Genomic DNA, 56,708 nt, shown 5'->3' with positions numbered 1-56,708 from the left:
TTCAAGACCCTGACTTCGGCGACGGATGTGCCTGTCATCATCTACAACGTGGTGCCGTGGAACTACCTGAGTCCATCGCTGCTCATCCGCCTCATGAAGGAGCTGCCAGGCGTCCAGGCCGTCAAGCAGAGCGCAGGGGACCTCAAGGCGATGGCCGACCTGATGATCGGCATCCCGGACGGCTGCAAGGTCTATACCGCTGTTGACGCGCTGCTCTATCCTTCGTTCGCGCTCGGCTGTCATGGCACGATCGCCGCCAATCCGGCCGCTGTTCCCGGCGTATGCATTGCACTCTGGAATGCCGTCCAGCGCGGTGAGCACAACCGAGCCCGTGAGATCCACGAGGCGCTGCTGCGCTTCTGGAACGCGATCTACGCCGACAACCTGCCCGCCAACATCAAGACCTCGATCGCCTTGCAAGGGACGGAGGCCGGCTTGCCGCGCATGCCGATGCCGGCAACGACGCCGGCTCAGCTCGATAACATCAAGCGCGAACTCCAGAACGTCCTTCGCTACGAGGAAGTCTAAGGCGTTTTGCGATTTGACGGGCTCCCGTCAAATCGCAAGGACAAGCCAAGATGAAGAATTGCAGCACAGTTCGATATCAGAAAAATCGAACTGTGCTGCCGGAAATCGGCGGCGGGCGCGCAGGCGCAGTCCGCCGCCGCCCAGATCAATTCAGATCAGGCTCATTCATACATCAAGCAGCCAGTCGCCGAGCGCGCGGCCAAAACAACAAAGACCAATGGCGAGGAAGCAATGACGACACCGTCAGCGACGAAACATTCTCGAGCCGAGGGCCGAACGATCTCTTCGCAGGCGACCAAGGCCAGAGACATGCGCAAGGTAGCACTGGCTAGCGCCGTCGGAAATACGATCGAGTATTACGATTTTACGCTCTATGCGACCGCGACCGCTCTTGTCTTCAACAAGATATTCTTTCCAAGCGACAACGCCTTGGTTGGAACGCTGGCAGCCTTTGCCACCTTCTTCGTCGGTTATTGCGCGCGCCCGATCGGCGGCATCCTGTTCGGTCATTTCGGCGATCGCATCGGCCGCAAGACGGCGCTCCTGTTGACGATGATCATCATGGGCGCCGGCACTTTCCTGATCGGCCTAGTCCCGTCTTACGAGACCATCGGGATATGGGCTCCAATCAGTCTGCTCGTCCTGCGCCTGGCCCAGGGGATCGGGATCGGCGGTGAGTATGGGGGCGGCATGGTCATGACCGTCGAACATGCCCCGCCCGAGCGCCGCGGATTCTACAGTTCGCTGGTCCATATCGGCGTCCCCGCAGGCTTCCTGGTTCCCATTGCCTTGCTCGGCGTCCTCTCGACGCAGATGAGCGAGGAAAGCTTCCTTTCCTGGGGCTGGCGCCTGCCGTTCCTGTTCAGCATAGTCCTGGTCGGCATCGGCCTCTTCATCCGCTTTCAGATCTCCGAAACGCCCGCTTTCAAGCGACTCCAGGAACAGGGGGAGACGGCCGCCCTCCCCGTCGTGGAGGCCGTTCGCGACCATCGTTTCAATGTAATCCTCGGCATCGGCGCCAAAATCGCCGAAAGTGGCCTGTTCAATATCTATGCGGTATTCGCCATCACCTATTGCGTCAATACGCTCGGCCTTCCTCGCCAAACCATCCTCAATGGCGTACTCGTAGGATGTGCCCTCGAATGCCTGACGCTGCCCCTGTTCGGCGCACTCTCCGATCGCATAGGCCGACGAACCGTTTATATAGCGGGCCTTTTGTTTCAGGCTGCCCTGGCCTTCGTCTTCTTCGCCATGCTCGACAACGCCAGCACGACGATGATCTGGCTGGCCATCGCTCTTGGGCTGGCCATCGGACATGGCTCGGTATTCGGGGCCCAGGGCGCATTCTTTTCCGAGTTGTTCCCCGCCCGTATCCGCTACAGTGGTCTCTCCCTCGTGCAGCAGATCGGTCCGATCCTCGGTGGCGGCCTTTCACCGCTCCTTGCGACAACGCTGCTTGCCGAATATGCCGGCGCCACAGTTCCAATTGCCGCCTACATGGCTCTCATGGCCGTATTTTCCGCGATTTGCGCACTTGCACTGCGGCCCATACGCAACACGGCATAGCCTGCCCTAGCGCCCAGGGTTTGCATTGGTGATATGCTCTGCGACCTCGGCTGGCGCATTGTTGGAAATCAGCGGTCCGGCATCGACGCCAGAGTTGTTGCCTCGACGGGCGAGTATCCTCACTCGGCGAGAGGCAACTTTGTCCCACCCAGACCCGCCCTGCGAAATCCAGCCTGTCCAGCGAGAACGCTGACATATTGTCTAACGGCTTTCTCCGCGACCGCCGCGGAGAGATATTACGCAATTGACTTATGCACGATCTCAAAGGGCGTCTTCTGGTCCGTGCCGGCCTCACAATGTTCACGATGTTGATGAGAGACAGCCAGTTCCAACGCGTCGGCGCGCGACTTCAACCATTCAAACAGATCGGTTTGGAAATGGCCCTTCGCGGTCCGCTCTCGCTACCACTGGCGGCGACAATCGTATCGATGTCAGCGGGCGGGTCACCGAGTGCGACGGTATAGCCCAAGTAAATCCCACGCGCCGGCAAAGGGAGAATGCTCGCGGCGCATGCTTGCATCGCCACCATACAGGGCGATTGGTTGCTCTGGATCTGCTTGAGCTTTGAGAGGGAAACCGTACGATTGAATGGAATTTCCCACCCCACCCGTGGTTCAGACCTGAAAGCTGGGCTTCGCGCGGTCAATCGAGTTCCAGGAAGACATTTGCCAGGCGATCCGTGATCTCTTCCAGAGCATCGGCAAGTGCACCGCCGTCACGAGCCGCTACACGGACCAGGAGCCCGCACCCACGACGTAGCGCGCCGGCCGACGCATAGATCAGGGGCGAGCCAGCGAAATGAGCCATGAGTGCGCCCTTGAACTGCAGGACTTCGGCCTCGTCCACGGACCGGATGAGGTATATCGATCCGAAGGCACGAAAAGTTCCGCCCGTGCCAGGAATGCCGGCGATAATTTGGGGTCCTTCGACCACGGACCGGTCGAGCGCCAGCAAGACGCCATTTTCATCCAGCACCTGTGTAGAGCCTCGGAATTGGCGGAATGCCCGGTCACCCCCACGGGCATCATGCAGGCAAAAGCCCTCGCGATAGAGGATCGTCGCATCGGCTGACGCGCGCAACACCACCCGTTGCTCCAGCGCGGCATCGGGAAAAAAGATCAGTGGGCGAGACAGGTAGCGCAATTGACCATCGCGGCTCACGGCAATGCTAAGGACCTGCCTGGCCAATGCCGGCGGTTTCATCCCATGTACGACGGTCGCAGCCGGGCATTCGATGACGACGCGAGCCTGTGGGCCGGCTGTTATCGTCTGGGCTAGGCGCTCCCCGGCATAGAGACCGCCGGAGGATGACTGCAGGATGAGGCGAGCCGCCGTCTTCGTCGTCGCGGCGCGTAGCGGGGCCGTGACACAATATGGATAGGACACAGCCCGGGATGCGAGGACCGTGCGCCCATCGATCGCCCGCACGAAGGCAAGATTGAGTTGAACCGGTCGAGCTTCGGGGATGTTCAAGGCTCGCGGCTCAGCACAGCGTTGCTGATTGCATCGGCGACAGCATCTATGCCTTCTCCGGTGCGGCAGTTGGTGCACAGGACCGGGCGATTACCACGCACAGTGCTCGCTTGCGCGATCATGCAAGGCAGATCGACTCCGACATAGGAATGCAGATCGACCTTGTTGATGATCAGCAGATCGGACTGCACCACCCCGGGACCGCGTTTGCGCGGGATGTCGTCGCCCCCGGCCACGTCGATGACAAACAGCCAATAATCGACGAGATCGAGCGAAAATGTGGAGGCGAGGTTGTCGCCGCCACTTTCGATCAGAATGAGGTCGAGACCGGGGAAAGCGCGATCGAGACTATCGGCTGCTTCCATGTTGAGCGTCGGATCCTCGCGGATCACCGTGTGCGGACAGGCGCCGGCCTCCACGGCCAGGATCCGCTCCCTCGCCAGAATACCCGTGCGACGCAAGCGCTCGGCGTCCTCTTGGGTGACGAGATCGTTCGTGATCACGGCCACCTCGAGCCCGCGTCGGAGCAATATAGGAACCAGGCGCTCCAGCAGCGCCGTCTTGCCCGAGCCGACCGGCCCGCCGATGCCGACTCTCGCGGCGCCCCCGATACTCATCGCAGCATATATCTCCGGTTGAGCGGCACGGTCGAGGTTGGCTCGCAGGTCAGGAGTTTCCCGTCCGCCCGGACCTCGAATGTATTCGGATCCACCTCGATGCGAGGCAAAGCGTCATTGCGCACAAGGTTGCGCTTTGTGAGGGCCCGCACCGAGCGGATCGGCACGAATGCCTTGGCGACCTTCAGCTTGCGATGGACATCCGCTTCCAAAGCGAGGCGGGACACGAAGGTCACCCCGAGATGTTGAGGCGATATGCCGGTGCTCCCCCACATGGGGCGCTGTATGATCGGTTCGCTGTCGATCTGGCTTGCATTGGCGTCTCCCATCGCGGCCCAGGCCACGAAGCCGCTCTTCATCACCATGCGTGGCTTGATGCCGAAGGAAGCGCGAGGCCAGAAGACGAGATCGGCCATCTTGCCCGGTTCGATCGAACCCACATGAGGGTCTATGCCCGCGGCGATCGCCGGGTTGATAGTCAGCTTGGCGATGTAGCGCTTGATCCGCTCATTGTCGGCACGGGCCGTCGTCTCCTCCGGCAAGCGTCCGGCCCGCCGTTTCATCACGCAGGCGAGCTGCCAGCATTTTGCGACATTCTCGGCAAGCCTCCCCATTCCCTGGCTGTCGGTTGCGAAGATCGAGATCGCGCCCATGTCGTGCAGGAAATCTTCAGCCGCCATGCTTTGCGGCCGGATACGGGATTCGGCGAAGGCAAGATCCTCGGCCAGCCGCCAGTTCATGGCGTGGGCCAGCATGGTCATGGGAACGCCCTCGTTGAGGGCATAGGCGGTGAAAGGATTGGTGGGATTGGTGGAGGAGGGCAATACGTTGGGCTGACCGTTGACCACGAGCAGATCGGGCGCATGGCCACCGCCTGCGCCCTCGGTATGGAACATGTGCACCGTGCGGCCGGCTATTGCCCGCAGGGTATCCTCGCAAAAGCCGAATTCGTTGATTGTGTCGGTATGGACGTTGACCGAGAAATCATTTCGTTCGGCCGCGACCAGCGATCCATCGATCACGGCGGCCGAGGCACCCAGATCTTCATGGATCTTCACACCCAGAGCGCCACCAGCCACCGATTCCTCCACAGCCCCAGGGTCAGAAGCCCCGCGTCCCAGGAAACCGAAATTCAAGCAGGAATGATCGACCGCCTGGATGAGCTGCCCTACGACATTGGGGCCCGCGCAACTGGTGTCGAAATGCGGTCCCGGTGACATACCGATCATGGTCGTCGTTCCGCCGGCCAGCGCATGCTCGCATTGCTGCGGCGATAGGAAATGCGCATGGGCCTCGATGGCGCCAGCGGTCACGATCATATGCTCGCCGTGGTACATCGTCGTGTTGGGGCCCGTGCGCAAGGCCGGATCGACGCCCGCCATGATGTCCGGATTGCCAGCCTTGCCGACACCGGCGATACGGCCGTCGCGAATACCGATATCCGCCTTCACGATGCCGAGGACGGCATCGATGATGATTGCATTGTGGATGACGGAATCGAGTGCACCGGAGGCAGCCGTGCCGGTGGTCTGCAGGCCCTCACCGTCGCGCATCACCTTGCCAGCGCCGGTGGTGAGTTCCTCGCCATAGATGGTGTAGTCATGTTCGATCTCGGCGAGCAATGTGGTGTCGCCGAGACGGACCATATCGCCCTTGGTAGGACCGTAGGCATCTGCATAGTCACGCCGTGAAATTCTTGCCATGACGGTCCCGCCTGGTGGGTTGAAGCCCGAAGCACCTTGTCCTTCGCGAGAAACGCAAAGACGCGTCGGAACGATGAGCCAGAGCCAAACCGCGTTTCCGCTTGAACGCGTTTTGCTCTAGATGCCGCGATAGCCGAGGCTGCTTGCCGCGGCGAAAGCCCGCCGCCGCACCTCCGGGTCGTCCAGCGGGCCATTGGTCAGTCCGGCTTCGCCTCGCACAATGCGAGCACCTGCCATGGGGACGAGTGTGACGGTCTTGCGCAGGCCCGGCTCGAACCGCTCCCCGCCTCCCGATCGGACGTCGAGCCGGTAACCGAAGGCCGCCGCGCGGTCGAAGTCCAATGCCCTGTTGGTTTCGAAAAAATGGCTGTGGCTGCGGACCTGGATATCGCGGTCGCCCGTGTTGAGGACGTCGATCGTAATGGCGGCCCGGCCTGCATTGAGTTCGATATCGCCGCCCGGCACGATGAGTTCGCCGGGCTCGAGCGGATCGGCCACCGGCTTCTGTCCTGGCTGGATCGGCCGAAAAACGATCACCATCTTGGTGCCTTCTGAGAAACTCGCTTCGACCGCCACGAATTCCACCATGGAGGCGACACCCGCCTCGACGTCGTCGGTGGTGAGAAGCCGGGATGCCATGTCGACGATGACCTCGTAGGTCAGGCCTCGCCGGGCTGAGAACAGCATCTCGTCCGCGATCAGCGCCACGGCTTCCGGATGCGACAAAGCTATGCCGGCTGCGCGTAGTTTGCGGGCATATTCGGCCGCCATGAAAATGGTCAGGCGCTCGATCTCGGTCGGGGACAGATTCATGGCGCTGCCTTGTCAATTGGAAAAGAGCCGCTGGGTCTGGAGGGCATGCCTCATCATGGCGATGTCGGCGGTCGGTACGAAGCTCGAGGCGCCATCGAGATCCGCATCTTCCCGCTGGATGGCGCCGGACAGAAAGGGGCGGGCCGCGAGCAGGGCCCGCTGAGCATCGAGATGGCCAATCAATCCGAGCCGGATGGCCGCGGTGGAGAGGGCCGATGCGGTCGAGTAGGCGCTAACCGTCAATGCCGTCATGCGGTCCAATCCGAGGCCGGCCAGCACGCAACCTTGAACCACAGCCAGATGACCTGCAGCACGGCCTGTCGTGACAGCCTGTCTGAAGGCAGCTGCGCTGGGAATCCCCAACCGGTGATGGGTACTCAGAAGGGCGCTGCCTGCGCGCTTCGAACCGAGGCGGGCGGCATCCACCGTGGTCGCCGCATCGACGAAGTCATCGAGTTCGCATAATTGCCCGATATCCCAGGCCGCCTCATGGGCTCGGATGACGACGATGCGATCGAACGAGGCCCATCGGCACTCCAACTGACCCAGCAGAAAGGCGGGAAAGTCGGCCCGGAGGACCGCTCCGTCGGCGATCAAGGACTCGAGTCCCCAGGAAAAGGCAAAAGCGCCCGCCGGGAATTGCCCGTCCCCGCACTGGAGAGCCGTCAGCAGTCTCTCGATTTCACTCAAGGATAGTCACCTTGCCTCGATCCAAGAAATCCCGCAGCCGCGCCCGGTAGGACTCGATCGGGCCATCGAGTGCCACCAAAAGGGTCTCGCCTTCGAACCGGACGCGCCAATGCAGATTGCCGGCCAGATAACCCAGTTCCAGTTCAGCTCCTGCGGCGGGGCGCAATTGCAGCCACCGCTGCTCGCCGACATGCACCACGATTGCCCGTCTGTTCTCCAGGTGGATCACGGCGCCATCGAACAGCATGCTGTCCCGAGGAAGTTGAACGAAACACTGCGTCCCGGCCTGTGTCACTGCATGGAAGCGTCGGCGCGGCAGGTCGACCGGGGCAAGCATCAGGGTTTCCAAACCTCCCTCATGGCCAATGTCGTGTAGTTGCGCTGCCATGGCGGCCTCGGCGCGATCGCCCAAGATGGCACCAATGACAACGCGGCCGATCCTGTCCTGGCTCAATGCCGGTCTCCTCTGCCGGGAATAAGCATCTTTGCAGTTGGAGGCCTGCTCAGAGCAGGCCTGGACCACCGTTGACACCATTTGCTTCACTGCAGGTTTTTGCCGAGATTTCGTCCGCGGTGACGAGCATGACCTTTCCCTCCAGGAGGGGATTGGCGATGGCGAAGAAGCGGGCAACGGCAGGGGAACCGTTGTGGGTGTCCATCGCCGCCCGATCAACGAAACGTTCATAGGTCGTGAACAGGGCGGGATCGCTGCTATCTTGTGAGACGAAAAAGCTGACGGTTCGCGGCTCGTGCGCTTCGACATGGGCAGCAACCTCCAGAAGCGCCTGCCGCATCGCCGCCTCCGAGCCCTTGCGGACCCGAATGATCGCCGTGATCGTTACCATGGCGACACCTCACATCGTCTTCCAGTCGCCAAGCGATTCAAAGGCACTCGCTGCCTGATAGATGGTGCTCTCCCCATAGTCCCTGGCAACCAGCATCAGGCCGATCGGCAGCCCTTCGCTCAAGCCGCACGGGATCGACATTGCCGGGTGCCCGGTCACGTCAAACTGGGAGGTCGTCCCGATCATTTCGAAGGCACGCGCGATGATCTCGGCCAGCGGAGCATCGGAGGCCGGAAGGGGGGTGGCCTTCATCGGCAGCGTGGGCATCAGCAGCAAATCGTAGGAGGCGAAGGCACTGTCATAGGCCGCTTTCATGCGGCGAGCGATATTCTGGGCCTTGGCATAGTAACGGCCACGATAATGCGTGAGGAAATACTGGCCGACGAGTATAGACAATTTAAGGGTCGGAGACAGATCGTCTGCGCGTTCGCGCCAGGCCGAGTGGGCGTCGATCAGACCGACATCGTACAGGCCCTTCCAGTTGAAGCCCATGCCATTGCCCAACATCATCTGGGCGGTCAGGCCTTCCAGGCCGATCGGTTGCCATACCGCCGCCGTGAGAGGATGCTCGGGAATGGAGATTTCCTCCACCGTAGCGCCAAGGTCGCGGAACCGCTCGGCCCCTGCCTTGACCTTGTCGACGACGTCGGCCTGCATGCCGGCGGTGGAGAAGCCCTCCTTCAGGACCCCGATCTTCAGGCCCTTTACGCCCCTGTCGAGAGCCCTGGTATAGGGCGCTTTCTTGGGTGCGTATTGGCGCGGATCGAGCCCGTCCGCTCCGGCCAGAACTTCGAGCAGCAAGGCGTTGTCCTTGACGTTCGCCGTCATTGGGCCGGTGTGATCGATTGTGGTCTCGATCGGCATGACACCCGTGTAGGGCACCAGCCCGTGTGTCGGTTTCATGCCATAGATGCCGCAATAGGATGCGGGGATACGGATCGATCCGCCCTGATCGCCACCGATCGCCATGTCGACTTCGCCGGCTGCAACCAGCGCGGCACTGCCCGACGATGAACCGCCGGCCGAATAGCCGGGCTTATGGGGGTTGTGGACGGGAGCCGGATCCGAGGTGTGACTGCCACCCGACAGGCAGAAATGCTCGCAGGTGGCCTTGCCGAGAATGGTGGCGCCGGCATCGAGCATGCGGGTCACGATGGTAGCGTCGACACTCGGCACGAAGCCTTCGAGCGTGGACGCGCCATTCATCATCGGTACGCCGGCCAGACTGACATTGTCCTTCAGCACGACGGTTTTGCCGGCAAGCTTGCCGCGTGCGGCGCCCTTGACCACGCTCTTGTAGTACCAGGCGCCATAGGTGTTTTCGTCGGGACCGGGGCGATAACCAGGGGTACGCGGATATTTCACGGCCGGCACGTTGTCGGGCATGGCGTCGACGATATCGTACGCGTCGAAATTGGGCTGCATCAACGCCAGATAGCCGGCCGCCTGCTCCGCCGACAGGGTCATGCCGAGCTCGGCAGCAACCTCGACAATCTGCATGGCGGTCGGTCGGGTAATAGCCATCGTCTTTCCTTTCTCGCAAGCAAGGGAAATCAAGAGTTTGGAGTGTATTGGGGAGAGGCCGCCGACGGTGGCCTCGCAAGACCGCGGCCGCTAGCTCATGGTCATACCGACGTAACTGGCAACTGCCTCGCTGTCCTTGAGATCATTGGGATTGATCTCTCCGGTAATCCGCCCTTTCTGGATAGTGAGGACGCGCTGCGAAAGCGACGTGATGAAGTCGAGATTCTGCTCGACCAGGATCATGGCGATGCTGTGCTTGTGCTTGAGACGGAGCAGCGTCTCGATGATCTCCTCGATGATCGAGGGCTGAATGCCTTCTGTCGGTTCATCGAGCAGAACAAGGCGCGGGCGTGTGCACAGGCAGCGGGCAAGGGCGAGCAATTGCTGCTCGCCGCCGGACAGCGCGCCACCGCGCCGGTCGAGCAGGCGTACCAGCCTTGGAAATTCACTCAGAACGTCGTCGATGACTGCAGGATCTTCACGCCTGGCGCTGGCCAGGCCCATCCGCAGGTTTTCCATCACCGTGAGGGTGGGAAAGATCTCGCGCCCCTGCGGCACCAGGCCCATGCCGAGCCGCGAGCGGGCATGGGCCGGCAGTCGTGTCACATCGCGATTATCGAAGGTGATGGAGCCGGCGGTGGTCGGCAGAGAGCCCATGAGAGAACGCATCAAAGTCGTCTTGCCCATGCCGTTGTGACCGAGAATGCCGAGATATTCGCCGGGCTGGAGCGCGAAGCTGACACCTGTCAGGATGGGAATGCGGCCATAGGCGGCGTGCAGGTTCTTGACGACGAGCATCAGGCAGCCACCTTCTTGCCGAGATAGACGTCGCGTACACGCGGGTCTCGCATGACGACATCGATTGTGTCCTCCATCAGGATCTGGCCTTGATGAAAGACCGTGACGGTCTTGGCGATCATCTTGATGAACTGCATGTCATGCTCCACCACGATGAGCGCACGCGTGAGGTTGATTTCGCGGATGATCTCGGCTGTGCGGACCGTTTCCTCGTCCGTCATGCCGGCTGCCGGCTCGTCGAGCAGGATCAGCTCGGGCTCCCCCGCCAACACCGTGCCGATCTCGACCCATTGCCTCTGGCCATGCGAGAGCTGGCCCACGATGTCATCAGCGCACCTGGCAAGATTTATCTTGTCCAACACTTCCTCTACCAGTGCCTTGGTGCGCATTGGCGGGTTGCGCCGACGTGCCGCCAGCCAGATGTTCTCGCGCACGGACAGTCCGTTGAACACGTTCGGGACCTGTGTCTTGATGCCGACGCCGAGGCGCGCGATTTCATGCGAGGGCGCGCCGGCAATGGGACTGCCGCGGAACGCTATACGACCAGACGTGGGCGTCAGCTGGCCGGTCAGCATCTTGAAGAATGTGCTCTTGCCGGCACCGTTGGGTCCGATCAGGCAGCGCAGCTCCACCTCCCCGAGGGTGAAGTCGACGGTGTTGACGGCCACCACGCCGCCGAAGCGCATCGTCAGGCCTTGCGTGCGCAGCAACGGAACGAGATCTGCCATCACTCGGCCTCCACGGGTTGATCGGCATCGCTGATAGACACCGTACGGCGCGGCAAAGTGCGCAACGCCTGGAGGAGGAGATCGCGCACCGCCGGGATCAGCCCCTTGGGCAGCAGCAGCACGAAGGCGATCAGGATCACGCCGAGAATGAGGTTGGAGTTGAATGTCTGCTGCGATCCGATTTGTGCCACGAGATATTGAATGAGGAAGCAGCCGACCACCGGCCCTATCAGCGTGCCAAGGCCACCGACCGTAACCCAGATGATGATCTCGGCTGAAAGGGACAGGGCGAAGATCGTCGGGCTGACGAACGCACCCCAATTGACGTAGAGAGCGCCGGCAAGACCAGCAATGGCACTGCCGACGACAAAGACGGCGAGTTTGATCAGGCGCGGATCGTAGCCTAGCAGCGAGGCGCGAACCTCGTTTTCCCGGACGGCGACGGCGACACGCCCGAACGGGCTCCACAACAGCAGACGTAGGAACATATAGACTAGGATGAGCGCCCCGCCCGTGGCATACCAGCCCTGGACAGGGTCGAGCACTGTCTCTGGGTCGAATGGCATGTTGAAGGTCGGTACCGACGGCATGCCATTGAAGCCGCCGAGTGCGGCCGTGCCGATGCGGTATTCGTCACCAGCCGTTGAATTGACGACGTTGAACAGGATCAGCGTGACGGTCAGCGTAATGACGCCCAGATAGACGTCGCTGATGCGCCCGTAGAAAACGAAATAGCCCAGGACCGTGGCAAAGATTGCCGGCACGATCATGGCCAGCAGGATGGCACCGGTGGAGTCGCCATAGTTGATTGCGGCGACCGCATAGGCATAGCCGCCAAGGCCGAAGAAGGCGGTCTGCCCGAAGGACAGGATACCGCCGAAGCCCCAGATGAAGCCGAGGCTGAGTGCCAGGACACCCATCGCCGCGAACAGCGTCAGTTGCATGAGATCGAAGACCTCGAAGACTTGCGGCGCCATCGCCGTTGCTGCAATGGCGGCGGCCAAGGCGATGAATTGGAGAAACAGCTTGGCTTTTGCCGACATCACAGCCTTCCCTTGAAGAAGCGGCCGGAGATGCCCTGGGGCAGCAGGCGGATGAGGATGATGGCCGATACGAACAGGATGACTTCACCGAAGACCGGCGTGGTCAGGTAGGAACCCATCTGGTTGATCAGGCCGAAGAGCCCCGAGGCCGAGGCAGTCCCCGCCAGAATGGCACTCCCCCCGCCGACCACCGTGATGAAGGCCTTGGCAACATAGGCCGCGCCCATGGTCGGCACCACGCCGGAAACCGGAGCCAAGACGCCGCCCGCCAGGCCCGTGATGGCTGCGCCGATGCCGAAGGTCGTCATGTAGACTCGGCTTGGATTGACACCGAGCGCCGCGGCCATGCCGGGATTCTGCATCGTGGCGCGGGAGACCAGGCCAAAACGGGTGTAGCGCAGCATGCCGAAGATCAGCGCCAGCATGATCAGCGCCACAGCAACCAGGAACACCGTATAGTAGCTTGACTTGTACTCCCCGATTGAAAAGCCGCCGAGGGGGGTCGGGACCCCCTTGATGGTATTGCCGTAGATCGTGGTGACCAGGCCGACAATGAACAGGCTCAATCCCCAGGTTGCCAGCATCGTGTCCACCAGGCGACCATAGAGGAAACGGATCAGACAACGTTCGACGACGATACCGACCAGGCCGACGAAAACCGGCGCGACGATCAGCATGGCTATCCAGATGTTCACACCGGCATTGGCGGAGATGACGGTGGCATAGGCACCGAGCATCACGAATTCGCCATGAGCGAGGTTGATGATCTTCATCATCCCGAAGATGATCGCCAGCCCGAGGCAGAGCAGGACAAGGGACGCCGCTCCGTTCAGCACGTCAAGCGCGAGAATGATTACAAGTTCCATGAATGGGGCAGGCTCCGCCGGGTTCGTCAAACGGAAAGGCGGTGCCACGCCGGTCGCGGCACCGAGGCAATGGCGCCGTCTTTAGATCTTGATGACGTATTGCTGGTTGTCGGCCGGGGTTTTGATCAGGTCACAGACGCCGGCTGTATCCAACGGCTTTTGCTGCTCGTAGGTTTCGAGTACCGACCATTTCTTAGCCTTCACATCGGCCAGATAGGCGTTGCGTATCGCATGATGGGTGGCGTGGTCGAGAACGACCTTGCCGCTCGGGCCGTCGAAGGACACCCCGCTTTCGAGTGCGGCGATCACCTTCATGCGATCGATCGAACCGGCGGCCTTGACCCCCGCGATCCACAAATAGAAGCCCTCATAGGTGGCCGCGGCAAGCTCGCTGATGTAGGGAATATCAGCATACTTATCCTTGAGTTTCTTGACGTAGGTTGTGCTGGCGGGCGTCGTCAGCTCCTCGAAATAGCCATAGGCTCCCAGCACTCCCTCGCTTTCGGTTGCATCAAGCGTCGTCGGCTCGTTGACCAGGCCGAAAGTGGTGGAGGCGATCGGGATCTGCCCTTTCATGCCCGACGAGGTCCATTGCCGGTAGAAGGAGGTGTGGTTGCCGCCAACGAGCGCGGACAACACGATATCCGGCTTGGCGGCCTGGATCTTGCTGATGGTCGGGCCGAAATTGGTGACGTCGAGCGGGAAGAAGTCGATCGACAGGACTTCTCCGCCATTGTCCTTGACGTATTTCGTCATCCACTTGGCGGTGATCTGGCCGTAATTATAGTCGGCGGCGATGATGTAGGCCTTCTTGCCCCACTTCTTCATCGCATAGGGGACGAGTTTCTCCACCGTTTGTGCCGGCGTCGTGCCGGTGCAGAAGGTATTGCGATCGCAAACGCCGCCCTCATAGAGCGTGTTGTAGAAGTAAAGGATCTTGAAGCGATCGAAGGTCGGCCGGATCGCCTCGCGGGAGGCAGAGGTGATCCCGCCATGGACGACCGCAACCTTGTCCTTGAGCGCCAAAGCCTGGGCATATTGTGAATACATCTGGATGTTGGATTGGGTGTCGTAATGCACCAGCTTCAGCGGCCGGCCGAGCAGTCCGCCGCTGGCGTTCACCTCCTCGATGGCGACATTGAGGCTGTCGACCATCGGAACGCCCGAAGCGGCGATTGGCCCCGACTGGTCGTGCAGGCTACCGACTAGGATCGGCGCATCCGCGCCGAAGGCACTTCTGGAAATCAGGGCCGGTGCGGCAATGGCGGCAACGGAAGCGGAAAGGGTTGTCTTGAGAAAGCTGCGGCGCGACGTCGGCATAGATTGGTCCCCTCAAGGGCGTGTTCGGCCGCCCATGAGAGTTATATGAAATTACAATATATGAAATTGCAATAACTTTTTGCACCGCAATATGGAGGGCTTCACCACGGGTCCCTGACACGGAACTCGTGGCCGTCGACCTCGGCGAAATGGACAGGCTGGCTGCCTCCGGCAACGATCCGCGCCTTGAATCCGCGCGCTGTTCGCGCCTGCATAGCGCGCCCCACCCTGCGGCGTAGATCGCCCGGACGCAGCCCCCCGGCCGACTCGATAAGGCAGGCGAGACAGTGAATCCCTTCGTAGCAGGACTGGCCGAACCCGTTCATCGGCGGCGGCGTCTCACCGAAACAGCTGTGGTAGCGTTCGAGGAACGCGTCGTTGTTGCGAGAGCGCAGAGCGGAGAAATAGGCTGAGGTCACAAAAAGGTTCTCGGTGCAGTCGGCACCCAGGCCATAAAGGATGGTCTCGTCGATCGCCGAGGAGAAGCGCAGGATCTTCCTCGCCAGGCCTGCCTCTGCAAAGGCGCGGTTGAAGCCGATCGCCTCATAGCCCAGCAGATAGGGCATGACCACATCGGGCTTCGCGCGACGTATCTTGTCGAGCAGCGGTTCGTAGTCGTCAAAGCCGAAAGGCAAGATCGTTTCACCCACGATGATGCCGCCTGCCGACTGGATGATGTGCCGTGCCTCTTCGAAGGTGGCGCGCGGCCAGATATAGTCGTTGCCGACCAGGTAATAGCGTCGCACGGCCTTCTTGTTTGCCAGCCATGCAATGCCCGGATGCAACAATTCCTTCGAAGTCTCACCGACCGTGACCACGCCCCGATCGGCTTCATGGCCCTCGAATTGCGGCGTGTAGATATAAGGCACGCGACCGGCGACGGCGTGGGAGATGGCCCTGCGCGCATAGCTGGGTACAAGGGCGACGACGGCATCGACTTCATCGATATCGACGATGTCTGCCGCCGCCAGCGCGGCGGAACGCCCGGTCGTGCCAGCATCTGCGAGAACCAATTCGAGTTCCTGACCGATCAGGCCACCTGCGACGTTGATTTCGGCAATCGCAAGGATTGCGCTCGCTTCGGCGGACGCAGACCAAATGCCGGCGGGGCCCTGCCGCGGCGTGAGCAAGCCAATCTTGATCATCTCGGTCGACGTTCGGACATTACAGCCGTCTGAGGTCCATCCAAGTCATCGGATCCCCATGCACAAACCATGCCACCAGTAGCGGACCGTGTTTTCACCCGTAAGCTGCCGAGAGCCGCGATCTGCAAAAGCAGGATGCTGCCGAGCGCGCTGGTCCAACGCCGTATTCTTGGGCAGTTGGCGGATTTCTCATCGCAGAAACAACTGCAAAGGCTTTGCGCGGTATGACCGAACCGCCATGATGACAATTTTTGTCTGGACGCTTGAACGGTGCAGGCCGAGTAGGATAATTATCTGAAATTGCGAATATTGAAGATGAGAAGTTCGGCTTGACACGCTCCGACAAGATGGAAGATCAACTAGCCTATCTCATTGCGAGCGTGAACCGCCAGCTTGAGGAGGATCTGGAGGAGAGGCTCAGGCCCGAGGGCATTCCGATCGAGCAGTTCCGCATCCTCGCTGCTCTGGCGACGCGGAGCGGCCTGTCTATGGGCCATCTCGCCGAGCTGGTGTTGGTCGATGCCACCACCCTGACAAAGATCATCGATCGAATGGTGGCCGACGCACTGGTATATCGGGGACCAGACCCAAACGACCGCCGCAAGGTTCTCATTTATCTCGCGAGCAAGGGCACGGCTCTGCATAGCAAGCTCGACGAGATCGTCGGTGACCAACAGCGACATATCATCGATCGCCTGCGGGGTGACAAAGCGGAAACTCTCAAAGGGCTACTGCGCGATCTGATGATGGGCTAGATTTTGTCGACATGACGGGGGCTCCAAGACAGCATTTGGAGGCATTTCAATCGCCAATACAAAAGTTGAGATGTCGACTCCTCGTCCAATTTTGTGCCCGCCGGACATAGCGATGCGTGCCTCATCCGAGCTCAAGGGGCTCAAACGCAAAACGCCGTCGGGGACCGCAACCAAGGCGTACGCCATTGTACGCTACACTGCTCGAAACCGCGATTTCACACGACGGATTACGACATGAGCGGCAAGTCGACTGCATTCCGCTCTAAGAATTCCTGCTTTTGTTGGTTGAAATGCTGCACAGGCTCAGGTGGTTAGCCAGATACTTGCGCTCCCATTACCGGCAGCGCAGAGCACTCGGAGTGATGGCCTTCGACATGGTGCACTTCCCAGAAGTGAAGACAGCTCCAGACGGAAAACCGCTATCTGAAGAGTTTGCAACATGGTCGTCGCGACAGCCACCTTCCTTGAGCAAGATCAAGGGGCGCCCCGCCAAAATCGTGTTCCCATGATCAGCACAATGTGAACGGACGATTTCCTGGCTGTCCTGGAGGTGTTACCCATGGCCGTCGCAACCGGTGAAGCCGCCCTCAAGCCTGTCGACGACGCGCAGGCAGCCTTGATGCCCGAGCTTGGCGTGATGCTGCGTGCATTCTGGGTATCACCGATCCGGACAAACTTTGCCGCATTGGCTTTCGCGATTGTGGTGGTCATCGCCCTGACCACCTATGGCCAGATCAAGCTCAACGAGTGGAACCAGCCCTTCTATGATGCGCTGGCCCGAAAGGATTGGCAGGAATTCGTCAATCAGCTCTTTCGCTTTGCGCAAATTGCTATTGCTTTGCTTGTGATGAACGTTGCGCAAGCCTGGTTAAATCAATCGATAAAAATCAAGCTGCGCGAGGGCCTCGTTTATGACCTTGTCGAGCAATGGTTGAACCCCGGACGTGCTTTTCGACTCTCCACGCGCCCAATCGGCATCAACCCCGACCAGCGCATGCATGAGGATGCGCGCCACCTGACGGAACTCTCGACAGACCTGGGCATCGGTTTGCTGCAGGCTTCGGTGCTGCTTTTCAGCTTCGTCAGCGTCCTGTGGGCGTTGTCCAGCGGCTTCGTCTTCCACCTGGGAACGGCCAACTTGACTGTGCCCGGCTACCTCGTATGGGCCGCGGTTTTCTATGCCGGCTCGGCCTCCCTGCTAAGCTATCTGGTGGGGCGGCCGCTGGTCGGCCTGAATGCTGAACGTTATAGTCGAGAAGCGGATCTGCGCTATGGCCTGATGCGCGTTAGCGAGCACATCGATGCGATCACCCTTGCGAACGGCGAGCCCGACGAGAAACGCCGGATAACGATCGATCTGGCCGAAGTCCTAGCCGCCATGAGAAGATTGGCATGGAGGCAGACGAAGCTCACCTGGATCACCGCCGGCTATGGCTGGACTGCACTGGTAGTCCCGGTCGGGGTGGCAGCACCTGCATATTTTTCCGGCTCCCTGTCATTTGGTGGGCTGATGGTGACAGTCGGCGCGTTCAACCAGGTCCAATCCTCGCTACGCTGGTTTGTCGACAATTTCAGTGTGATCGCGGATTGGCGTGCGACGTTACTGCGGGTCTCAACCTTTAGGCGGGCAGCAGCGCAAGACGACAGCGAGCGAGATGGCGTCGACCGGATTATATTGGCCGAAGGCGAACCGGGACATTACCGCCTGGATCGCCTCTGCGTCTTCGTTCCCGACGGAAGCACGCAATTGCGGGAGGAAAGCGTGACCATCGAGGCCGGCGAGAAGGTGGCGATTATCGGAGAGCGGCGCAGCGGCAAGACCCTGCTCTTCCGCGCCCTGGCGGGACTTTGGTCATGGGGATCGGGCAGGATCGTGCGTCCGAAGGGAGAGGTGATCATGTATATGCCTCGTACCCCCTACCTGCCTCCCGGCAATTTGCGCGAAGCCCTCGCCTACCCCGTTCCGGCCCAATCTTTTGAGACGAGGTCCTATGAGACGGCTCTCGACAGGGTCGGTCTGAAAGGGCTCGCGATCGCGCTTGACGAACCAGGGCGCTGGGATCGCCAACTCAACGAAGACGAACAGCAGGCACTCGCCTTCGCGCGCCTCATTCTGCACAGGCCGGCCTGGATCGTCATGGACGAGGTGCTCGACTCCGTGACGGGAGAAACACATCGGCGCTTCCTGCAAATCCTTCACGAAGACCTGAAACAGAGCGGTGTCATGCACATCGGCCGTAGCGAAGGGCACGACCATCTGTTCGCGAGAGTCCTCCATCTCGTACCGACCAAGCGAACAGCCGAACGATCCGGAGAACGACGCACCACACAGCCTTGAACAACCCGGTCAGGTGCAAGCGGATACCAAGGCCGCGCGACCGGAGACATTCATTTGCGATGGATCAACGCCATCCCTTCCGACAGACTCCAAAGTGCAGAGAATATCTGTCGGGAGAGAGGCGTGACAACGACCGTTGAGAATATTCAGGCTGGCGTGGCCGCGCACTCCTACTACGTTCCCGCAGGGTCCAATTGCGGAATGTCCTGCGCCAGCAAGGTACCATCATCGCCAATAGGCTCGACACGGGCGGCTTCGCGCACCTAGGTCAACCGGATGCTGCGTTCGACAGAGCTGCCGCTCAAGGCCGGGAGACCAATATGATCGAGGCCCTCGTTGACCAATTTACCAATGATTTCAAAATGCTGGCATGGCTGGCGATACTCCTGCTCGGAGCGTGTTTCACCGTCCTTGTTGCCTATAAGGCTTCGCGGCGGCGGTAAAGCGCTCTCCTGATTGACAGGAATGAACCATGCCCTATCCCACAATCGGCGATCTGCCACCGATATTACGTGCAAGGCTGCCTCATCACGCGCAAGAAATCTATCGCGCGGCTTTCAACCATGCCTGGGACGGCTATGGTCTATGCAATGCGCGCCGCCGTGAGGAAATAGCCCACCGCGTCGCCTGGGCAGCGGTCAAAACCAAATATCGTAAGGAAGGCGATCATTGGGTCTCACTGCCCTAGCCGCGCCAGCTCCGGTGCCCCCGGCATGCGGCGCCTCCGACTCCTTGATCCGTATCAAGGCCCCCTGAGGAGTCGCAGTTAGAGTCGGCCTGCCGGTCGCGGGAGCTCAATCCTTGCGCGACGGCTCGGCCAGGTTCATCGGCAGGTTCCGGGCCCTCGAGGATGTGCCTGGAACCCATGTGCTGCAACCATGAATGAGATCATTTCCACGCCTCTGCTGATCAACCACCTCTTCGACGAATTGGCAATCGGGAACTCCGCCAGCCTTACGCGGACCGTCAGCAATGACGATATCGGGCTCCTCGCCCTGGCATCGTGCAACCTCAGCCCGGGGGATCTCGATCCCGACTGTGCGGCTGGCGATGCCCTTGGCCCCTCTATCGCCCACGGCATGTGGGCAGCCAATCTGATCTCGGCAGTCCTGGGTACCCAATTGCCCGGACCCGGCACGCTCTACCGCAACCAGACGCTCGAGTTCCGCCGCCCGATATCGGCGGGCGACACGATAACGGCCACCATAACCGTGGGGGCGAAAAACCCCGCGGACCGCTCCGTCACTTTCGAGACGCGTTGCCTCGACCAGGCAGGCAGCGAAGTGCTCGCCGGCACCACCATCGTTATCGCACCATCTGGAAGACTGGCGGGTCGATCCGCGCCGCTGTCGAAGGCACCATCCCAGTGCAAACACCGGTTCACTCCCTTTCTGCGAGCAGCCCGCGCTTTGCCACCACTCATCACAGCCGTGGTTCATCCGTGCCAGCCAGAGGCCATCCAGGCCGCGCTCGAAGCCCGCGCCGAAGGCCTGATCGAACCCATTCTCATCGGCCCGGACGCCAAGATCCGGGCCGTGGCCGAACAAGCTGGCTTGAGCCTGGAGGGCATACGCATCGAGGCCACCGAACACAGCCATGCCGCCGCGCAGCGAGCGGTCGCCCTGGCCGCCAGCGGCCATGCCGCAGCCTTGATGAAGGGTAGCCTTCATACCGACGAGTTGCTGGCCGCCGTGGTCGCGCCTCAATCCGGCCTGCGCACACAGAGGCGCATCAGCCACGTCTATGTCCTGAACATACCGGCCTATGCCAGGCTGGTGGTTGTCACCGACGCGGCCATCAACATCGCTCCCACCCTCGAGCACAAGCGCGATATCTGCCAGAATGCCATCGATCTGTTGCATGTGCTCGGCATCGACGAACCGAAGGTGGCTGTTCTCGCGGCGGTCGAGACGGTGAATCCCGCCATGCCCGCGACATTGGACGCCGCAGCCCTCAGCGTCATGGCGGCGCGGGGACAGATCACCGGTGCCAAGGTCGACGGCCCGCTTGCCTTTGACAATGCCGTCGATCTCGATGCAGCCCACATGAAGGGCATCATCTCTCCGGTCGCGGGACAGGCGGACATTCTGGTTGCGCCCGACCTCGAAGCGGGGAACATGCTGGCCAAGCAGTTCATCTACCTCGGAGGAGCGGAGGCTGCAGGCCTCGTTCTCGGCGCCCGCGTTCCCATCATCCTTACCAGCAGATCCGACTCGGTCGACGTCCGCCTCGCCTCGATCGCGCTCGCCAAACTGGCGGCCAAGGGAGGGTTCACTCGATGATCGGCATGCTTCTCACCAGCAATCCCGGCTTTTCCACCGGCGGGTCGAGCTGCCGAAGAACGGATCCTGCCGGGTTCGGCCTCGAAATCGAGGCCGACGACGAAAAGGCACACGGGATCAGCGCAGAGCAAGCGACCTCTTCCGACTTGCCTATCCGGGAAACCGCAAGCGGGCCCGTCACTGGAACGCCTTCTTCCTGACGGAGCGGCGCCATGCCATCGACAGCATCACCCCAGCATTCGCAAGCCCAGCATTCACAAGGCGAAGCCGCTGTGTTCTGGGAGCACTCCCCGGACGACTGGCTCCGAACGCTGGGTTGCAACGACCACGGCCTGACTTCGAGCGAGGCAGAAAAAAGGCTGGCGAGGTTCGGCCTCAATGCCGATAGGGGGAGCCAGCGCGAGACGGCGCTGCACGCGATCCTGCGCCGGCTGCTGGAACCGCTTTCTCTCATTCTGTTTGGTGCCGGTCTCGTCTCCATCGCGACCGGCGATGCCATTGGCGGGGCCATCATCGTCGCAATCCTGGCAATCTCCATCGGGCTGGATACTTTTCAGGAGGGGCACGCGACACGGGCAGCCGAGGCCCTCCGCCGCTCCGTCGCCCTCAAGGCCGAGGTCAAGCGCGATGGCAGCTTCAGGCAGATTGCCGTCGAGAGGGTCGTGCCCGGCGACATCATCCGCATCCGCGCCGGCGATGTCATTCCTGCCGATGCTCTCGTCATGGAAAGTACGGCCTTCACTGCGGCCGAGGCAGCGCTCACCGGGGAGCCCTATCCGGTCGAGAAGTCCCCGGGTAGGGTCAGTTCTGCCAATCCGGCGGATGCCTCGAACGCAGTGTTTCGCGGTGCCGTTGCGCAAACGGGCGAGGCGATTGCGCTGGTGATCGCGACCGGGAGAGCAACCATCTTCGGGGCTGCAGCCAGCATGCTCGGGGAAGCGAGCGCCCCTTCTCCCTTCCAGCGTGACCTGCGCGAATTCGGCCTGGTGATCGCTCGCTTGACCTTGGCCCTGGTCGTGCTGGTTTTGGCCGCTCGCGTGTTGTTCGGCCGCCCGCCGCTGGATTCCCTTCTGTTTGCCGTCGCACTCGCCGTCGGGCTCACCCCCGAATTGCTGCCGATGATCACCACGGTGACGCTTTCGCGCGGAGCGATCCGCATGGCGCGCCGCAAGGTCATCGTCAAGCGACTTGCCGCCATTCACGATCTCGGGGCCATGACCGTCCTGTGCACCGACAAGACGGGCACCTTGACCTCGGCCCAGATCACGCTTGCCAGGAGCATCGACGTCCATGGCTTGCAGACGGGGCGTCCAGCCAGCCTGGCGGCGGTCGCAGCAGATCTGGGCGGCGACCGAGGATCGCTTGATGCCGCCTTGATCGCGGCCGAACAAGAGCCCTCCGTTTCCTGGACTCTCATGGGGCGTCGCCCCTTCGACTATACGCGCAGGATGGGTTCGGTCCTTGCGAAAGGGCCGGATGGCCCGATGCTCATCGCCAAAGGCGCACCGGAGGCTATCCTTGGCTTGTGTTCGCATATGAAAGACGGGGCACAGACCCTGCCCCTGACAACGGAAGAGCGGACGAAGGCACTGGAAATCTTGCATGGCATGGCTCAGGAGGGCCTGCGCAGCATCGCAGTAGCCACGCAGCCCTGGTCGGAGCAACGGCAGGAAATCACCGAAACGGATGAGCAGAACCTGACATTGGAAGGATTTTGTGCTTTTGCCGATCCTCCCAAGCCGACCGCCGGCCCCGCCATCGCCCATCTTGCGAAGATCGGTGTGCACCTCAAGATCCTCTCCGGGGATGATCCGCTTGTCGTGCGAAGATTGGCCGGATTGGTCGGCCTCAAAGGACAGACGGTTCTATCCGGAAGCGATGTCGCCAAACTCGACGACCAGGCTCTGGCGGTGCAAGTTCGGTCGGTCGATGCCTTTGCTAGACTGACGCCTGACCAAAAGTCTCGTATCATCAAGGCGTTGCAACAATCGCAGGCGGTCGTCGGCTATCTAGGCGACGGCATAAACGATGCGCCCGCCCTGAAAGTCGCCGATATCGGCCTGTCGGTCGAGGGAGCCACCGGAGTCGCCCAGGCTGCCGCGGACATGATCCTGCTGGCTTCCGATCTCGAGGTTGTCGCCGCCGGCGTGGAAGAGGGACGACGAACGTTTGCGAACATCCTCAAATATGTCCGCATGGGTGCCAGCTCCAATTTCGGCAACATGCTCTCCATGGCACTGGCATCCATGTTGCTCCCGTTCCTTCCCATGTTGCCGACCCAAATTCTGTTGAACAACCTGCTTTATGACCTGTCGGAAATCGGCATTCCCTTCGACCAGGTCCGCCGCGAGGCAATCGCCGAGCCTCAAATCTGGGACATGGGCGGGCTGATGCGTTTTGCCGCCATCATGGGTCCCTTATCCTCCCTGTTCGATTTTCTGACCTTCGCTGTCTTGCTGGCGATCTTCCATGCTGCCCCCGACGAGTTCCGGACCACCTGGTTCCTGGAGTCGATGGCCACGCAGATCCTGGTGATCTTCCTGATCCGCACCGCTGGACGCCCATGGCGCAATCGACCAAGTCCGGTGCTGGCGGCTTCGTCCCTGTCCGCCCTGCTGGTCGCGCTCATCGTGCCCTTCACGCCGCTAGGCCCCTGGTTTGGCTTCGTCGCACCACCTCCCGGTCTGCTCCTGGCCACGGCGGGTATCGTCATCCTCTATCTTGTTTGTGTCGAACTGCTGAAGCCCCTGGCGATCAGAAGGCCGCCGAAGCCTGCCATTCGCATGGGACCCGTGCCAGCCGCAGCAAGCAAGGCGCAGCCCCCTTTTCCTCGATGATCGAACTCCGCTTCTGGGCTCGAATCCATCGCGCGATTTGATCGTCCTCAAGGACAGGCGGAGCGAGAACTGAGAAAAGAATGGCGGACTATTCAGTTGTCGCCAGGGAGGGCCGACATGAACGAACCGATCAAGGAACTGAAAACGCGGACGGGACTTGTCATCAGGATCAGGGCCGTCACGCCTGACGACGCCCCCGTCCTGAGCGACTTGTTTCATCACCTGCGCAAGGAAGACTTGCGGTTCCGCTTCCTCTCGGCCATCAGCGAGGTAGGTCCGGAATGGATAAGCAAGATGGCAAATGCCGATCACGACCGCGTCGAGACCTTTCTTGCCTTCGATCAAGCCAGCAATATGGCCGTTGCCACTGCCATGCTGGTCCGCAACGACGATGGCCAGCGCGGCGAGGTCGCCGTCAGTGTCCACGCCGACTACCGAAATAGGGGAATTGGCTGGGAATTGCTGAGCTTCGTGGCCGAGCAGGCGCGGCGCCGCGGCATGCGGCGGATCGAGTCCCTGGAGAGCCGGGCCAACTACGATGCCATTGAACTGGAGCGCAACATGGGCTTCAGCGTCGCGCCGGTGCCGGGCGATTCCACGCTGGCCCTGGTCTCCATGGACCTTGGCATGGCTTGAACCGTTGGATGCGGAAACGGTCGGGGATGCCCCTAGGATGGGGCATCCTCATTTGCCAATGCCCTTCGCAAGCGTCGGATAATCACGCGTCTGGCCCGTTCGTCCGCCGCCTGCGCCGTGGTTTGGCTGATGTCCAACAGGAGCTTGGACAATTCGTTGTTCCAGTCGAGCCGCCCGGCATTCTCCGGCGCGATACGCGGCGGATGCGGCCGGTCGAGACACTGCCCAGTTCCCCCATCCAGCAAGAAGACCTCATCGATCGATGGCACCACTACGGACAACCCAGGCTGGGCACTCGCCAGGCTGTTCTTGAACGCGGCGATGGCCTCACGCTCGCCATGGGTCAGAAAGACGTTGCCCGCGACAGGCAGCCGCGCCAACAGCCACGACAGCAGTTCTCCTGCATCGGCATGGCCGGAATACAGGTCGATGGAGCGGATGCGGGCGCGGACCTCCACCTCCTCGCCTATCAGCCGCACGCGGGAGGTGCCATCGAGAAGGAGGCGGCCGAGCGTGCCCTGTGCCTGGTAACCCACGAGCAAGACCGTCGCCTCCTCCCGCCACAGCCAATTGCGGAGGTGATGACGGATGCGCCCCGCCTCGCACATGCCACTGGCGGCAATGACGATGTGGAAGTTGCGGAACCGGGAAATGGCTTTGCTCTGCTCCACACTCTCCGTGAAATGAACGTTAGGGGCCTGCAGGGCCGACGTCAGGGCCTCACCACTCGGCATCTCGCCGACATATTTCGCGAACACGCCGCTGGCCGCGGTCGCAAGGGGTGAATCGATGAAGATCGGTGCCCTCGGCAATTCATTCGCATTCATCAGGCTGACCAGATCGACCAGCAGTTCCTGCGTTCGTTCGACGGCGAAGGATGGAATCAGCAACGCCCCGTTCGAGCGTGCGGCCTCCTTGACTTCGTGGCTCAGCAGGCGCCGTCGTTTTTCGGTCGAGGCATCGGCTCGATCCGTGTCACCATAGGTCGACTCGCAGACGACATAGTCGAAACCTGCGGGGGCTTCGGCATCGGCCTGCAACAATTTATGGCCGGGTCCGAGGTCGCCGGAAAACAGCAGTCTTGTGACCTTGCCGACGTCATCGGTGATCTCGACCTCGATCGAAGCCGAGCCCAGCAAATGGCCTGCGTTCCAGAAGCGAGCCCTGATCCCGTTGGCGATGCGAAGCCAGGTCTTGAAGGCAGCGGGCCTGAAGAGCGCCAGCGTGGCAGTGGCATCCTCCACGGTATAGATCGGGGTAACGGTCGGCAGGCCACGGCGCCGGTTGCGCATATTGAGTTGCTGGACCTCCGTCTCCTGGATATGGCCCGAATCCGGCAGCATGACCGAGCACAGGTCGAAGGTGGCCGCCGTCGCGAAGATCGGCCCCGTAAAGCCCTCTCGCATGAGCTTGGGCAACAGGCCGCTATGATCGATGTGGGCATGGGTCAGAAGAACCGCACCGATGCTGGAGGCATCGAAGGGAAACGGGCGATAATTGAGTTCCTTTTCGGTCTTGGAGCCTTGGAACAGACCGCAATCCACCAAAATCTTGGCCTTGGGCGTCTCGATGAGGAAGCACGACCCGGTTACGGTCTGTGTGGCGCCGAAGAAGCTGAGGCGGGGAAAATTCTTCGGATCCGAGGAGGAAGCCTCCGACATGTCGCTCTTGCCCTGTTTTTCAAACACCCGAGGAACCTAGACCTCCATCGGAACACTTTTCTTGCGGCAGATCAAAGCAAGCCGGGCTGACCGAGGCCGGGAAGCGTCTTTATCTCGACACGCCACCTCGGTGCGCCGACTTGATGCAGATCAACGCTGGTTTCGTCGAAGGCATCCATGGTGAACGAGATCCGAGGGTTACCTTTGTGCCCCCGGTCATGGGAGATCGTCGGAAAGCGGCAAGCGGGATATCGTCATCCGCCTTCCCATGCCGCGACAGAGGTTTGAACAGGCATTTCCGGAGAGCGCGCGGTGAGTAGCGGTTTGATCGAAGTGACATCCGACGGGGGGCGATACGCCATAAATCCCGACCAGGTGAAATATGTCAGCCTCGACGGCGACGGGACGTCCTATGTCTCGTTCGGAGAACGACACGGCCTGACTCTCAGCATCCCCTACGCCGAACTGGTCACCCAATTGAATGATTGGATGCGACGGGAACCCGACATCATGCCGATCGGATTGCCGGCGGCCGAATGAGCCGGGCGACTACATGGCATCCGTCCGAAACAGGAGAGGCAATCAGCATGGCACGGCAAAAGTTGCCCGCATTGCGATTGGAGCAGCTGTGCCTGCAGGAGATCCGCAAGGTGGCCGGTCTGCATGCGACACAATCGGTGGCCATCAAACCGACGCGCCCTGGTGAACATTCCGCGCGACACCCATGGACCGTCGCGGATATCGAGCCTGATCCAGGAGGCGTGTCGACCTGGCAGAAAGCGCTGAACGCCATCCTGCCGCTGCAGGGCAAATATGATCTGGAATAAAGCTCGGGGAACCGGGCAGCAACGACAATGGCCTGCCGGCCAACACCATCGTGCAATCCGCAGCCGATTGCCCCTGCTCGGTGGCGCCGATCAAAGTCTCCATTCGGATACATATCCGGCAACGCGATCATGGACGATGCCATGAAGGCCATGGTGCTTCATCAGACAGGACAACCGCTCCGAATGGAGGTCCGTCCCGACCCGATGCCTTCCTTCGGCGAAATCCGGGTGAAGGTCGAGGCTTGTGCCGTCTGCAGGACAGATCTGCATGTGGTCGACGGAGAGCTGCCCAACCCGAGAACGCCGATCGTTCCCGGACACGAGATCGTCGGAACCATCGACCGTATCGGCAGGGGCGTGACAGGGCTGGAAGCCGGGACACGCGTGGGCATTGCCTGGCTTGGACATACATGCGGCCACTGTCCCTATTGCATGTCCGGCCATGAGAATTTGTGCGATGAGCCCGCCTTCACCGGCTATTCGCGCGATGGGGGATTTGCCACCCATGTCCTGGCGGATGCGGCCTTCGTCTTTCCTTTGCCCCGATGCGAGGATCCTGTCGCCACGGCTCCCTTGATGTGCGCTGGCCTGATCGGCTGGCGTTGCCTGCGTATGACCGGCGACGCTCAACGCCTCGGCCTCTATGGTTTCGGAGCTGCTGCCCATATTCTCGCCCAGGTAGCCCGCTGGCAGGGCCGGGACATTTTCGCCTTCACGCAGCCGGGCAACGACAATGCCCAGAAACTTGCCTTGTCGCTAGGCGCGGCCTGGGCCGGCGGATCCGACGAGCTCCCGGCTCAGCCCCTGGACGCTGCCATCATCTTTGCTCCTGTCGGCGCGCTCGTGCCTCAGGCGCTGCGCGCTGTCCGCAAGGGCGGCAAGGTCGTTTGCGGCGGCATTCATATGAGCGACATACCGCAATTTCCGTATCGCATTCTGTGGGAAGAGCGGCATCTTCTTTCAGTCGCCAACCTGACACGGGCCGACGCCGAGACATTCCTGGAGATCGTGCCGAAGGTCGGCATCCAGACAACGGTCACCACCTACGCTTTGGAGCAGGCGAACGAAGCACTTGCGGATCTGCGGGCGGGGCGCTTTCAGGGCGCGGCGGTCCTGGTGCCTTGATGCCGTCCGAGCGCGGCCATCCCTGCCGATCGGTTTCGCCTCCGGCTTCCGATGACGAGGAAACATCCTTGCACTGAGCCGAAAAGGAAGGCCGCCCGAGCAGTTCGCATGCAAACGACCAGCGTTTGATCTGCATCAACCGGGTGCCGCCCGACTGAAGGTAACGACGATGGATAGGCGCCCGTCGGCGCACAATTCATTCGGGAGCACCTTCGTTGCGCCAGCCTCTTCGCCTTTGTGTTTTCGCCGCTGTTGTGGCCGCCGGATGCACCATAAGCGGCCTGTCCTCGGCTGCCGACCAAACCTCCAATATCGCCGACCGTCTGCGCAGCCTGTGGAACGGGACCGGCAAGGCCGCCTTGCCCACCGACATCACTTACTCCAACGGGCGTATCGAAGCCGAACACGTATTGGTCGCAGCCAAATTCGCTGGGCGCGTGGCACAGGTCCTTGTCGAGGAAGGACAAACCGTCGAGGCAGGTTCGGTCGTTGCCCGCATGGATGTCTCCGACCTGCAGGCACAGCTTGCCGGCACGCAGGCTCAGGTCCGGCGAGCCGAAAAAACCATCGCCGAAGCCGAAGCGGCGCTGGCCCAGCGTGAAAGCGAGCTCGTCCTCGCCCATCAGGAACTCGACCGCGCCTCCACCCTTGCTGCGCGGGGCTACGGCACGACGCAGCAATTGGACCTGAGGCGCAGCCAGCTCAATGTCGCGGAGGCAGCAAGGAAGGCCGGCATCGCCAATCTCGACGAAGCCAACGCGGCGGCAGATGCCGCCCGGGCAGAGGTTGCCCGCGTTAGTTCGCTCGTCGACGACGCCGTCCTGACCGCGCCACGACGTGGCCGCATCGAATACAAGCTCGTCCAGTCGGGAGAGGTCGTCGCAGCCGGAGCTCCGGTCGTCACTCTCCTCGACCTGTCGGACGTCTACATGACTATCTTCCTGCCCTCGCGAGCCGCGGGACGCCTCGCTCTGGGCGACGAAGCGCGCATCATCCTCGACGCGGCTCCGGATTATGTCGTGCCGGCCACCGTGAGTTTCGTTGCCACGGATGCTCAGTTCACCCCCAAGGCGGTCGAAACGGCCGACGAACGGGAAAAACTGATGTTCCGTGTCAAGCTGAAGATCGCACCGACACTTTTGAAGCAATACGAAGCCCGGGTTAAGACGGGCGTGCGTGGCGTCGCCTATGTGCGGACCAGCCAGACCGCGGCCTGGCCGGACCGGCTTCTGGTGAAGCTGCCGCAATGACCGAGCCTGTCATCGAGTTGCGAGACGTCGTCCATCGCTATGGGCGGCATGATGCCCTCAGCCACGTTTCTCTGGCCACACCTGCCGGCTGCATGGCCGGCCTGATTGGTCCTGATGGCGTCGGCAAATCGACCCTGCTCGGCCTCGTGGCGGGGGTCACACGGCCCCAGCAAGGCGAGATCCTGGTTCTGGGAGGCGATGTTCGCTCCACCGAACAATTACGCCTCAACCGCTCGCGCATTGCCTATATGCCCCAGGGCCTCGGCCGCAACCTCTACCCAACCTTGAGCGTGGCCGAGAACCTCGACTTCTTCGGCCGGCTTTTCGGCCAGGGTTCGAGCGAACGCATTGCTCGCATTGCACAATTGCTGGAGGTGACGGGCCTGTCGGCATTTCGCGACCGGCCGGCAGCCAAACTATCCGGCGGCATGAAGCAGAAACTCGGTATTTGCTCCGCCCTGATCCACGACCCCGATCTGATCATCCTGGATGAGCCGACGACCGGGATCGATCCATTGTCGCGGCGGCAGTTCTGGCGTCTGATCGAACGCCTTCGGGAAGACAGCCCCAATCTGAGTGTTCTGGTGGCAACCGCCTATATGGACGAGGCCGAACATTTCGACTGGCTTGCGGCCCTGGATGAAGGGCGTGTGATCGCGCAAGGCTCGCCAAACGACATCAAGCGACAGGCAAATGCTTCCAGCCTGGAGGCCGCTTTCGTCGCTTTGTTGCCCGACGCCGGCGACAAGGCCGAGCTGACGATCCCCCCGCGCCCCGCTGGCCCGGCAGATGGCCCGCCAGCGATCGAGGCTTCCGGCCTCACACGCCGTTTCGGCGATTTTACGGCCGTCGATCATGTCAGCTTCCGCATTGAAAAGGGCGAAATCTTCGGATTCCTGGGCTCGAATGGCAGCGGCAAAAGCACCACCATGAAGATGCTCACCGGGCTTCTGCCCGCGAGCGAAGGCGAGGCGCGCCTGTTCGGTCACCCTCTGGATGCCGGCGACATGCAAACCAGACGCCGGGTCGGCTACATGTCACAGGCCTTCTCCCTTTATGGCGAACTGACGGTTCACCAGAACCTCGTCCTGCATGCGCAGCTCTTTGGCTTGGCGCGTGCTGACATCGAAGCACGCGTGGCCGAAATGCTGGCCCGTTTCGACCTGCAAACCGTCGCCGATACCCGTCCGGAAAGCCTGCCCCTCGGCATCCGCCAACGCCTGCAACTCGCCGTGGCGGTGATCCATCGCCCCGAAATCCTGATCCTGGACGAGCCCACCTCGGGGGTGGATCCGGTGGCGCGTGATGGATTTTGGCGCTTCTTGCTGTCGCTCTCGCGCGAGGAAGGCGTCACCATCTTCCTGTCCACGCATTTCATGAACGAGGCCGAGCGCTGCGATCGCATCTCCTTCATGCATCAAGGCAAAGTGCTTGCTGTCGGAACGCCGTCGGAATTGAAGGCAGACAGAGGCAAGTCGAATCTGGAAGACGCCTTCGTTGAGGTGCTCGAGCAGGCCGGCATGGCGAGTTCGATCGGCAAGGCACGGACGGTGGCTCCGGCCAAGGCGGCGCCCGCCAGGCCAAGGCGGCTGGATGGGCGTAGATTATGGGCCTATGCCCGGCGCGAGACGCTGGAGATCATGCGTGACCCGCTGCGCCTCGCCTTCGCTCTGATAGGCCCGGTCCTGCTCCTGCTCACTTTCGGATACGGCATCTCTTTCGACGTGGAGAAGATCCCCTACGCAGCTTTCGATCAGGACCAGTCCGCACAGAGCCGGCAGTTGCTCGAGAGCTTCGAGGGCTCCCGCTACTTCGCCCAGCAGCCCGCCATCCGGTCGGCTGAGGAGCTCGAAACCCGGATGCAGAGCGGGGAGCTGAAGCTGGCGATCGAGCTCCCATCCGGATTCGGCAGGGACCTGATGCGCCAGCTCACCCCGCAAGTCGGTATCTGGCTGGATGGGGCCATGCCCTTCCGCGCAGAAACCACTCGCGGCTATGTCACGGGATTGGCAACGACCTACCTCACCGATGCCGCAAAGCGGCAAAGAGGGCGGGCGGCCCCTGCCTACCCGATCGGGATCGAACCGCGTTTTCGTTACAACCAGGCATTCCGGAGCGCCAATGCCATCGTTCCGAGCGTGATCGTGTTGATCCTGGTGCTCATCCCCGCGGTGATGACGGCCTTGGGCATCGTCAAGGAAAAAGAAACCGGATCGATCGCCAATTTCCAGTCGACCCCCGTCACCAAGCTCGAATTCCTTCTGGGCAAGCAATTGCCCTATGTCGCAATCGCCTTCATCAGTTGCCTGACCTTGATCTTGCAGGCTGTCTATCTCTTTCAGGTCCCCATGCGCGGGTCGCTTCCCACTTTGCTGGCGGCGTCCTTTGCCTATGTGCTGGCCACCACCGGCTTCGGCCTGTTCGTGTCCAGTTTCGTGCGCAGCCAGGTCGCGGCCATCTTCGCCACCGCCATCATTGCGATCATTCCCGCCGTCAACTTCTCCGGCCTGCTCGTGCCTGTCTCCTCCCTATCGGGTGGAGGGCGCCTGATGGGTCTTGCCTTCCCGGCCGCCTGGTACCAGCCCGTCAGTGTCGGCGTGTTCGCCAAGGGGCTGGGCTTTGGAGATCTCTGGCCCAATCTCACCGTCCTCCTGCTGTTCGGACTGGTCTTCATCGCAGCCTCCGTGCTCGCGCTACGCAAAAGGGGGGCCTGACATGGGCCGTCTCACCACGATATGGCGGCTCGGCATCAAGGAGCTATTCAGCCTGAAGGCTGATCCCGTCCTGGTTGCCCTTATCCTCTACACCTTCACCTTCGCCGTCTACACGGTTGCCACCGGCGCGACCTTCGAAGTGAAAAATGCCTCGGTCGCCGTGGTCGATGAAGACCGCTCCTCGCTGTCTTTTCGTCTGCGCGACGCTCTGCTCAAACCCTTCTTCGAAGAACCGGTTCTCATCAATGCCGATGAGGTCGATCGCACGATGAATGCCGGACGCTTCGTATTCGTCGTCGAAATACCCCCGAATTTCGAGCAGGATGCCCTCGCAGGGCGTCACCCGTCGATCCAGCTCAATATCGACGCGACGGCGATGTCCCAGGCTGGGAACGGTGCCTCCTACATTCAGAGCATCATGTACGAGGAAGCACGCAAGGCCCTCCCCGGCACCGACAATCCGACCCCGATCGACCTGGTGGTCCGAGCCAAGTTCAATCCCAACCTGCAATCGGCCTGGTTCACGGCCGTGATGCAGGTGATCAACAATGTCACGATGCTGGCGGTCATCCTCACGGGCGCCGCGCTGATCCGCGAAAGGGAACACGGCACGATCGAGCACCTGCTCGTGATGCCCGTCACCCCCTTCGAGATCATGATGGCCAAGATCTGGGCCAACGGGCTTGTCATCGTCGTCGCAGCCAGCCTTTCGCTTCTGATCGTCGTCGAGCGCCTTCTGGGCGTTCCGGTCGCAGGTTCCCTGGGCCTGTTCGTGGGATCGAGCATCGTCTACCTGTTCTCGGTTACCGCGCTGGGCATCCTGATTTCCACGGTCTCCACCTCGATGGCGCAATTCGGGTTGCTGGTAATGCCCATCCTCATCGTCATGAACCTCCTGTCGGGGAGTACCACGCCGATGGAGAGCATGCCCGAATGGCTCCAGACGGTCATGCAGTTCACGCCCTCACCCCACTTTGTCAGCCTATCCCAGGCCATCCTCTATCGAGGCGCCGACCTTTCCATCATCTGGCCCCAGCTTGCGGCGTTGACTGCAATCGGCAGCGTTTTCTTTCTGATCGCGAGCATACGTTTTCGCAAGGCGCTCCTGGCGGCTCAGTAAGACACTGCGACCGCACAGTCGGGCCACCGGTCGGAAGCACTGCTCGCGTGAGGGAAGCCAGGATCGCATCAGGTCGGCAAAAGCGATCCGCTGCCCTGTTCGGCCAGGCTCACTGCAGCTCTCATTCCCCAACCTCTCCCGCGATCGCTCCCAGCTTCTGGGCATCGCACAGGAGACGATATTTGACCCGTGTCGCCTGCAGATCCCGATACCAGGTGACCAGATCGCCCCATGGATCGTTGATCCTGCTCAGCCCCGAGAGGAAGGCGACCACAGTGCCTATCTCGATTTTGCCGACAACGACGAAATAGCCCCCCAGCGCCAGGATCGCCGTCACCCCGAGCTGGGTCATCAGGTTCATCAGAAAGTTCATGGAGAACTTGAGCTTGTAGATGGCCATGTTCTGCATGAATACCGCATGGATGCGCGTATGCTGACGGCCGTCACCGTCAATCGCCCCTCGGGCACCCACGATTTCGCCGCTCATTTCACGCAGCAGACCTACCCTCGTCTGCACCCGCCGGTTGATGGCGTTCTGCATGAGCGGCACGAAACCGATCTGCGGAAAGAAAACAAACACGACGAGGAGCGCCATCAATGGCTGCAGATAGAGGAGATATCCAACGACGGAGATCAGGACTCCAGCCTGCAAAACGGGCTCGGAAAAGGCCTCCCCCACGAATCCGCCGAGCGGATCCGCCTCCTCCAGAACAATTGAAAGCTGAATGCCTTCGGTCAGATCCGGTACCGGCGCGATCGTACCGCCCTCTCCCGTTACAAACACCGATTGGCGCAATGCCCGGACAGCCCTCTCCCCCACCCAGTTCCTATAAATATTGAGGCAGAGCTTCACCAAGCCTTCCGCGATGCTGATGCCCAAATAAAGGCCGGCCAGCATGAGGATAGGGCGATAGATCCCGCCGCGAAGCGCATCGTTGACGACTCGCCTTTGCACCTCGAGGGAGGAAGTGCCGACCGCGAACAAGAGGATCGACAGAACCGTGATCCACAACTGATGGGCACCACTCACTTGCCAGATGAAGCGATACAGACTGCGTGGCATGCCCCCGTCCTTATCGACGTTGCCTCGGCCGGATTCAACGGCATGGCCTGGGCTTTCCATCTGCAAATGTGCACCAGACATAGGCGAGCCCCCTGCACGGATGATTGATAGGCCGTCACCGGCAGTACGATGCGGCGTTCGATGAAAGGCCTCTCGCCTGTCCAGGCATTGGCGCCAAGAGGTCAGCCAAAAGCCGCCTGGCCACGCGCCCCATGAAAATAGGCTTTGACCCAGGGATCTTGAGAGAGGAGCATCGCCTCCAAACCGCCGCTGGCGACAATCCTGCCCTTCGCCATCGCTACAATCCGGCTGCACACATTGCGCAAGCTGTCCAGGTCGTGGGTTACCATGAAGGTCGTCAGCTTCATGGTGTGATGCAGAACGGAGACCAATGCGTCGAAATCGCCCGCTCCGATCGGATCGAGACCCGAAGTAGGCTCGTCCAGAAAGACGATTTCTGGATCGAGAGCCAGAGCTCGAGCCAGCGCGACGCGCTTTGCCATACCACCGGAGAGTTGAGCAGGGTATTTGTCGGCCGCATCCACCAGCAACCCCACCATCTTCAATTTGTACATGGCGAGTTCATCCATCAGGTGGTCGGAAAGATCGAGAAACTCGCGCATCGGCAATTGGATGTTCTCCCTCACCGTCAGGGAAGAGAACAAGGCCCCCTGCTGAAACATGATTCCGCATCGAAGGCCCAGATCCCGTCGTCCCTCGGCATCGAGCGCGTCGGGATTGAGTCCCAATATCTCAATGCTGCCGGCCCGCTTGGGCACCAGCCCCACGATGCTTCGCAACAGGACGGATTTGCCCGAGCCGGACGCCCCGATCAAACCGATGATTTCGCCTTCACAAATATCGAGGTCGACGTGATCGAGAACGATCCTGTCCCCAAAACCAACCACGAGATCGCGCACCCTGATGGCGACCTTGGCCTGCGGCTTGGACTGGATTATGGTTCTTCCTCGACGACCGCAAACCACAACGCCCGGAGTGCGACGACTCCGTCGGCCTGACAGCCCGTGAGGACCTCCGACCAAGGCCAGCCATCGGCGCCAGCGACATCGACAAGACGCGTCAATCTTGGTGCACCTGCCTGTTTAGGGCTGGAGCGCGGGCTCGGCTTTGATTCAGCGCAAGCTCTGCAGCTTCCGGAGCTACCGGATTGGCGCTGCGAGCCGCGATATTTGACCTCCGGATATTTCCCTTGAGCCAGATCAACGCAATGAAAGCTCGAAGAAGCAAGGCTGGCATCATTCCGCTCGGGGCACGCAGAGAGCGTGGATTCCCGTAATCAGGAGGGTTCAATGAAAGCCGACAGTTCCTCGACCCAGCCACTGGAAGCCAAAGCCTCCGTTCGCCCGGACAATTACAAGACCCTTGCCGTCCACCTCGATGGCAGCGAGGAGGACGAAGTTCGCCTCTCCCATGCCGAAATGCTGGCGGCGACTTTTGACAGCCATCTCACCGGCCTTTTCACCAGCCTCTTGCCCGATATTTCAATTTATGCCGGCGAGATGGGTACGGGCGTCAGCATGGACATGGTGGACCAGATCCAGCAACGCGCTACTGCCGCGATCGAACGGCTGCAACCGCGCCTCGAGCGCCTTTCCGTATCCAGCGAAATCCGGCGCATCGAGGATGCCGCGGGATGGTTATCCTCCCTTCTGGCAACGCAAGTCCGAACCACCGACCTGTTCATCGGCAGTTGCCCGCGCAAGGACGAGGCAAACACCGATTGGAGGCATTTGATCGAAGCGATATTGTTCGAAAGTGGCCGGAGCGTCTATCTGGCGCCGCCCGGACAACAACCCAGGCAGCCGATCCGGACCGTGCTCATCGGCTGGACCGATACCAAGGAAGCCAGCAGGGCCGTCGCGGAGGCGCTCCCCCTCCTCAGGCTGGCATCGCTTGTCAAAGTCGTGACCGTCGAAGAGGAAAGGCAAAAAGCCGACCTCGATGAGGATGTGGGTCTGGCGGATATTGCGACCTATCTGGTACGGCATGGTGTGGAAACGGTGGTGGACGTTCTTCCCCTTACTGAGGACGTGACGAGTACACTCCTGCAGGAAGCGCACCGCATCTCAGCGGATCTGATCGTTGCCGGCGCTTACGGGCATTCGCGCCTGAGAGAATGGATCATGGGCGGCACAACCGTTGAACTCGTCGAGAAAACCGATGTTCCGCTCCTGATGGCTCACTGACGGAGACATTCGAAAGCCGGCATTCAGTGCAACCGGTGCTGTTTTCCGATGCCTCGATCCGGCTTCGCCTGCAGGCCACTCCATGGTTCACGACCTCTCCTTAATTGCACGACGCACCGCAGATACCAAGGAAGCGTCTGCCCCGCCGACAAAGCCCGACCTGCCTCGGATGGCTTCCGTAGCGCTCGCGGCGCTTCCCGCGGCTGCGCTACCAGCAGGATTGGTTGCTTACCTGCTGGAGCGTTTGCAGGTCGCGCACACCCTATGGCTGGCCGGCACCGTACCGGTTCTAATCGTCCTTGCGATCACCATCCTGCGCGGCCTGGTGCGAGGGAATGTCGGGCTGGACATCATTGCGGCTCTGGCGATGGCGGGCGCCATCTGGGGCGGCGAAGCCCTGGCCGGCGTCGTCATCGCCTTGATGTTTGCCGGCGGCCAGGCCCTGGAGCAATTCGCGCAGGGCCGCGCGAGTTCGGCCATGACGGCCCTGCTCAGCCGGGTCGCTCGCAGCGCCCAGCTTTATCAAGGTGATCGTCTCCAAACGGTGCCGATCGAATCCCTATCGCCTGGCGATCGCATCCTGGTGCGCCCCGGAGATGTCCTGCCGACCGATGGCCTGCTCATCGGGCCTGATGCAACCCTGGACGAGTCAGCCCTGACCGGGGAAGCCATGCCGGTGCGACGGCTTGCCGGCGATGCCCTTTCGAGCGGAATCGTGAACGCGGGGGCCGCCTTCGATCTGCGGGTTTCCAGGCCTGCACGAGAGAGCACATACGCCGCAATCCTCAGCCTCGTTGAGTGCGCCCGTCAATCCAAGGCCCCCATGGCGCGGATGGCCGATCGTTACGCCATCGGTTTCCTCATGCTGACCCTGGGGTTGGCCGGGCTGGCTTGGTGGATCTGGGACTCTCCTCACCGCGCACTGGCAGTCCTCGTCGTGGCCACCCCCTGTCCGCTCATCCTCGCCGTGCCGGTTGCCCTGGTCGCCGGCATGTCACGCTGCGCCAAGCGCGGCGTAATGGTCAAGACCGCTGGTACACTCGAGACATTGGCCCGGATCCGCACCGTATTGTTCGACAAGACAGGAACGTTGACACGCGGCTATCCGTCGATCGCGCGAATCGAACCCGAGCCATCCGTGAGTGTTGAGCAGTTCCTGCGCATGGCCGGCTCGGTCGGTCAGGCCTCTCATCACGTCATGTCGCAGGCCCTGGTCGAAGAAGCACGCCGGCGCAATATCGATCTCATTCCGCCGAATGAAGTCCATGAGAGCCCGGGAAACGGCGTGGAAGGATTGCTCGAAGAGGCTCGCATCCGGATCGGGCGCCTGGACTTCGTCGAGCCTGATGCGGGTGCCGAGAGGACTTCATCGGTGCCGGCGGGCCATGCTGCACTCCACGTTTCCTCGAACGGACACTATGTCGGCCGCGTTCTGTTCAAAGACGAGCTGCGCCCCGATGCATATTCGACCCTCGATGCATTTCGTACCAGTGGAATCGAGCGCATCATCCTGCTGACCGGCGACCGCGCCGACATCGCCCGACCCCTGGCGACGTCGCTCAAGCTGGACGATGTCATCGCAGACGCAACGCCGCAGGACAAGGTGGCTGCCGTAGCGGCGGAAAGGCGCCACGCCCCCACGATGATGATTGGAGACGGCATCAACGACGCCCCCGCGCTCGCATTCGCCGACGTGGGCGCCGCGCTCGGGGCAAGAGGCGCCGTCGCTGCTTCTCAGGCGGCCGACGTCGTGGTGCTGGTCGACAGGATCGAACGTGTTGCAGAAGCGCTCGCCATCGCACACCGCACGCGTTGGATTGCCCTGCAGAGCGTACTTATCGGCATGGGGCTCTCGCTGGTCGGCATGGTAAGCGCTGCGTTGGGGTATCTCGATCCCGTAGCTGGCGCCTTTCTTCAGGAGGCGATTGATCTCGCCGTCGTGCTCAACGCTCTGCGGGCCTTGCGACCGGCATCGCCGGCCATGAACCGGCCGGCCTGACAGACCTGCCTCGACGATTCATTCCTTGGAGACATCGATCTTAAAAAAACGCGGTCACCTCGGCGCAAAGTGGCGGTCATGCCCGAGTTGCTCTGCGAATCGTTCGAGGAAAGGCCGCTGAGCAGGCAGGATCTTGCTACGTCCCTCCGCCATCGCGAACCACTGCGCCTTGTCCACCTCGGGAAACTGCATGAGGCGCCGACTGCGAGGCGGCCACTCCATCTCGAACATATTGCTGCGCAGTTCCCCGGGATCAAAATCACCTGCCACCGCCCAGGCAACGATGCGCTTGCCGCTGGAGTAATGGATTTCACCCAAGTCGATCGGCACAGCCTGGGGGCATGGCATCCCGAGTTCTTCCTCAAACTCACGCAAGGCAGCGCCGTAAGCATCCTCGCCGACATCGTATTCCCCTTTGGGGATCGACCAGGCCTGTTCATCTCGTTTCGCCCAGAACGGCCCTCCGGGATGAACGAGAAGAATTTCGATGTCGCGGTCGTCGCCTTTCAACCGATAGAGCAAGATCCCAGCACTCTTCCTCGCCATCGGTTCATAGGTCCTTTGCGCAAGATCAACGACATCCGCCCAGGATCCGCTACCCCTTTGGGCAACGGTGACTTTTTCATCCCATAGGCGGAGCGAAAACATGACCTATACCAGCATGCTGGTCCATGTGCAGGATAACAAGGAAAGTGATGAAAGGACCAAACTCGCGGCAACACTGGCTTCGCGGTTCAACGCCAAACTCATTGGCATTGGTTGCGTACCCGCAATCGATCTTGCGGCGAGGGAACAGGTAAATCCGATTTCTCTCGGCCACGATCCCGCCATTAGCCGCCCGGTCCTGCCTTGGTATGGCGACGAGGACCTGGAGCCTCGGTTCAGGGATGCCGCGGTTTCCAATCGCAAGGACTTGGAATGGCAGACCAGCATGCAGTTTCCAGCCGACGCGCTGTATCATGAAAGTGCCAGGGCCGATCTCATCATCGTGGGACAGCGCCGCCACAACCCGCCCAATCTGCCGCACCTGGCGCTGGATCCGGCAGAGGTCGTGCTGCGCTGCGGCCGACCGGTTCTGGTCGTGCCACCCAGCCTGTCGCAATTGGCGGCGGACCATGTCCTCGTGGCCTGGAGCAACACACGCGAGGCTCGGAGGGCTGTCATTGACGCCCTTCCATTTCTACGGGAAGCATCGCGTGTCAGCATCGTCGAAGTCGTGGAAGAAAGCGGCCGGGACAATGCTGCGCGGCGCGTCGATGCCGTTGCAGAGTTCCTCAGGCTTCACGACGTCGAAGCACATGCACAGGTTCTCGAAACGATCGACGGCACTGTTTGCGAGACCATTCTTGTCCATGCTGAGCAGCAGCATGCCGACTTGATCGTTGCCGGTGGCTATGGCCATGCTCGGGCGAGGGAATGGATGTTTGGCGGCGTTACACGCGATGTCCTGCATTATTCAACCAAATGCTGCCTGCTGAGCCACTAGGACGCGGTCGAACCTCCCTGTTTTCGGGAAGCCGGCGGGGCCGGTCCTCCTTCGACGGGACAGCCACATCTGAGGCGGTCTGTGAGCTGATATGCGATCCGGACGTGTTCGCGGGCGTCAATAAGACAAGTAATTGCATAAGACTTTACCTCTTGCGCCTATCGTTTTGACAGAAATCAACGCGCTCATTCTCGGAATGTGATGGACTCCATTTACTGGCACCCCGCCAGGATCAATGGAGGCCAAATATGAGTGACAAGGTTCCGAATCCGCTTGGTTCACCTGGCGTGAACTCCGCACCGAGCAGTCTCTTCACTTCCTTGCAAACCGAGGTCAACCGCCTGTTCAACGACTTCGGTTCGGGGTTCCCCAATTTCAGGCAATCCCTTTGGACCGGCCTGCCGACAAACGCCGACCTTTCCCCGCGCATGGATGTCGCCGAGACCGACCAGGCAATCGAACTCACCGCCGAATTGCCGGGGCTTCAGGAAAAGGACATCGAGGTGACTCTCACGGACAATGTCCTGACCATTCGTGGTGACAAGAAGTCCGAGAGGGACGAAACCAACAAGAACTATCATCTCGTCGAACGTCGCTACGGCTCCTTCGCCCGCCGCATGGAGCTGCCGCCAGGAATCGACCCATCGAAGATCGATGCCAAATTCTCGAACGGCGTATTGGTGGTGACCGTGCCCAAGTCTTCGCCGAGCGTCGCCCGGAAGATCGACGTCAAGAACGCTGCGTGAGTGCCGCTCCCGAGCGGCCCGCGCGTTTGTTTCTGGCATTTCGTACGACAAGTAAAAATGGAGAGAAACGATGAATGACAAGGTCTTGCGTCAATCGATCATCGACGCCCTCGACTTCGATCCAAGCATTGACGCCGCTCGTATTGGTGTTGCCGTCGACAATGGCATCGTCACGCTGAGCGGCCATGTCGGCAGTTATGCCGAGAAGATCGCGGCCGAAACATTGGCTCGCCGCATCAAAGGCGTCCGTGCGATAGCCGAGGAAATCGAGGTCCGCTACCCGGACCACAAGAAGACAGCCGACGACCAGATCGCATCGAGGGCCGTCTCAGTCATCTCGTGGGATGCCATGGTCCCCGAGGGGGTCGTCAAGGTGAAGGTCGAGAAGGGCTGGGTCACCCTTGCGGGCACCGTCGACTGGCAGTTTCAGCGAGAAGCCGCCTATCGGGCAGTTCGCAAGCTCTCCGGCGTGCTCGGCATCACCAACAGCATTGAAGTCAAGGCCCGCGTGCAAATTCCCGACGTCCAGGCCAAGATCCTGGCCGCGCTCAAACGGGATGCCGAGTTCGAGGCCGACGGGATCAAGGTGAATGTCATCGGCGACAAGGTGATCCTCGACGGCAAGATCAAGGCGTGGCATGAGCGGCAGGTTGCCGAACGCGCAGCGTGGTCAGCGGCCGGCGTTCGCAGCGTCGAAGACAATCTGCGCGTCGCCTGACGACAGTCACAATACCAGTATCTTGCCTTAGACCTCCTGAAAGATCACGTCCGTCTCCTTCATCGGGATGAATTCCCTGAGGAAGTTGGACGTGATCCTGCCGTTTCGGCTCGAGGGTATGGAAAATCTGATGGTCCGGACCGGCCTGCAAAGCATGGGCATCGTCACTCGGGCTTTGATATCTCCTCTCGCGAGTTGACCGTATTGGCCACAGCTGGAGCCGGTGCAGCGGTATGGCTGAACCACGCTGGTACTCGAGGAGAGGGGTCGAGCTCTATTCGACCGGAATTGGCCAGGGACTTCGGGAGAGAATTTCAATTGCTGAGCAAGAGGCAGATAGGGCATTTCTTGAGCATGTCGTGCGTTTCCCCGCCAATCGTCCAATCATGCAGGCGGGCATGAATCCGAGCCCCCATAACGATGAGGCCGGTTTGGTGCGCCTTGGCAAAATCTGTGATTTGCCTCGAAATTGAGCGCCCATCGTCCTCAATGATCACCGATCGGGAAATGATGCCGTGATGCGCCAGAAAGCACTCCACGTCGCTCGTTTGTTGCAGTGCTGTCAGACGTTGGTCTCCTTCCACAATATTGATGACGCTCACATTTTTCGATTTGCTCAGCAAGGGTAAAGCATCGAGCACGGCACGGCGAGCCTCACGGCAATCCTTCCAGGCAATCACGGCATGCGAGCCGAGGAGACTGGTCTTGACCGATACCGGCACCACCAGCACGGGGCGCCCTGCGTAGACGATCAGCTTGGCCGGATCGATGGCATGATGTGGCGAAACGTCGTTCCCCATCCGACCGGCCAGAATGATATCGGCGGCCCGCCCCTCGCTAGCCACGAAATCGTTTGGATTGTCGATGGAACTCCGCCATTCAAGGCGGCATTCATGGGCCTGCGCGACACGATGGAATAGGTCCTTCGCACAACGCAGATCCGCTTCGGCGTGGTCGAGATAGGGGCTCATATCCAGGCTGATGGTAGCCGGCCCCTTTTCGGGCAGCACGACCCGCGGTTGCGCGGCGCTTGCCGACACCCCGATAAGCCTGGCCTCGAAATGTCGCGCGACTTCGCAGGCAAGATCGACGCGAGCAGTATTGTAGCCGCCAGTATCGACATAAACCATGACCGCCGAGTACCTCATCGAACCTTGCTCCTTGCCGGCAAACTCTTAATATAGCTCGAGCGCCGATCCGAGCATTGACAGGCATCAAGAGAAAAAGCGTACATTTTGGACAAAGAGTAGTTCAGCGAATTTCGGAATAGAACACCAAATCGAGCAAGCAGACAAAGGCGACAAGAACTACCTGCCACAAGACCGCGTAGGGCCTGTGAAATCGATGCAAGCCGGAAGAGCATCGTTCCGCTTGTTTCCGGACTCGCGATCTGGCTTCGCTCTTTATTCCTTGGGGTTGATCACCCCCTCCAGCTTTCCTAATGAATCTAGCCTTCCACCACTTCATATTGATGCGGATCAATGCGGCGGCTGTTGCAAGCAGCGATATTCAACGTTGCTCAGTTATCATGGAGCGACGATATCGTTCGACTGAAACGGCTGCCAATTGTGGAGAGTCAAACCATGGGCGAAACAAAGAAGAAGATCTATGAAGCCTTGGTCGCTGGGGCCACGAGCGGCCTGCACAGCGCGCCACTCTTTGCCTATGTTGCCAACAAGAATCCAAAATCGGACAACAAGCGGATCATCCAGGCTGCGTTTCATGCACTGCGTGACCCACACCTGACGAATCCAAGCGTCCTCAAAGCAATTTGTTCTCTTGCGGCGGAACGCCGGCTGATCGAACTGGGACTTGAACCTACGCCCACGAGACCACGACACAAGAAAAATAGCCCTCAGCCTTGCTGAGGAACTCGCTTTACAGCGAACCAGCGAGACTATCTGAACCATCAACGGAGCATTGCGTATGTGGGCATGCTTCCGTCGGGGTTGGAGATTCCGAATGCAAACACCACCCGAGCTGTTAGACCCAGACGGTAATTGATTTATGACAGAATTGGTTGCGGGGGCAGGCAACGAAGCCTTGCGCCAAAGCACGCCAGGGTATCCGAAGCTGCTCTTTCCCTCGACAGGTTACGATATAGGCGATTGGCCGAACCGGCCCCATCATAGCCGTCTCTAGCTACAGCGCTCGCCACACATCAGCGATCGCCCGTGGCGACCGCGGGAATAGGGTCCCACTCGGATGCCTAGTCACAGCAAATGGCATATTGATGTCCCGAAGGGCGGCGCAGCGCCCATGCCCATGCCGATGCCAGCTAAATAAGTTCGAACACGATCTATTTCCATGCTAGGATATGTGCATGATGGAACGCTGCGCTCTTCGAGCGGCCGATGATATTAAGCTGATCGCGCTTGACCTTTTCACGAACATTTCTACACCAATACACAACCGAAACTGAAAGTTTTCGAGGATTATCAAGCGTATTATCTTCACGAAACTCTAAAAGTGATCGCCGCTGAGCGCCGATCCGAAGTCAAATTACGTTAGACCACCGCACATGTTATAACCACCAGGCTATTTTCTGTGTGATGGATAAGAGGGATATTATGGACACCCTACCTTGGAGTCGACCGGTCCAGTCCGAGACCGATGTCGGCCGCCACCGCGTGCTCGTTTCGACCGAGGAGGCATCCCACTATCTGCTGAACAACTGGTCCTCCATACCCGGACCGAGGTTCTTCGACGCTAAAAGTGCCTGCCTCGATGTGATGGCGGGCATGGGTGAACCCGATGATGCCCGAGCCGCCTTCATTGCAGCGTGCGAGGAAGCCCATGTGCATTTGATGCAGTGATGGGGAAACCGCGCACTGTTTGGTGATCTGTTCCGTCGGGAGGGGAAACAGCAGCCAGCGATGAGGCAGGGTCATGGCCCGCGAAGATGAAGCTGGCGCTTGGTGGAATGCGTGTGCTTCGACGACATCATGGCGGACCGAGTTCACACCAGGCTCAGCACCGATACAGAGCCAAACCTTCCCGCCTCGGTCGCTTGCGGAAGACCAAGGTCGTGGCGCGCGCTGGAGCAAAGCGCGTTCAGGCGTGAGTCGGTCTCATCGCAAAACGCTTTAGGCAGAGAATGCCCCTGGCGCGCGCAGGGCCCGCTTCATTGCTTCCCGCAGATCTGATTCATCGCCGGCTATCGCAAAACAGGAGAATTGAGATGGATGAACGTCGCGAGCTTTATAGAAGCCCGAATGGTGATGTCTGGTATCTCGGTCGAGACCCTTCGGACGGGATGGCCGTCATCATTCATCAAGCCAATGGCCCTTCCGGCTCCGCGATTTCCTTTGTCGCCTTGCGCGACTTCCTCAGAACCGGTGCCAACGGTCCGGAGCATCAGGCTTTGCTGCGACTCATAGCGACACTTGTGCAAACGCCTCCCTTTGCTGATCGGGGTGATACCGAGCGGTAGGTGGCCCTTCCAGCGCATTGATAACAGAAACACTGGAAGGAAGAAGCGATGTCCAAAAACCTCTCTGATCCTGTCGAACGCATCTGTCGCCTGATGTGCCGAATGGAGGGGCATGAGGAACTGGTCGGATTTGAGGGCGAGCCCATGTGGGAATCCTTCCGGGAGGACGTGACGCAGATACTTGCCGAGCTTCGCGACGGGGACACATTGCCGAGTGGACTATGCGTCTTTAAAATCGACAAATGACCGTCTCGTACTTTCGCAAAGCGACATGATAATTTTGGAAATTCCTGAGATATTTTCGAAGAAAATTTTAAAATTATTATCTGCCTTGCCATAGTCACATTTAAAGATTATTGTTATTTTTATCGATGCTGTTGCCGATCTTTTTCTGCGCTTTTGGCGCCGACGATTTTCCTCTCCAAAAATCGATCAAAACTTCCTCGCCGAGCACATTGTTCGGTAGGTTATTTATTGCGAACGATTAAAAGGAAATCGTCATGAATACTGGAACTGTAAAGTTCTTCAACACGGTCAAGGGCTTTGGCTTTATCCAGCTCGATGCTGGGGGCCCCGATGTGTTCGTTCACATTTCGGCTGTCGAGCGAGCGGGAATGCACACGATCGTAGAGGGGCAGAAGCTCTCCTTCGATGTCGTAACCGATCGCCGCAATGGAAAAAGTGCAGCCGAGAACCTTCAAGCTGCGTGAGAATATGGCGCGTCTGGTCTTTGACCACGGATGTACTGGCACTGGCCATGGCTGCGCGATGAGAAGGTCGGGTTCGCCCGACCTTTTTTATTATGGTGACTTGCGAGAAGATTGCCGAAATGACGACATTGGATTTTGCGACGCCCGCAGCGGTGTATGAGCAGATATCTGGAGCCTCTCGCTCAATGCGAGGCAGGGCACCCCAGAAGTATCGTCGGTTCGAAAATCTCGCGCTCGCCGTTCAGTTTGCAGTCGAGAAATCGCTGGTGGAGTTACGAACGCTCATGATCGAAACCGATGATGGCGATTACACCGGCCCCGAGATCCGATCCCTCTACGACCACAACAATTATCCGCTGCGCAGAGCGGCCAGCTGAGACGTTTCCGAAGAATAGGTGGTTTGAGGAATCTTCTAAATCGGAAGCCAAAAATGTCTTGTGCTCGCGCTGGCGGGTAACGCGCCCAAACTGGTCTCCGCTGCAAAAACTGGTGACGCAGCACGTCACCTCCGGATCGCTCATACCTATGGACAGCGCCCTCAGTAATTGAAGGCCCAAAATCATAAGGCATTCTTGTTCAATGTCAACGTATTTTTGTAAACTTAAACTATAAAATAAAAATACATGCCTTTGATCTTTTTATTTCGAAGATCATACCCATGTAAACGTCGGCAAGTGTTATTGAAATTTTACGTCTATTTTTTTGGAATCCTATATTCTATTACAAAAACCATTCTTAAAAATTCGACGTATATTATCATTATCGTCTTTATAAACCCTAAAATCGTGGAACTTCGTGTTTCTGCACAGCACAATTTCCAAATGCAACAGATAGAGAGGAACAGCATGGCCAAGGGGCAGAAACGCGGCAATCGGGAAACTCGCAAGCCAAAGACCGCCAAGTCGACGGCTCCTGTCGCGGCGACTTCGTCACTGACACGCGGGACGCTGACACCCGTCGGCATGATCCTTCCAAAAAAGAGGAAATAACCCGGCCAAACGCAGCCTCTGTTCTCGACAGCAATGCAGGAGAGCGTGCTCGACATGCTGGCGCGAGGATCGAGACGTTAAGACCATTCTTCACCTCCGGTAGCACCCGCTGGTGCAAACGAGGAGATCATGATGGCAATTGAACAGGCCGACATACGTGTCGTGCGCAAGCCGTGGGGAAGTACGGACCTGCTGCCTTGGAGCGATATTCAGGACGATAGCGGTGCTATCGGGGAGCTATGGTGCCAGCGACCCGGCGCCAGTGCGATTGAGCCGGCACTACTCCTCAAACTGCTTTTCACCACCCAACCTCTTTCCATCCAGGTGCATCCTGACGACGCCTTCGCGCAATCGATTGGCCTCAAACATGGCAAGACCGAAGCCTGGTACATTCTGTCGGCCAGTCCGGACGCCTGCGTGGCTCTTGGCTTGAAGCGTCATCTCGATGCAACACAACTCAGGGCATCAATCGAGGATGGCTCGATATCGCAGCTGGTAAAGTGGCGCAGCGTCCAGAAGGATGACGTCATCTTCGTTCCTGCGGGCACGATCCATACGATAGGTGCCGGCATCGTACTTGCAGAGATTCAACAAAGAAGCGATACGACATTTCGCCTCTTCGATTACGGGCGCCAGCGCCGGCTCGATGTGGACGATGCGGTGGCATCCTCCAATCGCGAGGATCCCGCACCACAACCCATCGCGGACAGCTTATCGGACACCAGAACATTGCTGGTTGCCGATGCTCATTTCATCCTCGAACGCATCGATCTTGCTGCCAATACTCAATGGGAAATGAAAGTTGAACAGGAGACATGGCTGTTCGTGCTCGATGGCCATGCCCAAATCGGCTGGATGAACGCCGGCATCGGGAAAGCGTTTTTTCTGGACGCCGCTGACGCTCGCATCGGTGTCGGTCCGGGCGGGCTAAGCGGCCTTGTGGCCTATCCAGGCCCTCGACCGCAGGCAGATCTACTCAGGCTTGTCGACTCTGTCCCCGCAGATGGGCCGCGCTCCGATTTTCTCCATCCCGCGATCGTTCCCCGCGCTGCCGTGCAGAGAAAGGAGATACGGGTATGACATCGTTGAACCGTGTAGCCTTTATCGGAAACTCCCTGCCCCGCCAGTGCGGCATCGCGACCTTCACGACCGACCTGCAGCAAGCGGTGGCGACGTCACGCCCCGACCTCGATACGTCGATTGTTGCAATGACCGATCACGGCCAGCGTTACATTTATCCACCGAGCGTCAAGCTGCAGATCCGCGACGACAGACTGGACGATTATGTCGAAGCGGCTGACTTCCTCAACAGCGGGCATGTCGAGGCCGTCTGCCTTCAACACGAATTCGGTATCTTTGGTGGCCCAGCCGGCGGTCATGTCACGACTCTACTTTCGCGTTTGACCATGCCGATCATCACCACGCTTCATACCGTCTTGGCCAAGCCGAGTTCGGAGCAGCGCAGTGTGCTCGTCAAGGTTGTCGATACCTCGTCGAAGGTCATTGTCATGGCCGAGAAGGGGCGTGATCTGCTGCGCCATGTCTACGAGGTGGCGGATGAAAAGATCGAGATCATTCCTCATGGGATTCCAGACTTTGCCTTTGTCACGCCGGATCGGGCCAAGGCCAAGCTAGGCTTCGCCGGCAAAGCCGTCATTCTGACCTTCGGCCTGCTTTCTCCCAATAAGGGCATCGAAACCATGATCGATGCCATGCCCTCCATCCTGAAAAGCCGGCCGGACGCAGTCTATGTGGTCCTGGGCGCGACCCACCCCAATCTGGTGCGGACCGACGGGGAAGGCTATCGCCAGAGTCTGATGGAGCGGGCGCAAGATCTGGCGATCGAGAAACATGTAGTGTTCCTCGACCGGTTCGTCGACAAGCCGACTCTGCTCGCCTTCATTGCGATGTGCGATGTCTATGTCACGCCCTACCTCAATGAGGCGCAAATGACATCGGGCACCCTCGCCTACAGTTTCGGGCTCGGCAAGGCAGTGGTATCCACGCCCTATTGGCACGCCCAGGAATTGCTCGCCGATGGCCGTGGCATCCTTGTGCCATTCGGCGATTCCTCCGCGATCGGCAGCGCCATTGGAGGGCTGCTCACCAATGATGACGAGCGCCAGGCGATGCGTGAGCGGGCCTATGCCAGCAGCCGATCGATGACGTGGGACCGCACCGCCGAACGATACCTTGGCGTTTTCGAAAAGGCCGTTCGCGCGCAACGGAGCAAACTGCCTCATAAGGCGCGCCGGCAGATAGACCACCGCCTGTTCGCCCGAGACATCGAAGCCTCGCCATCGATGGAACTCGGCCATTTCCTGTCGATGTGCGATGATACCGGGCTTTTCCAGCACGCCATTCACTGTGTCCCGGATCGCGATCACGGCTATTGTGTCGACGACAACGCCCGCGCGCTGCTGCTCGCCTGCGCACTCAACAGCCCAGGTGAGTTGCGTTTGTCGGAAGCCTTGACCGCTCGTTTCGCTGCCTTTGTCCAGCATGCCTGGAACCCCGGCACGAGGCGCTTTCGCAACTTCATGAGTTTCGACCGCCGCTGGCTCGAGGATAGTGGCTCGGAAGACAGCCACGGGCGGACTCTGTGGGCTCTGGGACGCTGCGCCCGCAGCGACGCCAATGCGTCGCGGCAGCGCTGGGCCGCATCCTTGTTCGCACAGGCCCTGGATGCGGTCGAAAGCTTCACCTCGCCCCGGGCCTGGGCGTTTGCATTGCTGGGTCTCGACGATTACTGCGCGGTAGCCGGAGGCAACGCCGCGGCCTTGCGCTTGCGTACGCTGCTCGCCGACAGATTGATTTCACTTCTGTCGAAGGTCGAGACAGCCGACTGGATCTGGTTCGAGGAGGGTCTTTCCTATGACAATGCCCGCCTGTCGCAGGCCTTGATAGTGACAGGCCACTCGGTTCGAAATTCTGTCTATGTCGACGCGGGCCTGCGCTCCCTGCGCTGGCTGACGCAATTGCAGATCGGACCGACTGGCTGTTTCCGGCCGGTCGGCACGAGGGGGTTTGGGGAAGCCCGCACCCTGCCCCATGCCTTCGACCAGCAACCAGTGGAAGCCACAGCCATGATTTCGGCCTGCATCTCGGCCTGGCGATCGACGAATGACGTGCGCTGGCAGGCTGATGCGACCCGCATCTTTGCCTGGTTCCTGGGTAGCAACGATCTATTGGAGTCCTTGGTCGATCTACAAGACGGCAGTTGCTGCGATGGGCTGCATCCTGACCGCGTCAATGAAAATAGGGGCGGCGAATCCGTCCTGTCCTATTTGAGCAGCCTTGCGGAAATCCACCAGTTGGCACGCGAAAACAGCGAGGGCATGAAGGTCAGACCCGTTCGAGCGCTTCATGTTTGAGTTCATTGGCGAGTTTCAGCGAATACCAAGGTCGGTTTTGGGCAGGGGAGTTGGAAAGATCTCTATGAATGACGATCCAGACCTGCCGACCCATGTCGAGGATGTTCTGTCGCAGAACCCTCTAATAAACCGGCAGGATGTCTATCTACGCCCGAATCCGGCGAGAGTGATCGTGCGCCCATTCAAGCCAGCAACGGAGCCGCGGGATCTCAGTCCGGTGGACAAGACCCGGGCGAACCACATCGTCGATCGTGTTCTGGCTCTCAGTCCGGAAGAGGCTGAACGAGAACTCGCCGACGTTCTAGCCAATTTCCAGTCCCGGCATCGTAATCTTCTGGGCTCAATGCAGGCTCGCGCCGACGAGATGGAAGATGCCTTTGCGTCGCATACGGATTTCACCGCAACGCAACGTCTGCTGGTGGGTGCCTATTTTCTCAATGAGTACTCTTTCGAAGCGTCAGCTTTGTTCAATCCGAGCATTGTCCTCGATCCGAACCAGTCTGGCGCGCCCGAGGGCGGACACCGCTTCATCTTGAGCCTGCGTGCTGTCGGAGAAGGACATATTTCCTCACTCACCTTTCGATCGGGAACCATCACGGCCGACGGTACTGTAACCGTCCAGCCTGCCGCCCGCCTCGCCTCCCTTCCCAAAGTGCAACACAGGACATCGGGCCCGGATGGTGATGAGGTCGTGGTCGGCTTCGACCCTGCGGACGAAATCAGTGAAAGGGTGATCTTTCCGGTCACGATCGCGCAGTCGAACGGCATCGAAGACGCTCGCTTCGTGAAATTCGATGATGGCGGCAAGGACATTTTCTATGCGACCTACACGGCCTACAGCGGTCAGGCGATACGCTCCGAGTTGATCGAGACCACGGATTTCGTTTCGTTTCGAATGACGCCACTAAGAGGAGCCGCTGCCCGCAACAAGGGCATGGCGTTGTTCCCGCGCAAGATCGATGGCCATTACGCCATGATCACTCGGCAAGACAATGAGAACCTGTATCTGATCTATTCCGACGATCTTTATGCCTGGGATGGCGGCAAGGCCATCGTGAAGCCGCATTTTCCCTGGGAGTTCGTTCAGATAGGCACCTGCGGTTCCCCTATCGAACTCGACGAAGGCTGGCTGCTGCTGACCCATGGCGTCGGTCCGATCCGAAAATATTCCATCGGAGCGGTTCTCCTGGACAAGCAAGACCCATCGAAGATTCTGGCGCGATCGAGCCAGCCGCTGATCCGCCCCAATCCGTCCGAGCGCGAGGGGTACGTGCCCAATGTCGTTTATACATGCGGCGCGATGCGGCATGGAAATAAGATCATACTGCCCTATGCCGTGTCCGATACCTTCTGTCATATCTCGACGATACTGATCGCGGACCTGATATCGAGCTTGACATTTTGAAATCTTTTCGGGTCACCCCTGCAAGTTAAGACCGTTCAGTATCTGGGACCAACGAAACATTTGAACCAGCATTTTTCGTATACTGATCTTCTATGCAATGTTTATAACGAGATTAGTTTAGAAAAGTTTTCAAATAAGCGAGTTATCTGCAATTAAAGAACGATATTATCTACAGAATTATGTATCATATTCGATAGAAACAGGGCCAAATTCCTATCAAATTGCGCGGAGCGATGGCAATGAAGATGGTGATAGATTTTTATCGTGTCCGTCTGGCGGACGATGCGCACGCAGTCGTCGGCCGTGAAACTGTCGACGCCGCTGGTGTTGATGATGCGATCGCGATCGCGCGTCAGCTTTGGCATACCCTCGACATGCCGCAGCAGCCCGATGCCCTATCCATCAGCGATTGTGCGGGAAATCGCCTCTATTCGTACAGTCTCGGCGCCGTCGACGGTTCTGGATGAAAGCCTGGTGCCATGAATCGTCCACAGCGACGAAAATGCGTTAAACTGGGGAGTTGGAGCAAAGTGCGACCCGTGAAAACCGTATTTCGTTCGGGGCCTGCCAGAATGGGCTGGCAATCATGACACTGGCCTTTCCCAACCCAAGCCGTAGCTTCGACGATGGGCGAAACGCGGTCCGATTCTTCGGCTATGATGGCATGTTCGAAATAAGATTCTTTGTCGAGGCTGATGCGCTCGTCAAACTGGGCACGATGGCAGGCGGATCAGCGACATCGGAAGCGGCGTGCCTTTCAGCTTTCGATGCCTCGCGTGCATCCATCTATGATGTCGCCCGCGAGGCCTATTCTCACGATCACCTCAACTCCTACACGCTGACCGTCTCCGATTTCCGATCGGCGGTCTGATGTTGATTCGCTACGGCTATGAGATCGCCTTGAACTGCCCGCAACCGACCGCCTTGGTCTGCCTGATGTCTGTCCACGAGGATCGTGCGGCCGATGTTCGGGCCTCAGAAACGATCTTCACCACGCCACATGTCGAACTTTCGACCTATCTCGATCTGTTTGGTAATCGCTGCCGTCGGCTTACCGCTCCAAGGGGTGACCTGACCATCTGGGGCGATGCCACGATCGAGGATGACGGCAAGCCAGACAAAGTGCTGTCGTCTGCCCGGGAGTTGCCGGTGCCGGAGCTGCCAGATGATTGCCTTGCCTACCTCATGGGCAGCCGCTACTGCGAAACGGACCGCCTCAGCCAGGCCGCCTGGGATATGTTCGGCACGATCGCTCCCGGCTGGGGCCGCGTGCAGGCGATCTGCGACTTCGTTCATGGCCACATCCGCTTTGATTACATGCAGGCCCGTTCGACGCGAACGGCTTTCGAGGTTTTCCATGAGCGCATCGGCGTCTGTCGCGACTTCGCGCATCTGGCGGTAACCCTCTGCCGCTGCCTCAATATTCCCGCGCGCTACGTCAACGGCCATCTGGGTGACATCGGTGTCCCCGTCGTCGACCCCATGGACTTCAGCGCCTGGATAGAGGTGTTCCTAGGCGGGGCATGGCATACGTTCGATCCGCGAAACAATGTTCCCCGGATTGGACGGATCGTGGTTGCTCGCGGCCGGGATGCTGCCGATGTCCCTCTCATCAACTCGTTCGGCCCACATGTCCTGACGTCGTTTCGGGTCTGGACATACGAGGTAGCAACGTAAAATGGCTCGGTTGCCCCCATTTGGCTCCGATTTGCAGCACAGGCTGACTTGCGTGAGCCCAACCGATGACGCCTACGCAAGCATCTCCTGTAGCATCTGACCGGCTTCAGAAACGGGCCTGATGCCGTAAGTTTTGTAGTCGCGCCGTTTTTGCCGAAAGCCGGAGTCCAGATTTCGGCATGATGCTCCAACCAATTTCAGCCATTGCTAGATGATCGTGGAGTCCTGTTCGAGCATGGCGTCGAACGTGGCGGGTGTGATGCGGGCCACCTGGATCGAGGTTTGTGGCTGTGAGAGTGCCGGCAGGTGAAAAAGAGCCGCGACGCGTCGATAGGCCAGAAATGACACGCCCTCGATCAACTCCTCGTCGATGTCGACTCTGTACGTTCCCGGCAGCTGATATTCCTTGAAGCCGTCGAGGTGGAATGGCTTGGTGAAAGTCACCGTCGAACGCGTCGTACGGACATTCATCGCACCTCTCCCTTATTGGTGGCTAGTTTCCGCTCTCGGCTCCTGCGAGAACGGGAGGACTTTCGTTCTGCCGCCGCGCCTGCAAGGTAGGCCTGGATGGCTGACTGCATGCGCTCACGCCAGACCGAGATGGGCATCGTAAGCGTGGCGACGGCATGGTCGGGGAAATAGCCGATCTTGGGCTGGAGCATGGCGATAACCGCCTTTTCAAGAAGGGTACATCCGGGGCTGTTCACGGCTTGGTTCCTCCCATCGTCCCTGGAGCATTTTGTAGAACAGGGGATAGATTTATTGGCCAATAAAGTGAGTTAAAACAGAGATTTACAGGAGATCTCCATTCAAGCGGGCCGCATTGCTCCAACACTGCCGCCTTTGCCTCTGACGGCACCCGGTTGGGGGCGTTCATTCGACGACAGTTGTTCGGATTGCCCAAGGAAAGGAGTGAAATGGGCGAAAGGCCCCTTCGTCGTCCAGGTCTCTTGTCAGGATGGCTTGGAATATTTCCTGTTCGAGCAAATCTCGCTGAACCTGCAAGGAAAGCCTGTCGGGAGCCACCCGCATAGCACCTCCTTCATTCTCCCAATTGGCGATCGCTTTGTCGGAGCCATCGTCGAATGGTGACTTGAAAAGAACTTGTCGCATCGAGACCTCCTCACGCGGCGAAGCAAATGTCCGCAACGCGTCCTTCGCCTGGGCTTCGGCGACACGCCAGAAGCGATATCGCGGCTCGCAAGACGCTTCGATAAGGTCATGGGACCATGGCCTTGCGCGTAGCGTCTGCGATGTCGCGACATCCGCTCGGCAACCGCGAGGTGCGCCAATCACCGCCGGATGGATACTATTCCATGGCGTATCCAGACACAATTTCGCGTCTGAATATTGCAAATATTCAAATAAAATCTTTTCATGAAGATCTTAATTTTTAAATCTTTCGTAGTTTTCTTCTGCCAATTAAAACGTATTATACTCTGTATTTTCTTTGATGGCAAGAATTATTTTTTAACATATACGAAGTTCGTGTTAGAATTTTGTAATCAAATGGACTTGAATTTTCTTTGGTCGTCGAGACAGGGGGTGATTTTTATTTTCTGACACTCATGTCCTTTGAGTGCCAAAGAGTGTATAAGAGATGGGTGGTGTGTGGACGCGCCGAGCACTGAAAAAGTGCACATCAAAGACATTCGGCCTCAGGCAGATCGAGCTGTTGTCGGTCGCCTCAGCGATGGGACGAGGTCACTACTTCGAAACGGCAGAGCAGACGCGGGGGCAAGGCGATCCCGAGCATGGGAGAGCAACGTCATTGCCGTCTCGACAAACGAAGGCCGCCGCCGGGTGGGCCCTAAACGCCTTGCCTGCCTTTGCCTTTCACACGCAACAAAGACCGGAGTTCAACCATGCCCGTCAAAGATGTCAGATTCTCCAGCGATGCCCGTGATCGCATGTTGCGCGGCGTGGAGATCCTCAACAATGCCGTCAAGGTCACGCTTGGCCCCAAAGGGCGCAACGTGATCATCGATCGCCCCTACGGTGCGCCTCGCATCACCAAGGATGGCGTGACTGTCGCCAAGGAAATCGATCTCGTCGACAAATTCGAGAACATGGGCGCCCAGCTCGTGCGTGAGGTGGCTTCGAAGACCAATGATCTTGCTGGCGATGGAACGACGACTGCGACCGTGCTGGCCGCCTCCATTTTCCGGGAAGGTACGAAATTCGTCGCCGCCGGTATGAATCCGATGGATCTCAAGCGCGGCATCGACATGGCCGTGCTTGCCGTGGTGAAGGATATCGAGGCAAGAGCCCAGAAGGTTCGATCCTCGGATGAAATCGCCCAAGTCGGCACTATCGCGGCCAATGGCGACGCTTCGATCGGCAAAATGATCGCCAAGGCGATGAAGAAGGTCGGCAATGAAGGCGTCGTCACGGTGGAGGAGGCCAAAAGCGCCGAAACCGCGCTCGATGTCGTCGAAGGCATGCAGTTCGACAGGGGCTATCTCTCGCCTTATTTCATCACGAATGCCGAGAAGATGTCGGTGGATCTGGAGGATGCCTACCTCCTGATCCACGAGAAGAAGCTGACGAACGTCCAGACTCTTTTGCCGCTCCTGGAAGCGGTGGTACAGACCGGTAAGCCTCTTCTGATCATCTCGGAGGATGTCGAGGGCGAAGCTCTTGCAACGCTCGTCGTCAACAAACTGCGCGGCGGCTTGAAGGTCGCTGCGGTGAAAGCGCCGGGCTTCGGCGATCGGCGCAAGGCCATTCTCGCGGATATTGCCACGCTGACGGGCGGGCAGCTCATCTCCGACGATCTTGGCATCAAGCTTGAGAATGTCACGATCGACATGCTCGGCCGCGCCAAGCGCCTGCACATCGACAAGGACAGCACGACCGTCATCGATGGCGCCGGCGACAAGAAGGACATCGCCGCCCGCGTTCAACAGCTGAAGAGCCAGATCGGAGAGAGCGATTCCGATTACGACAAGGAGAAGCTGCAGGAACGCCTCGCCAAGCTATCGGGCGGTGTGGCTGTCATTCGCGTCGGCGGCGCGACCGAGGTCGAAGTCAAGGAAAAGAAGGATCGCATCGAGGACGCACTTAATGCGACCCGAGCGGCGATCCAGGAGGGCATCGTCCCCGGGGGCGGACTCGCCTTGCTACGAGCCAAGACAGCTCTCTACAATATTACCTCGGACAATCCCGATGTCAGGGCAGGCATTGCCATCGTCATGCGAGCGCTCGAAGCGCCAATCCGGCAGATCGTCGAGAATTCCGGCGTCGAGGGGTCGACGGTGGTCGGCAAGCTTGTAGAAGCCAACAATGCCAATCTTGGCTTCGACGCCCAGACCGAGCGCTATGTCGACATGCTGGAGGCCGGCATCATCGACCCGGCCAAAGTGGTACGGGCAGCCTTGCAGGATGCGGGCTCAGTCGCGGCACTGATGATCACCACCGAGGCGATTATCGTGTCCTCGGGATCAGACAGTGCCGGCTCCATGCCCAATGGAGAAATGGGGTATTGATGAGATACCCCCCACGGTTACTCAATACCCATAAAACTAAAGTATAATAATAAATACAAATAGGTGAATTAGCTAAAAAATAATAGATTCATCAATTCAAGTCCAAGCTTTTTACTGTAGGAGGATAAGATGACAAATGTCGAGCTGATAAAAGTCGAGGAACAGGGGAGCGGTCGCCTTCTGTTCAGCGTTCGAGTCCCTACTGCCGC

The 56,708-nt window shown here is 59.7% G+C and carries 55 protein-coding genes (1 of these 55 running past the window's edge); 34 read left to right on the top strand and 21 right to left on the bottom strand.

Annotated features, from left to right (window positions below; translation table 11 throughout):
- A protein-coding gene (locus tag ACTJKX_RS30820) for a dihydrodipicolinate synthase family protein (RefSeq protein ID WP_394315081.1) crosses the window boundary here: on the top strand, window positions 1-528 show its 3' portion. Its footprint begins 369 nt before the window's first position; the window shows 528 of its 897 coding nt (coding positions 370-897); its start codon lies off the left edge, out of view; its stop codon occupies window positions 526-528.
- Window positions 529-837: 309 nt separating this feature from the next.
- Complete coding sequence (locus tag ACTJKX_RS30815; protein ID WP_394315082.1) at window positions 838-2,094, top strand: MFS transporter; 1,257 nt, start codon at window positions 838-840, stop codon at window positions 2,092-2,094.
- A 642-nt stretch (window positions 2,095-2,736) separates the two neighbouring features.
- Here ACTJKX_RS30815 and ACTJKX_RS30810 read toward each other — a convergent pair.
- The 14 genes from ACTJKX_RS30810 to ACTJKX_RS30745 form a co-directional block, all read right to left on the bottom strand.
- Window positions 2,737-3,480 carry an urease accessory protein UreD gene (locus ACTJKX_RS30810; protein WP_440727606.1) on the bottom strand — a complete coding sequence of 248 codons (744 nt, stop codon included), beginning with the start codon at window positions 3,478-3,480 and terminating at the stop codon, window positions 2,737-2,739.
- Window positions 3,481-3,563: 83 nt separating this feature from the next.
- Window positions 3,564-4,184 (bottom strand): urease accessory protein UreG, encoded by a 621-nt coding sequence (ureG, locus tag ACTJKX_RS30805; protein WP_440727595.1) that lies wholly within the window; start codon window positions 4,182-4,184, stop codon window positions 3,564-3,566.
- Entirely contained in the window at window positions 4,181-5,887 is a 1,707-nt protein-coding gene (gene ureC, locus ACTJKX_RS30800; protein WP_440727594.1) for an urease subunit alpha, read from the bottom strand. The genes ureG and ureC overlap by 4 nt, the downstream gene beginning before the upstream one ends.
- Before the next feature lie 117 nt (window positions 5,888-6,004).
- Window positions 6,005-6,700 (bottom strand): urease subunit beta, encoded by a 696-nt coding sequence (gene ureB, locus ACTJKX_RS30795; protein WP_440727593.1) that lies wholly within the window; start codon window positions 6,698-6,700, stop codon window positions 6,005-6,007.
- A gap of 12 nt (window positions 6,701-6,712) precedes the next feature.
- On the bottom strand, window positions 6,713-7,390 hold the full coding sequence (locus ACTJKX_RS30790; RefSeq protein ID WP_440727592.1) for an urease accessory protein UreF: 678 nt from the start codon (window positions 7,388-7,390) through the stop codon (window positions 6,713-6,715).
- Window positions 7,383-7,844, bottom strand: a complete 462-nt coding sequence (locus tag ACTJKX_RS30785) for an urease accessory protein UreE (protein WP_394315088.1) — start codon at window positions 7,842-7,844, stop codon at window positions 7,383-7,385. The genes ACTJKX_RS30790 and ACTJKX_RS30785 overlap by 8 nt, the downstream gene beginning before the upstream one ends.
- Before the next feature lie 49 nt (window positions 7,845-7,893).
- Window positions 7,894-8,235: a putative quinol monooxygenase gene (locus ACTJKX_RS30780; protein ID WP_394315089.1), complete on the bottom strand. Its 342-nt coding sequence runs from the start codon at window positions 8,233-8,235 to the stop codon at window positions 7,894-7,896.
- A gap of 9 nt (window positions 8,236-8,244) precedes the next feature.
- Window positions 8,245-9,759, bottom strand: coding sequence for an amidase (locus tag ACTJKX_RS30775; protein ID WP_394315090.1), 1,515 nt, complete (start codon window positions 9,757-9,759; stop codon window positions 8,245-8,247).
- 90 nt (window positions 9,760-9,849) lie between these two features.
- Window positions 9,850-10,557, bottom strand: a complete 708-nt coding sequence (locus ACTJKX_RS30770) for an ABC transporter ATP-binding protein (protein WP_394315091.1) — start codon at window positions 10,555-10,557, stop codon at window positions 9,850-9,852.
- The gene (locus ACTJKX_RS30765) at window positions 10,557-11,285 is read right to left on the bottom strand and encodes an ATP-binding cassette domain-containing protein (protein ID WP_440727591.1); all 729 of its coding nucleotides are present in this window, start codon (window positions 11,283-11,285) and stop codon (window positions 10,557-10,559) included. Before ACTJKX_RS30765 ends, ACTJKX_RS30770 begins: the two co-directional genes overlap by 1 nt.
- A complete protein-coding gene (locus ACTJKX_RS30760; RefSeq protein ID WP_394315093.1) occupies window positions 11,285-12,328 on the bottom strand; it encodes an ABC transporter permease subunit in 1,044 nt (347 codons plus the stop codon). The genes ACTJKX_RS30765 and ACTJKX_RS30760 overlap by 1 nt, the downstream gene beginning before the upstream one ends.
- On the bottom strand, window positions 12,328-13,194 hold the full coding sequence (locus ACTJKX_RS30755) for a branched-chain amino acid ABC transporter permease (protein ID WP_394315094.1): 867 nt from the start codon (window positions 13,192-13,194) through the stop codon (window positions 12,328-12,330). The genes ACTJKX_RS30760 and ACTJKX_RS30755 overlap by 1 nt, the downstream gene beginning before the upstream one ends.
- 81 nt (window positions 13,195-13,275) lie before the next feature.
- Window positions 13,276-14,514 carry an urea ABC transporter substrate-binding protein gene (locus tag ACTJKX_RS30750; RefSeq protein ID WP_394315095.1) on the bottom strand — a complete coding sequence of 413 codons (1,239 nt, stop codon included), beginning with the start codon at window positions 14,512-14,514 and terminating at the stop codon, window positions 13,276-13,278.
- Window positions 14,515-14,615: 101 nt separating this feature from the next.
- The gene (locus ACTJKX_RS30745; RefSeq protein WP_440727590.1) at window positions 14,616-15,659 is read right to left on the bottom strand and encodes a substrate-binding domain-containing protein; all 1,044 of its coding nucleotides are present in this window, start codon (window positions 15,657-15,659) and stop codon (window positions 14,616-14,618) included.
- Between the two features lie 329 nt (window positions 15,660-15,988).
- Here ACTJKX_RS30745 and ACTJKX_RS30740 point away from each other — a divergent pair, with 329 nt between their 5' ends.
- The 8 genes from ACTJKX_RS30740 (at window position 15,989) to ACTJKX_RS30705 (ending at window position 24,507) form a co-directional block, all read left to right on the top strand.
- Window positions 15,989-16,414 (top strand): MarR family winged helix-turn-helix transcriptional regulator, encoded by a 426-nt coding sequence (locus tag ACTJKX_RS30740; RefSeq protein ID WP_440727589.1) that lies wholly within the window; start codon window positions 15,989-15,991, stop codon window positions 16,412-16,414.
- 559 nt (window positions 16,415-16,973) lie between these two features.
- Window positions 16,974-18,752 (top strand): ABC transporter ATP-binding protein/permease, encoded by a 1,779-nt coding sequence (locus ACTJKX_RS30735; RefSeq protein WP_440727588.1) that lies wholly within the window; start codon window positions 16,974-16,976, stop codon window positions 18,750-18,752.
- Window positions 18,753-19,072: 320 nt separating this feature from the next.
- Window positions 19,073-19,195, top strand: coding sequence for a hypothetical protein (locus ACTJKX_RS30730; protein ID WP_394315324.1), 123 nt, complete (start codon window positions 19,073-19,075; stop codon window positions 19,193-19,195).
- A 29-nt stretch (window positions 19,196-19,224) separates the two neighbouring features.
- Complete coding sequence (locus ACTJKX_RS30725; protein ID WP_440727587.1) at window positions 19,225-19,440, top strand: ChaB family protein; 216 nt, start codon at window positions 19,225-19,227, stop codon at window positions 19,438-19,440.
- 190 nt (window positions 19,441-19,630) lie between these two features.
- Window positions 19,631-21,034, top strand: a complete 1,404-nt coding sequence (locus tag ACTJKX_RS30720; protein ID WP_440727586.1) for a bifunctional enoyl-CoA hydratase/phosphate acetyltransferase — start codon at window positions 19,631-19,633, stop codon at window positions 21,032-21,034.
- The gene (locus ACTJKX_RS30715) at window positions 21,031-21,234 is read left to right on the top strand and encodes a hypothetical protein (RefSeq protein WP_440727585.1); all 204 of its coding nucleotides are present in this window, start codon (window positions 21,031-21,033) and stop codon (window positions 21,232-21,234) included. Before ACTJKX_RS30720 ends, ACTJKX_RS30715 begins: the two co-directional genes overlap by 4 nt.
- A 12-nt stretch (window positions 21,235-21,246) precedes the next feature.
- A complete protein-coding gene (mgtA, locus tag ACTJKX_RS30710) occupies window positions 21,247-23,871 on the top strand; it encodes a magnesium-translocating P-type ATPase (RefSeq protein ID WP_440727584.1) in 2,625 nt (874 codons plus the stop codon).
- Window positions 23,872-23,988: 117 nt separating this feature from the next.
- Complete coding sequence (locus ACTJKX_RS30705; RefSeq protein WP_440727583.1) at window positions 23,989-24,507, top strand: N-acetyltransferase family protein; 519 nt, start codon at window positions 23,989-23,991, stop codon at window positions 24,505-24,507.
- A 32-nt stretch (window positions 24,508-24,539) separates the two neighbouring features.
- On the opposite strand, the gene ACTJKX_RS30700 is transcribed toward ACTJKX_RS30705, so the two are convergent.
- Window positions 24,540-26,168, bottom strand: a complete 1,629-nt coding sequence (locus ACTJKX_RS30700; RefSeq protein WP_440727605.1) for an MBL fold metallo-hydrolase — start codon at window positions 26,166-26,168, stop codon at window positions 24,540-24,542.
- A gap of 312 nt (window positions 26,169-26,480) precedes the next feature.
- On the opposite strand from ACTJKX_RS30700, the gene ACTJKX_RS30695 reads away from it, so the two are divergent.
- The 6 genes from ACTJKX_RS30695 to ACTJKX_RS30670 all read left to right on the top strand — a co-directional run bounded on the left by ACTJKX_RS30695 (window position 26,481) and on the right by ACTJKX_RS30670 (window position 33,204).
- Window positions 26,481-26,708: a hypothetical protein gene (locus ACTJKX_RS30695; RefSeq protein WP_149249230.1), complete on the top strand. Its 228-nt coding sequence runs from the start codon at window positions 26,481-26,483 to the stop codon at window positions 26,706-26,708.
- Window positions 26,709-26,755: 47 nt separating this feature from the next.
- The gene (locus tag ACTJKX_RS30690; RefSeq protein ID WP_394315329.1) at window positions 26,756-26,995 is read left to right on the top strand and encodes a hypothetical protein; all 240 of its coding nucleotides are present in this window, start codon (window positions 26,756-26,758) and stop codon (window positions 26,993-26,995) included.
- 141 nt (window positions 26,996-27,136) lie between these two features.
- The gene (locus ACTJKX_RS30685) at window positions 27,137-28,120 is read left to right on the top strand and encodes a zinc-dependent alcohol dehydrogenase family protein (protein WP_394315338.1); all 984 of its coding nucleotides are present in this window, start codon (window positions 27,137-27,139) and stop codon (window positions 28,118-28,120) included.
- Between the two features lie 215 nt (window positions 28,121-28,335).
- Window positions 28,336-29,370 carry an HlyD family secretion protein gene (locus ACTJKX_RS30680; protein WP_394315330.1) on the top strand — a complete coding sequence of 345 codons (1,035 nt, stop codon included), beginning with the start codon at window positions 28,336-28,338 and terminating at the stop codon, window positions 29,368-29,370.
- Entirely contained in the window at window positions 29,367-32,084 is a 2,718-nt protein-coding gene (gene rbbA, locus ACTJKX_RS30675; protein ID WP_440727582.1) for a ribosome-associated ATPase/putative transporter RbbA, read from the top strand. Before ACTJKX_RS30680 ends, rbbA begins: the two co-directional genes overlap by 4 nt.
- 1 nt (window position 32,085) lies before the next feature.
- Entirely contained in the window at window positions 32,086-33,204 is a 1,119-nt protein-coding gene (locus ACTJKX_RS30670; protein WP_394315332.1) for an ABC transporter permease, read from the top strand.
- A gap of 121 nt (window positions 33,205-33,325) precedes the next feature.
- Here ACTJKX_RS30670 and ACTJKX_RS30665 read toward each other — a convergent pair whose 3' ends face one another.
- On the bottom strand, window positions 33,326-34,267 hold the full coding sequence (locus ACTJKX_RS30665; protein ID WP_367626953.1) for an ABC transporter ATP-binding protein: 942 nt from the start codon (window positions 34,265-34,267) through the stop codon (window positions 33,326-33,328).
- Window positions 34,268-34,449: 182 nt separating this feature from the next.
- On the bottom strand, window positions 34,450-35,226 hold the full coding sequence (locus tag ACTJKX_RS30660; protein WP_367626954.1) for an ABC transporter ATP-binding protein: 777 nt from the start codon (window positions 35,224-35,226) through the stop codon (window positions 34,450-34,452).
- A gap of 351 nt (window positions 35,227-35,577) precedes the next feature.
- On the opposite strand from ACTJKX_RS30660, the gene ACTJKX_RS30655 reads away from it, so the two are divergent.
- Together ACTJKX_RS30655 and ACTJKX_RS30650 are read left to right on the top strand one after the other, a co-directional pair.
- Window positions 35,578-36,474 (top strand): universal stress protein, encoded by an 897-nt coding sequence (locus ACTJKX_RS30655; protein ID WP_367626955.1) that lies wholly within the window; start codon window positions 35,578-35,580, stop codon window positions 36,472-36,474.
- A gap of 82 nt (window positions 36,475-36,556) precedes the next feature.
- On the top strand, window positions 36,557-38,473 hold the full coding sequence (locus ACTJKX_RS30650) for a heavy metal translocating P-type ATPase (RefSeq protein WP_440727581.1): 1,917 nt from the start codon (window positions 36,557-36,559) through the stop codon (window positions 38,471-38,473).
- A 54-nt stretch (window positions 38,474-38,527) separates the two neighbouring features.
- Here the strand turns inward: ACTJKX_RS30650 and ACTJKX_RS30645 are convergent, their stop codons facing one another.
- Entirely contained in the window at window positions 38,528-39,019 is a 492-nt protein-coding gene (locus ACTJKX_RS30645; RefSeq protein WP_394315339.1) for an NUDIX domain-containing protein, read from the bottom strand.
- A 100-nt stretch (window positions 39,020-39,119) separates the two neighbouring features.
- On the opposite strand from ACTJKX_RS30645, the gene ACTJKX_RS30640 reads away from it, so the two are divergent.
- From ACTJKX_RS30640 to ACTJKX_RS30630, 3 genes are all read left to right on the top strand, one after another.
- Window positions 39,120-39,959: a universal stress protein gene (locus tag ACTJKX_RS30640; protein ID WP_440727580.1), complete on the top strand. Its 840-nt coding sequence runs from the start codon at window positions 39,120-39,122 to the stop codon at window positions 39,957-39,959.
- Between the two features lie 248 nt (window positions 39,960-40,207).
- Window positions 40,208-40,705 carry an Hsp20/alpha crystallin family protein gene (locus ACTJKX_RS30635; RefSeq protein WP_367626958.1) on the top strand — a complete coding sequence of 166 codons (498 nt, stop codon included), beginning with the start codon at window positions 40,208-40,210 and terminating at the stop codon, window positions 40,703-40,705.
- Between the two features lie 70 nt (window positions 40,706-40,775).
- Entirely contained in the window at window positions 40,776-41,423 is a 648-nt protein-coding gene (locus tag ACTJKX_RS30630; RefSeq protein ID WP_440727579.1) for a BON domain-containing protein, read from the top strand.
- 314 nt (window positions 41,424-41,737) lie between these two features.
- Here ACTJKX_RS30630 and ACTJKX_RS30625 read toward each other — a convergent pair whose 3' ends face one another.
- On the bottom strand, window positions 41,738-42,571 hold the full coding sequence (locus ACTJKX_RS30625; RefSeq protein ID WP_440727578.1) for a hypothetical protein: 834 nt from the start codon (window positions 42,569-42,571) through the stop codon (window positions 41,738-41,740).
- A 333-nt stretch (window positions 42,572-42,904) separates the two neighbouring features.
- Here ACTJKX_RS30625 and ACTJKX_RS30620 point away from each other — a divergent pair, with 333 nt between their 5' ends.
- From ACTJKX_RS30620 to ACTJKX_RS30565, 12 genes are all read left to right on the top strand, one after another.
- Window positions 42,905-43,291: a hypothetical protein gene (locus ACTJKX_RS30620; protein ID WP_367626960.1), complete on the top strand. Its 387-nt coding sequence runs from the start codon at window positions 42,905-42,907 to the stop codon at window positions 43,289-43,291.
- A gap of 702 nt (window positions 43,292-43,993) precedes the next feature.
- Window positions 43,994-44,239, top strand: a complete 246-nt coding sequence (locus ACTJKX_RS30615) for a DUF982 domain-containing protein (protein WP_394315140.1) — start codon at window positions 43,994-43,996, stop codon at window positions 44,237-44,239.
- Window positions 44,240-44,604: 365 nt separating this feature from the next.
- Window positions 44,605-44,856, top strand: a complete 252-nt coding sequence (locus ACTJKX_RS30610) for a hypothetical protein (RefSeq protein WP_311943081.1) — start codon at window positions 44,605-44,607, stop codon at window positions 44,854-44,856.
- Window positions 44,857-44,904: 48 nt separating this feature from the next.
- Window positions 44,905-45,102, top strand: a complete 198-nt coding sequence (locus ACTJKX_RS30605) for a hypothetical protein (protein WP_311943083.1) — start codon at window positions 44,905-44,907, stop codon at window positions 45,100-45,102.
- Between the two features lie 254 nt (window positions 45,103-45,356).
- Window positions 45,357-45,566 (top strand): cold-shock protein, encoded by a 210-nt coding sequence (locus ACTJKX_RS30600; RefSeq protein ID WP_311943085.1) that lies wholly within the window; start codon window positions 45,357-45,359, stop codon window positions 45,564-45,566.
- Window positions 45,567-45,685: 119 nt separating this feature from the next.
- On the top strand, window positions 45,686-45,943 hold the full coding sequence (locus ACTJKX_RS30595; RefSeq protein ID WP_149249354.1) for a hypothetical protein: 258 nt from the start codon (window positions 45,686-45,688) through the stop codon (window positions 45,941-45,943).
- Between the two features lie 741 nt (window positions 45,944-46,684).
- Complete coding sequence (locus ACTJKX_RS30590; protein ID WP_440727577.1) at window positions 46,685-47,635, top strand: class I mannose-6-phosphate isomerase; 951 nt, start codon at window positions 46,685-46,687, stop codon at window positions 47,633-47,635.
- On the top strand, window positions 47,632-49,929 hold the full coding sequence (locus ACTJKX_RS30585; RefSeq protein WP_440727576.1) for a glycosyltransferase family 4 protein: 2,298 nt from the start codon (window positions 47,632-47,634) through the stop codon (window positions 49,927-49,929). The genes ACTJKX_RS30590 and ACTJKX_RS30585 overlap by 4 nt, the downstream gene beginning before the upstream one ends.
- Before the next feature lie 64 nt (window positions 49,930-49,993).
- Window positions 49,994-51,334, top strand: coding sequence for a glycoside hydrolase family 130 protein (locus ACTJKX_RS30580; RefSeq protein WP_394315145.1), 1,341 nt, complete (start codon window positions 49,994-49,996; stop codon window positions 51,332-51,334).
- Window positions 51,335-51,573: 239 nt separating this feature from the next.
- Entirely contained in the window at window positions 51,574-51,801 is a 228-nt protein-coding gene (locus tag ACTJKX_RS30575; RefSeq protein WP_440727575.1) for a hypothetical protein, read from the top strand.
- A 119-nt stretch (window positions 51,802-51,920) separates the two neighbouring features.
- Window positions 51,921-52,205 (top strand): DUF1488 domain-containing protein, encoded by a 285-nt coding sequence (locus tag ACTJKX_RS30570; protein ID WP_440727574.1) that lies wholly within the window; start codon window positions 51,921-51,923, stop codon window positions 52,203-52,205.
- Window positions 52,205-53,011, top strand: a complete 807-nt coding sequence (locus tag ACTJKX_RS30565; protein ID WP_311943097.1) for a transglutaminase-like domain-containing protein — start codon at window positions 52,205-52,207, stop codon at window positions 53,009-53,011. The genes ACTJKX_RS30570 and ACTJKX_RS30565 overlap by 1 nt, the downstream gene beginning before the upstream one ends.
- 207 nt (window positions 53,012-53,218) lie before the next feature.
- On the opposite strand, the gene ACTJKX_RS30560 is transcribed toward ACTJKX_RS30565, so the two are convergent.
- Window positions 53,219-53,482, bottom strand: coding sequence for a hypothetical protein (locus ACTJKX_RS30560; protein WP_311943099.1), 264 nt, complete (start codon window positions 53,480-53,482; stop codon window positions 53,219-53,221).
- Window positions 53,483-53,884: 402 nt separating this feature from the next.
- The gene (locus ACTJKX_RS30555; protein WP_440727573.1) at window positions 53,885-54,124 is read right to left on the bottom strand and encodes a hypothetical protein; all 240 of its coding nucleotides are present in this window, start codon (window positions 54,122-54,124) and stop codon (window positions 53,885-53,887) included.
- A gap of 752 nt (window positions 54,125-54,876) precedes the next feature.
- Here ACTJKX_RS30555 and groL point away from each other — a divergent pair.
- On the top strand, window positions 54,877-56,499 hold the full coding sequence (gene groL / locus ACTJKX_RS30550) for a chaperonin GroEL (RefSeq protein ID WP_440727572.1): 1,623 nt from the start codon (window positions 54,877-54,879) through the stop codon (window positions 56,497-56,499).
- Window positions 56,500-56,708 lie beyond the last annotated feature (209 nt).

This window comes from Labrys sp. 22185 (assembly GCF_052045555.1).
GTDB lineage: Bacteria > Pseudomonadota > Alphaproteobacteria > Rhizobiales > Labraceae > Labrys > Labrys neptuniae.
This window is presented reverse-complemented; position numbering and strand designations above follow the sequence as displayed.

Bases quoted from the DNA above. Each gene is read 5' to 3' on its own strand.
- ACTJKX_RS30575 (WP_440727575.1), top strand. From the start codon at position 51,574: ATGAAGATGGTGATAGATTTTTATCGTGTCCGTCTGGCGGACGATGCG.
- ureG (WP_440727595.1), bottom strand. From the start codon at position 4,184: ATGAGTATCGGGGGCGCCGCGAGAGTCGGCATCGGCGGGCCGGTCGGC.
- ACTJKX_RS30725 (WP_440727587.1), top strand. From the start codon at position 19,225: ATGCCCTATCCCACAATCGGCGATCTGCCACCGATATTACGTGCAAGG.
- ACTJKX_RS30655 (WP_367626955.1), top strand. From the start codon at position 35,578: ATGAAAGCCGACAGTTCCTCGACCCAGCCACTGGAAGCCAAAGCCTCC.
- rbbA (WP_440727582.1), top strand. From the start codon at position 29,367: ATGACCGAGCCTGTCATCGAGTTGCGAGACGTCGTCCATCGCTATGGG.
- ACTJKX_RS30565 (WP_311943097.1), top strand. From the start codon at position 52,205: ATGTTGATTCGCTACGGCTATGAGATCGCCTTGAACTGCCCGCAACCG.
- ACTJKX_RS30560 (WP_311943099.1), bottom strand. From the start codon at position 53,482: ATGAATGTCCGTACGACGCGTTCGACGGTGACTTTCACCAAGCCATTC.
- ACTJKX_RS30685 (WP_394315338.1), top strand. From the start codon at position 27,137: ATGAAGGCCATGGTGCTTCATCAGACAGGACAACCGCTCCGAATGGAG.
- ACTJKX_RS30615 (WP_394315140.1), top strand. From the start codon at position 43,994: ATGGACACCCTACCTTGGAGTCGACCGGTCCAGTCCGAGACCGATGTC.
- ACTJKX_RS30570 (WP_440727574.1), top strand. From the start codon at position 51,921: ATGACACTGGCCTTTCCCAACCCAAGCCGTAGCTTCGACGATGGGCGA.
- ACTJKX_RS30640 (WP_440727580.1), top strand. From the start codon at position 39,120: ATGACCTATACCAGCATGCTGGTCCATGTGCAGGATAACAAGGAAAGT.
- ureC (WP_440727594.1), bottom strand. From the start codon at position 5,887: ATGGCAAGAATTTCACGGCGTGACTATGCAGATGCCTACGGTCCTACC.
- ACTJKX_RS30690 (WP_394315329.1), top strand. From the start codon at position 26,756: ATGGCACGGCAAAAGTTGCCCGCATTGCGATTGGAGCAGCTGTGCCTG.
- ACTJKX_RS30595 (WP_149249354.1), top strand. From the start codon at position 45,686: ATGACGACATTGGATTTTGCGACGCCCGCAGCGGTGTATGAGCAGATA.
- ACTJKX_RS30555 (WP_440727573.1), bottom strand. From the start codon at position 54,124: ATGCGACAAGTTCTTTTCAAGTCACCATTCGACGATGGCTCCGACAAA.
- ACTJKX_RS30750 (WP_394315095.1), bottom strand. From the start codon at position 14,514: ATGCCGACGTCGCGCCGCAGCTTTCTCAAGACAACCCTTTCCGCTTCC.
- ACTJKX_RS30625 (WP_440727578.1), bottom strand. From the start codon at position 42,571: ATGAGGTACTCGGCGGTCATGGTTTATGTCGATACTGGCGGCTACAAT.
- ACTJKX_RS30665 (WP_367626953.1), bottom strand. From the start codon at position 34,267: ATGCCACGCAGTCTGTATCGCTTCATCTGGCAAGTGAGTGGTGCCCAT.
- ACTJKX_RS30700 (WP_440727605.1), bottom strand. From the start codon at position 26,168: ATGTCGGAGGCTTCCTCCTCGGATCCGAAGAATTTTCCCCGCCTCAGC.
- ACTJKX_RS30645 (WP_394315339.1), bottom strand. From the start codon at position 39,019: ATGGCGAGGAAGAGTGCTGGGATCTTGCTCTATCGGTTGAAAGGCGAC.
- ACTJKX_RS30815 (WP_394315082.1), top strand. From the start codon at position 838: ATGCGCAAGGTAGCACTGGCTAGCGCCGTCGGAAATACGATCGAGTAT.
- ACTJKX_RS30780 (WP_394315089.1), bottom strand. From the start codon at position 8,235: ATGGTAACGATCACGGCGATCATTCGGGTCCGCAAGGGCTCGGAGGCG.
- ACTJKX_RS30715 (WP_440727585.1), top strand. From the start codon at position 21,031: ATGATCGGCATGCTTCTCACCAGCAATCCCGGCTTTTCCACCGGCGGG.
- ACTJKX_RS30720 (WP_440727586.1), top strand. From the start codon at position 19,631: ATGAATGAGATCATTTCCACGCCTCTGCTGATCAACCACCTCTTCGAC.
- ACTJKX_RS30775 (WP_394315090.1), bottom strand. From the start codon at position 9,759: ATGGCTATTACCCGACCGACCGCCATGCAGATTGTCGAGGTTGCTGCC.
- ACTJKX_RS30630 (WP_440727579.1), top strand. From the start codon at position 40,776: ATGAATGACAAGGTCTTGCGTCAATCGATCATCGACGCCCTCGACTTC.
- ACTJKX_RS30585 (WP_440727576.1), top strand. From the start codon at position 47,632: ATGACATCGTTGAACCGTGTAGCCTTTATCGGAAACTCCCTGCCCCGC.
- ACTJKX_RS30650 (WP_440727581.1), top strand. From the start codon at position 36,557: ATGGTTCACGACCTCTCCTTAATTGCACGACGCACCGCAGATACCAAG.
- ACTJKX_RS30635 (WP_367626958.1), top strand. From the start codon at position 40,208: ATGAGTGACAAGGTTCCGAATCCGCTTGGTTCACCTGGCGTGAACTCC.
- ACTJKX_RS30605 (WP_311943083.1), top strand. From the start codon at position 44,905: ATGTCCAAAAACCTCTCTGATCCTGTCGAACGCATCTGTCGCCTGATG.
- mgtA (WP_440727584.1), top strand. From the start codon at position 21,247: ATGCCATCGACAGCATCACCCCAGCATTCGCAAGCCCAGCATTCACAA.
- ACTJKX_RS30735 (WP_440727588.1), top strand. From the start codon at position 16,974: ATGGCCGTCGCAACCGGTGAAGCCGCCCTCAAGCCTGTCGACGACGCG.
- groL (WP_440727572.1), top strand. From the start codon at position 54,877: ATGCCCGTCAAAGATGTCAGATTCTCCAGCGATGCCCGTGATCGCATG.
- ACTJKX_RS30765 (WP_440727591.1), bottom strand. From the start codon at position 11,285: ATGGCAGATCTCGTTCCGTTGCTGCGCACGCAAGGCCTGACGATGCGC.
- ACTJKX_RS30730 (WP_394315324.1), top strand. From the start codon at position 19,073: ATGATCGAGGCCCTCGTTGACCAATTTACCAATGATTTCAAAATGCTG.
- ACTJKX_RS30770 (WP_394315091.1), bottom strand. From the start codon at position 10,557: ATGCTCGTCGTCAAGAACCTGCACGCCGCCTATGGCCGCATTCCCATC.
- ACTJKX_RS30590 (WP_440727577.1), top strand. From the start codon at position 46,685: ATGATGGCAATTGAACAGGCCGACATACGTGTCGTGCGCAAGCCGTGG.
- ACTJKX_RS30600 (WP_311943085.1), top strand. From the start codon at position 45,357: ATGAATACTGGAACTGTAAAGTTCTTCAACACGGTCAAGGGCTTTGGC.
- ACTJKX_RS30670 (WP_394315332.1), top strand. From the start codon at position 32,086: ATGGGCCGTCTCACCACGATATGGCGGCTCGGCATCAAGGAGCTATTC.
- ACTJKX_RS30610 (WP_311943081.1), top strand. From the start codon at position 44,605: ATGGATGAACGTCGCGAGCTTTATAGAAGCCCGAATGGTGATGTCTGG.
- ACTJKX_RS30705 (WP_440727583.1), top strand. From the start codon at position 23,989: ATGAACGAACCGATCAAGGAACTGAAAACGCGGACGGGACTTGTCATC.
- ACTJKX_RS30620 (WP_367626960.1), top strand. From the start codon at position 42,905: ATGCGGCGGCTGTTGCAAGCAGCGATATTCAACGTTGCTCAGTTATCA.
- ACTJKX_RS30760 (WP_394315093.1), bottom strand. From the start codon at position 12,328: ATGTCGGCAAAAGCCAAGCTGTTTCTCCAATTCATCGCCTTGGCCGCC.
- ACTJKX_RS30745 (WP_440727590.1), bottom strand. From the start codon at position 15,659: ATGATCAAGATTGGCTTGCTCACGCCGCGGCAGGGCCCCGCCGGCATT.
- ACTJKX_RS30580 (WP_394315145.1), top strand. From the start codon at position 49,994: ATGAATGACGATCCAGACCTGCCGACCCATGTCGAGGATGTTCTGTCG.
- ACTJKX_RS30755 (WP_394315094.1), bottom strand. From the start codon at position 13,194: ATGGAACTTGTAATCATTCTCGCGCTTGACGTGCTGAACGGAGCGGCG.
- ureB (WP_440727593.1), bottom strand. From the start codon at position 6,700: ATGAATCTGTCCCCGACCGAGATCGAGCGCCTGACCATTTTCATGGCG.